General features: G+C 52.3%; 47 protein-coding genes, 1 pseudogene and 1 riboswitch (1 of these 49 running past the window's edge). Of the genes and pseudogenes, 8 read left to right on the top strand and 40 right to left on the bottom strand.

The window, feature by feature from the left end:
* The 3 genes in view from O9139_RS01580 to O9139_RS01570 are tightly spaced (at most 20 nt apart) and all read right to left on the bottom strand, a layout consistent with a single transcriptional unit that may run on beyond the window.
* A protein-coding gene (locus tag O9139_RS01580) for a DEAD/DEAH box helicase (RefSeq protein WP_270877692.1) crosses the window boundary here: on the bottom strand, nt 1–4454 show its 5' portion. It extends 1288 nt beyond the left edge of the window; 4454 of the gene's 5742 nt are visible here — the first part of the coding sequence; its start codon is at nt 4452–4454; its stop codon lies beyond the left edge, outside the window.
* A gap of 20 nt (nt 4455–4474) precedes the next feature.
* Complete coding sequence (locus O9139_RS01575) at nt 4475–5446, bottom strand: hypothetical protein (RefSeq protein ID WP_270877691.1); 972 nt, start codon at nt 5444–5446, stop codon at nt 4475–4477.
* Nucleotides 5443–7419 carry a hypothetical protein gene (locus O9139_RS01570; protein WP_270877690.1) on the bottom strand — a complete coding sequence of 659 codons (1977 nt, stop codon included), beginning with the start codon at nt 7417–7419 and terminating at the stop codon, nt 5443–5445. The genes O9139_RS01575 and O9139_RS01570 overlap by 4 nt, the downstream gene beginning before the upstream one ends.
* 778 nt (nt 7420–8197) lie before the next feature.
* Between O9139_RS01570 and O9139_RS01565 the strand changes: the two genes are divergently transcribed.
* Nucleotides 8198–9373 (top strand): tyrosine-type recombinase/integrase, encoded by a 1176-nt coding sequence (locus tag O9139_RS01565; RefSeq protein WP_270877689.1) that lies wholly within the window; start codon nt 8198–8200, stop codon nt 9371–9373.
* A 225-nt stretch (nt 9374–9598) separates the two neighbouring features.
* Here O9139_RS01565 and rlmD read toward each other — a convergent pair whose 3' ends face one another.
* From rlmD to O9139_RS01545, 4 genes are all read right to left on the bottom strand, one after another.
* Nucleotides 9599–11413: a 23S rRNA (uracil(1939)-C(5))-methyltransferase RlmD gene (gene rlmD / locus O9139_RS01560; protein ID WP_377526570.1), complete on the bottom strand. Its 1815-nt coding sequence runs from the start codon at nt 11411–11413 to the stop codon at nt 9599–9601.
* Between the two features lie 252 nt (nt 11414–11665).
* Complete coding sequence (locus O9139_RS01555) at nt 11666–12640, bottom strand: diacylglycerol kinase (protein WP_270877688.1); 975 nt, start codon at nt 12638–12640, stop codon at nt 11666–11668.
* Nucleotides 12641–12649: 9 nt separating this feature from the next.
* Entirely contained in the window at nt 12650–13423 is a 774-nt protein-coding gene (locus O9139_RS01550; protein WP_270877687.1) for a sirohydrochlorin chelatase, read from the bottom strand.
* 199 nt (nt 13424–13622) lie between these two features.
* Complete coding sequence (locus O9139_RS01545) at nt 13623–13913, bottom strand: YerC/YecD family TrpR-related protein (RefSeq protein WP_235119022.1); 291 nt, start codon at nt 13911–13913, stop codon at nt 13623–13625.
* Between the two features lie 237 nt (nt 13914–14150).
* Here O9139_RS01545 and O9139_RS01540 point away from each other — a divergent pair, with 237 nt between their 5' ends.
* On the top strand, nt 14151–14756 hold the full coding sequence (locus O9139_RS01540; protein WP_270877686.1) for an aminotransferase: 606 nt from the start codon (nt 14151–14153) through the stop codon (nt 14754–14756).
* Between the two features lie 71 nt (nt 14757–14827).
* Here the strand turns inward: O9139_RS01540 and O9139_RS01535 are convergent, their stop codons facing one another.
* The gene (locus O9139_RS01535) at nt 14828–15910 is read right to left on the bottom strand and encodes a DUF3048 domain-containing protein (protein ID WP_270877685.1); all 1083 of its coding nucleotides are present in this window, start codon (nt 15908–15910) and stop codon (nt 14828–14830) included.
* Nucleotides 15911–16174: 264 nt separating this feature from the next.
* Here O9139_RS01535 and O9139_RS01530 point away from each other — a divergent pair, with 264 nt between their 5' ends.
* Together O9139_RS01530 and O9139_RS01525 are read left to right on the top strand one after the other, a co-directional pair.
* Nucleotides 16175–16921 carry an MBL fold metallo-hydrolase gene (locus O9139_RS01530; protein WP_270877684.1) on the top strand — a complete coding sequence of 249 codons (747 nt, stop codon included), beginning with the start codon at nt 16175–16177 and terminating at the stop codon, nt 16919–16921.
* Nucleotides 16922–16954: 33 nt separating this feature from the next.
* Complete coding sequence (locus tag O9139_RS01525; protein WP_270877683.1) at nt 16955–17377, top strand: thiol-disulfide oxidoreductase DCC family protein; 423 nt, start codon at nt 16955–16957, stop codon at nt 17375–17377.
* A gap of 12 nt (nt 17378–17389) precedes the next feature.
* Here O9139_RS01525 and O9139_RS01520 read toward each other — a convergent pair whose 3' ends face one another.
* Nucleotides 17390–18160: a dioxygenase family protein gene (locus tag O9139_RS01520; RefSeq protein WP_270877682.1), complete on the bottom strand. Its 771-nt coding sequence runs from the start codon at nt 18158–18160 to the stop codon at nt 17390–17392.
* Nucleotides 18161–18283: 123 nt separating this feature from the next.
* Here O9139_RS01520 and O9139_RS01515 point away from each other — a divergent pair, with 123 nt between their 5' ends.
* Entirely contained in the window at nt 18284–18412 is a 129-nt protein-coding gene (locus O9139_RS01515) for a hypothetical protein (protein ID WP_270877681.1), read from the top strand.
* Nucleotides 18413–18594: 182 nt separating this feature from the next.
* Here O9139_RS01515 and purD read toward each other — a convergent pair whose 3' ends face one another.
* The 15 genes from purD to O9139_RS01440 form a co-directional block, all read right to left on the bottom strand.
* Nucleotides 18595–19860 carry a phosphoribosylamine--glycine ligase gene (gene purD / locus O9139_RS01510; protein ID WP_270877680.1) on the bottom strand — a complete coding sequence of 422 codons (1266 nt, stop codon included), beginning with the start codon at nt 19858–19860 and terminating at the stop codon, nt 18595–18597.
* 80 nt (nt 19861–19940) lie between these two features.
* Entirely contained in the window at nt 19941–21488 is a 1548-nt protein-coding gene (gene purH / locus O9139_RS01505) for a bifunctional phosphoribosylaminoimidazolecarboxamide formyltransferase/IMP cyclohydrolase (RefSeq protein WP_270877679.1), read from the bottom strand.
* 56 nt (nt 21489–21544) lie between these two features.
* Nucleotides 21545–22156, bottom strand: a complete 612-nt coding sequence (gene purN / locus O9139_RS01500; protein ID WP_270877678.1) for a phosphoribosylglycinamide formyltransferase — start codon at nt 22154–22156, stop codon at nt 21545–21547.
* Between the two features lie 4 nt (nt 22157–22160).
* Nucleotides 22161–23201 (bottom strand): phosphoribosylformylglycinamidine cyclo-ligase, encoded by a 1041-nt coding sequence (gene purM, locus O9139_RS01495; RefSeq protein ID WP_270877677.1) that lies wholly within the window; start codon nt 23199–23201, stop codon nt 22161–22163.
* A 77-nt stretch (nt 23202–23278) separates the two neighbouring features.
* Nucleotides 23279–24811 carry an amidophosphoribosyltransferase gene (gene purF, locus O9139_RS01490; RefSeq protein ID WP_270877676.1) on the bottom strand — a complete coding sequence of 511 codons (1533 nt, stop codon included), beginning with the start codon at nt 24809–24811 and terminating at the stop codon, nt 23279–23281.
* Nucleotides 24796–27039 (bottom strand): phosphoribosylformylglycinamidine synthase subunit PurL, encoded by a 2244-nt coding sequence (gene purL, locus O9139_RS01485; RefSeq protein ID WP_270877675.1) that lies wholly within the window; start codon nt 27037–27039, stop codon nt 24796–24798. The genes purF and purL overlap by 16 nt, the downstream gene beginning before the upstream one ends.
* Complete coding sequence (gene purQ / locus O9139_RS01480; protein ID WP_270877674.1) at nt 27017–27712, bottom strand: phosphoribosylformylglycinamidine synthase subunit PurQ; 696 nt, start codon at nt 27710–27712, stop codon at nt 27017–27019. The genes purL and purQ overlap by 23 nt, the downstream gene beginning before the upstream one ends.
* A 26-nt stretch (nt 27713–27738) precedes the next feature.
* A complete protein-coding gene (gene purS / locus O9139_RS01475; protein ID WP_270877673.1) occupies nt 27739–27978 on the bottom strand; it encodes a phosphoribosylformylglycinamidine synthase subunit PurS in 240 nt (79 codons plus the stop codon).
* A 70-nt stretch (nt 27979–28048) separates the two neighbouring features.
* Complete coding sequence (locus tag O9139_RS01470) at nt 28049–28939, bottom strand: phosphoribosylaminoimidazolesuccinocarboxamide synthase (protein WP_270877672.1); 891 nt, start codon at nt 28937–28939, stop codon at nt 28049–28051.
* Nucleotides 28940–29010: 71 nt separating this feature from the next.
* Nucleotides 29011–30303, bottom strand: coding sequence for an adenylosuccinate lyase (purB, locus tag O9139_RS01465; protein WP_270877671.1), 1293 nt, complete (start codon nt 30301–30303; stop codon nt 29011–29013).
* A 25-nt stretch (nt 30304–30328) separates the two neighbouring features.
* Entirely contained in the window at nt 30329–31501 is a 1173-nt protein-coding gene (purK, locus tag O9139_RS01460) for a 5-(carboxyamino)imidazole ribonucleotide synthase (RefSeq protein WP_270877670.1), read from the bottom strand.
* Nucleotides 31498–31983: a 5-(carboxyamino)imidazole ribonucleotide mutase gene (gene purE, locus O9139_RS01455; protein ID WP_270877669.1), complete on the bottom strand. Its 486-nt coding sequence runs from the start codon at nt 31981–31983 to the stop codon at nt 31498–31500. Before purE ends, purK begins: the two co-directional genes overlap by 4 nt.
* 150 nt (nt 31984–32133) lie before the next feature.
* Nucleotides 32134–32235: riboswitch (purine riboswitch) on the bottom strand.
* A 385-nt stretch (nt 32236–32620) separates the two neighbouring features.
* On the bottom strand, nt 32621–32797 hold the full coding sequence (locus tag O9139_RS01450) for a hypothetical protein (RefSeq protein ID WP_270877668.1): 177 nt from the start codon (nt 32795–32797) through the stop codon (nt 32621–32623).
* Between the two features lie 206 nt (nt 32798–33003).
* Nucleotides 33004–34323: a dicarboxylate/amino acid:cation symporter gene (locus O9139_RS01445; RefSeq protein ID WP_270877667.1), complete on the bottom strand. Its 1320-nt coding sequence runs from the start codon at nt 34321–34323 to the stop codon at nt 33004–33006.
* Nucleotides 34324–34388: 65 nt separating this feature from the next.
* Entirely contained in the window at nt 34389–35813 is a 1425-nt protein-coding gene (locus O9139_RS01440) for an NAD-dependent malic enzyme (protein WP_270877666.1), read from the bottom strand.
* 200 nt (nt 35814–36013) lie between these two features.
* Between O9139_RS01440 and O9139_RS01435 the strand changes: the two genes are divergently transcribed.
* The gene (locus tag O9139_RS01435; protein ID WP_270877665.1) at nt 36014–37111 is read left to right on the top strand and encodes a PdaC/SigV domain-containing protein; all 1098 of its coding nucleotides are present in this window, start codon (nt 36014–36016) and stop codon (nt 37109–37111) included.
* A gap of 31 nt (nt 37112–37142) precedes the next feature.
* Here O9139_RS01435 and O9139_RS01430 read toward each other — a convergent pair whose 3' ends face one another.
* Entirely contained in the window at nt 37143–37865 is a 723-nt protein-coding gene (locus O9139_RS01430; protein ID WP_270877664.1) for a response regulator, read from the bottom strand.
* A complete protein-coding gene (locus tag O9139_RS01425; protein WP_270877663.1) occupies nt 37858–39441 on the bottom strand; it encodes a sensor histidine kinase in 1584 nt (527 codons plus the stop codon). The genes O9139_RS01430 and O9139_RS01425 overlap by 8 nt, the downstream gene beginning before the upstream one ends.
* 130 nt (nt 39442–39571) lie before the next feature.
* Here O9139_RS01425 and O9139_RS01420 point away from each other — a divergent pair, with 130 nt between their 5' ends.
* On the top strand, nt 39572–40627 hold the full coding sequence (locus O9139_RS01420) for a DctP family TRAP transporter solute-binding subunit (protein WP_270877662.1): 1056 nt from the start codon (nt 39572–39574) through the stop codon (nt 40625–40627).
* Nucleotides 40628–40651: 24 nt separating this feature from the next.
* Here the strand turns inward: O9139_RS01420 and O9139_RS01415 are convergent, their stop codons facing one another.
* Complete coding sequence (locus O9139_RS01415) at nt 40652–40924, bottom strand: Fur family transcriptional regulator (protein ID WP_270877661.1); 273 nt, start codon at nt 40922–40924, stop codon at nt 40652–40654.
* Nucleotides 40925–41143: 219 nt separating this feature from the next.
* Here O9139_RS01415 and O9139_RS01410 point away from each other — a divergent pair.
* Nucleotides 41144–42596: pseudogene (locus O9139_RS01410) on the top strand (catalase); the annotation flags it as partial.
* A 402-nt stretch (nt 42597–42998) separates the two neighbouring features.
* Here O9139_RS01410 and O9139_RS01405 read toward each other — a convergent pair.
* From O9139_RS01405 to O9139_RS01345, 13 genes are all read right to left on the bottom strand, one after another.
* The gene (locus tag O9139_RS01405; protein WP_270877659.1) at nt 42999–43484 is read right to left on the bottom strand and encodes a (2Fe-2S)-binding protein; all 486 of its coding nucleotides are present in this window, start codon (nt 43482–43484) and stop codon (nt 42999–43001) included.
* Nucleotides 43481–45772, bottom strand: coding sequence for a xanthine dehydrogenase subunit D (gene pucD, locus O9139_RS01400; RefSeq protein WP_270877658.1), 2292 nt, complete (start codon nt 45770–45772; stop codon nt 43481–43483). Before pucD ends, O9139_RS01405 begins: the two co-directional genes overlap by 4 nt.
* Nucleotides 45756–46652, bottom strand: a complete 897-nt coding sequence (locus O9139_RS01395) for an FAD binding domain-containing protein (protein WP_270877657.1) — start codon at nt 46650–46652, stop codon at nt 45756–45758. Before O9139_RS01395 ends, pucD begins: the two co-directional genes overlap by 17 nt.
* A gap of 165 nt (nt 46653–46817) precedes the next feature.
* Nucleotides 46818–47477: a nucleotidyltransferase family protein gene (locus O9139_RS01390; RefSeq protein ID WP_270877656.1), complete on the bottom strand. Its 660-nt coding sequence runs from the start codon at nt 47475–47477 to the stop codon at nt 46818–46820.
* Between the two features lie 5 nt (nt 47478–47482).
* Complete coding sequence (locus tag O9139_RS01385; protein ID WP_270877655.1) at nt 47483–48505, bottom strand: XdhC family protein; 1023 nt, start codon at nt 48503–48505, stop codon at nt 47483–47485.
* 29 nt (nt 48506–48534) lie between these two features.
* The gene (ggt, locus tag O9139_RS01380; RefSeq protein ID WP_270877654.1) at nt 48535–50130 is read right to left on the bottom strand and encodes a gamma-glutamyltransferase; all 1596 of its coding nucleotides are present in this window, start codon (nt 50128–50130) and stop codon (nt 48535–48537) included.
* 13 nt (nt 50131–50143) lie between these two features.
* A complete protein-coding gene (locus tag O9139_RS01375) occupies nt 50144–51376 on the bottom strand; it encodes a pyridoxal-phosphate-dependent aminotransferase family protein (RefSeq protein WP_270877653.1) in 1233 nt (410 codons plus the stop codon).
* On the bottom strand, nt 51363–52679 hold the full coding sequence (locus O9139_RS01370) for a Zn-dependent hydrolase (RefSeq protein ID WP_270877652.1): 1317 nt from the start codon (nt 52677–52679) through the stop codon (nt 51363–51365). The genes O9139_RS01375 and O9139_RS01370 overlap by 14 nt, the downstream gene beginning before the upstream one ends.
* Nucleotides 52657–54093, bottom strand: a complete 1437-nt coding sequence (locus O9139_RS01365) for an allantoinase (protein WP_270877651.1) — start codon at nt 54091–54093, stop codon at nt 52657–52659. Before O9139_RS01365 ends, O9139_RS01370 begins: the two co-directional genes overlap by 23 nt.
* 20 nt (nt 54094–54113) lie before the next feature.
* Complete coding sequence (gene uraH, locus O9139_RS01360; RefSeq protein ID WP_377526589.1) at nt 54114–54476, bottom strand: hydroxyisourate hydrolase; 363 nt, start codon at nt 54474–54476, stop codon at nt 54114–54116.
* The gene (gene pucL / locus O9139_RS01355; protein ID WP_270877650.1) at nt 54476–55966 is read right to left on the bottom strand and encodes a factor-independent urate hydroxylase; all 1491 of its coding nucleotides are present in this window, start codon (nt 55964–55966) and stop codon (nt 54476–54478) included. The genes uraH and pucL overlap by 1 nt, the downstream gene beginning before the upstream one ends.
* Nucleotides 55967–56295: 329 nt before the next feature.
* Nucleotides 56296–56835, bottom strand: coding sequence for a chromate transporter (locus O9139_RS01350; protein ID WP_270877649.1), 540 nt, complete (start codon nt 56833–56835; stop codon nt 56296–56298).
* Nucleotides 56832–57413 carry a chromate transporter gene (locus O9139_RS01345; protein WP_408638357.1) on the bottom strand — a complete coding sequence of 194 codons (582 nt, stop codon included), beginning with the start codon at nt 57411–57413 and terminating at the stop codon, nt 56832–56834. Before O9139_RS01345 ends, O9139_RS01350 begins: the two co-directional genes overlap by 4 nt.
* Nucleotides 57414–57671 lie beyond the last annotated feature (258 nt).

Genomic DNA, 57671 nt, shown 5'->3' with positions numbered 1-57671 from the left:
AACCATCCTCTACCTTTACGGTATAGCAATGGAGCGGTGAATCCGATGGCAGTATGAATTGCCTTGTCCTTAGTTTTTTGTGATCCTGGAGCAAATTCAGTAATAGCTAAGTCCAAATCACGGTCAATATTATACTCATTTTCTTTTCTTATTCCGTGGTACATTAATCTAGTTCTTGTCGGCATTCCGAACATTGGCAGGATTGCACCTTCGGCAAGACGTTCAGCTAAACCTTCGCCAGAAAGTTCCGAATCTTCAACTGCCCGATCAATCAGGTCTATCAGATCATTTGTGACCCACGGTATAAAGGATTGAATATCTTCGATTTCAAGTGCTTTAAGAACCTTACCAATCTCGTCTTGCTTCGAGCACAACCAGTCTTTTATTTTTTGCCTTTGTGAATACCAATTCAATGCCTTTGAAAACTCGCCATGTGTATCTGGTGGCGTCGGCCCATCCCACCAACGAACACCTACACCTTTAAATGCTCTCCGTAAACACTCTTTTGATATCATTCGCTTTAGAATTCTTTCCTGACCCATTGTAATAAAAGGTACAGGTGGAGTGTCGCCTGTGATACTTTTAGGGTTAGTAAAATAGTACTCGTCATGGCTTCTGCCGCGGCATAACGTAAGTGCGATTGAATAAGCTTGCTTTCTTCTTCCTGCTCGCCCGACACGTTGTTGATAGTTAAATCTCATTGGAGGCATATTTGCCATCATTACAGATTGTAAGTTACCAATATCAACTCCGACTTCCATTGTAGTTGTAACACTTAAGACATCAATTTCATCAACTGACTTGATATAATCTCTCTCTTGGTTAGCTAAATTCACAATAATGCCACGGAAGTGTCGCTGTCTTTCTCCCTGATCATCAGATTGAGCTGTTAGCTCCTCACAATGCAAGCGAATAGGCAACTTATTTACATAAATAGAATTAGACACGTAATTTCTTTTCCAAACATTTTGGCAAGTATCATCAGATTCTCTATTAAGACAATTCTTGCAGTAAGTACATATGCCTGCCGCTGGATGAAGGTGAATCCGTCGGCAAACAGGACAAGTCCAAACGGGGCCTTGTTCAGCAGTTACTTTAATGGAAAGAAGTTCAGTTCTTAATATCGCTGTTTCATGCCCCCCCTTGTTTAGGGCTGAAAAAACAGCATCTCCAAGCTTGATTTCATTACAACGATTTAATTCTGCAACAGCTTTAATATAATCTTTCACTGCGGGTCGTGAATTTGAGTAATCTGGATCAGACTTAATTTCAAATCCCGGATCAGAAGGTAAATAACGATATAAGTCACCTAGAATTCGAGTGATAGAATCACAAACCTCAATAAATACTTCTTTTGTTATTCCAGACTTTAATGCCCCTGCTTCAGCAAATTCATCATTTATAGCTGTGGGCCACCCGATTCCTGCAGACTCAATACCAAAATATAAACGACCAAATAACAGATCACTTATCGACTCCAAAATTTCGTCACGAAATTTTGTACGTGAGCTTTCAGCATTCTGGGATATATTCTCCCGTTTCCACTGTAAGTGGTCAAAATCAAAAAGTTCAGTCCAGTGATGAGATTTTTTATCCCAATATAATTCTTGTAACTTAACATCGTTTCCTGCTGGATTTACACCAAGCTTTAACATTCGCTGAGCTACTACTCCCACGGATGAAAGATCATGACCTGGAGGCAGGAGATATGAAACTGGAATAATACCAGTTTCCCCACGACGTTTGATTGCATCAATTCTTTCGGAGGCCTTTTCCTTTACTACTTTATTGCTTTCATAAAACGGATCATCAGGGTTTAATTCCGCACGATGGTAATTAACATCTCTTCTTATTACATTGTATTGCTCTGGATACTTTTCAGCATAATGCTTGGACGCCTGTGTAAGTTCTCTACTTAGTAACAGATCTTCTAAAAGCTGAGGTTCCGAATATGCTTTTAATTTTAATTCATCAACAACAATTTCACGAATTAAATCAGAATAATGATTGCGTTCAACACCGTTGGAGATTTGAGCTGCATCTTCTCTACTATCTGAAAATACAACCAACTTTCGTTCTGATTCTCCAGGAAGCTGCTGAAATAGCTCTTTAGTGAAAATTTGACTTACTTTTGAAAAACCCGTCCGGAAACCACGAATAGGTGAAATTCGTCTTTTTCTTGTGTGGTCTGCGGCACAACAAGGACATACCGATGGTAATGCCCAGTGTCGGTCAATTAGTTCTGGGGAGATTGAAAGTTGATATAAATAACCTCTAATCCACTCGTCAGGATTTAATCGGCTTTTCTCTTGATTCCGTTCTATTTGTCCCGTTTGTTTATTAAGACTGGCAGGTATCCAAGCTGCTTTGGAAGGCTTCCCCATTTCAGATGGTCTAATTTTGGGTTGATTCCATTCCTTGGCTTCAGCGTTAATTCTTTGTAAGCATGGCCAAAATACTGCATACTCTTTATATGTCCGCTTCTCAACTAATCGGTTACTACGTTTATCAGGTATACCTTCAATATCTGGTTCAGTGGACAAAAGCTCTAATGATCCGTCTTGAAGTGAAAGTTTACTTCCTCCATAAAGTACTGTACCACAGTGCTCACAATACAATAATTCCAAGACCCGAGACGAGGAAGTATCGCACAATATTCGTGGCGATGCATACAATTTACCCACTGTTCGTTCTTCAGTCATTGGTTCAATTGCCGCCCATAATCCTTCGATGTTTCTGAAAAAATAATGCAGCCTAAAGGATGGTAAAGAAATGGAGCTATCCCTTTTTTCATACTCTTCAATTAATCCCCGAGCAATTAGCAGACCTCTTGTCGCGTTACGTAGATCAAGTTGGGAATTCCCAAAGATTTTTTTAGCGAAATCGGTAATTATTGTTGCCCGTTTCTTCCCTTTTTCTTCGCAACCTAATGTCATTCTTAGTCCAAACTTTAGTTCCTGAGAAAGAAGGGCTTCAATCAGCATTTTTTTACCATCAGCTTGTTCATTGTGAAAACCCAAGTCTCTAGCTACTTGCTGATAGACACGATTGGGTATATCCGGATAATTATCAGCCAGTAATTGAAAAGGTTTCGGATCAAGATAATCTTTCACTTCGCCTTCCAAATCCGGTGATGGTAATCCTTCAATAATTTCAAACTGTTCTGCTCCAAAAAAATCATTTAAAAAACTTAAGCTATCAGGATTATCCGCTGGTAAAGAGGCACTCGAAGCAAGAATCCGAAGCTGCGGGTGGTCAGGTGTTAAACCGAGACGCAGTAAAAGTAAACGTAGTAAATAAGCAACCTCCGCTCCTGCAGTCCCCCGATATAAATGCAATTCATCAACAACTAAATGGAAAACACGTTCTTTTTTAGCCTCTTCTCGGATTCCTACAGGTAGGTCGTCTCCAGCTAACCATGACCTTGTCTTTTCAAATAAGTTTTCATCGGATTCTCTCATCAACATTATACTGAGCATGGAATAGTTGGTAATAAAAATATCAGGAGGAGCGTCTTGCATATCCCAACGGCATCTCATTTCTGCACCATCTAAAGAAGGGAAAAAAGACATAATATCCTCATCCGAATTAGCCCCTTGACGTTCGGTATACGCTTTAGCTGCGGAAATAGTCTGATCTGCCAAACGTAAAGACTTTAATAATTCTTCAATTTTTCGTGTATTTGGAAGTCGTTTTCCCTCATCATTGGGCGGCATAAATTCATGACCTGCAACAGGGGTCGCTCCGTTATATCTCCCCATATAAATTTTATTACCATGAGATAGTTGATGAATCGTACTTCTCGCCTTATTAGAATCTAAAGCTTTGCGTAAACGAGTTAATTGATCTTCAACAAGTGCATTCATAGGATATAAAAGCAAGGCCCTGATCGCCGCAGGGCGCTTTTCATGTCCCCGTTGCGGTACTCGACAAGTTTTCGTAAATTCATCGTCAGCTTTACAAGAATCAATCCACTGATCATTTTTCCACCAGTCATTCGAATATTTATGATAATTATCCGGGGCTGGCCACTGAATCATCTCTTTAGCCAACTGCGCAAACAATGGCAAAAGAAAAGATTCAGTTTTACCTCCTCCCGTGCCGGCAGTAACGACACAGTTTTTCCCTTGAAGGGCACGCTGAAGCATCGTTGCTTGGTGACTATGGAGCGGGAAGTCCTTTACAAGTCCTGACAAAGATAATTTTTTAAATGCTGTCCTTTGTTCATCCGTGAGACCGGGAAGATCATTAGCAGATAATGAAGAAACGCTTTTTTCTGAACTTTTGTATCTAGGCAGAGGCTCTATAAGCGGCTCTCTACTTAATATTTGATCTTTTTTAAGCAAACGATCCCTTTCTTCTTCCAAACCTGGAAACCTAGTACCAAATGCAGTTTTTATGTAAAGCAGAAAATTCTCTTTGATTTTATCAAAAGCGCCTATGGGATCTTGCATCTATTTTTTCGCTCCTTACCCTACTTGGTTTCTAATGAAACTATTTCTAAAGTTTGGCCGAGCTTCTCAGCTATTTTACTTGCAATAAAAAAAGGAACTCCATGATATTGTTCCATCCTGCAACCAGATGGAATGTCAGCTATTACTTTATTAGTTTTAAATTCTGATGGGGCTGTTCCTGAACATAGGTTGGCAGCCCTGGCAAGTAAATTGGGCAATGGAACCGACTTTGGAACCGCAAAAATTTGGTTCTGCAGGTCATACAACAAAACCTGCCTCTCCAGTTCTCCTAATAAGAGATAACGGCCCCAATCTGCAGTTACTTGATATCCTTTGTCACCTTTAACTAATCTGTATAATTTTTTTTGGTTAAATGGTGCAGTATACTCTTCTAGTTGACAGGTGCTCGACTTATTTAACATTTCTTTTTTAGCGAAAAATAAATTATCAACTAAGAATATTCTCTTTTCCCAATTTAAAAGAGCAAGTTCTTTGGTATCCGCGACATACTCTTCAATATTACCCGAATGATTTATTAACAAAAAAGCTAAAGGCGAACGCTCTATTAAACTAATTTTTAATTCCTTCGCTATTAACGCTATAATATTCAGATTGTGGCTTTCTAGAATTATTGTATCAGGAATATTCGTGGTGCTGGACTTTAGGATTAATAGGTTCAATTCATTCTTATACTTTTCAGAAAGTATCTTAAGCTTATTTACTAAAACTGTATTTCGAGCTCCCGCTAATAAGGCCTGGTACACACCAACCCGAGGTAGTAAACCGAAAAAGGGTGGATTACAATATACCTTTTTATCTTCATAATCAATTTCGCAATGACCCAATAACTCTAATTGCTTTATTATTTGGAACTTTTCAGATCTGCTTTGCTCTGATATCCCTGTAATTGGGTAAAGTTTTTCTATAATCAAATATAGTTCTCTAAAGCTGATATCTCCATGATGAGATAGAACTGTTAACAGATCACTCATAGTCGGTCTGCCTCTCTTTTATAAGCATTCCATAGTTCATTTACAATTGATATTGGCAACTCAACGGGAATAACCCTGAATACCTTCCTCCATTTTTTCCAATCCTTTAATTTTTGATTTTGAATCGGCAGTAACTCCTCAGCCTGGTTTCCAACTAACTGAGGAATCCATCGACCATCTGGTGTATTCAATATTGCCCATACGGGCTCCCATGAAATAGGTTCTATCTCCCGGGGCCATTTTGATATTTGTCCCGGTACTCTACCTACATAAATTATTTTCTTTGAATTTTTTTGCAAAAAACATTTTATATCAATATCATTAAAAGAATCGAAGATTGAGTTACCATTTTCGTCAATACATTTTTTTCCGAAACGATCTCTTTTAAATGCAAAGTACTTAGAAAGTATTCTGGGTTCTTCAAGATTAAATGTCGTCCGCTTCACATTTTCTGATACAATTAATTCAACCGTGATCGGTTCTTGTTTAGGAAAAGTGCCCAATAACCTCCACTTTCTGATCCCAATACTTTCCAGCTCTTTACCGTTGGCTAGGGGTTGTTGCCCCTCCCAGTTGCCCTCAACAACAATGTTGGGAGGCGCAAAAGAAAGATAAAAGTTACCCCTGCTTGATTTTATTCCACCATCAAGTTTGATATTGCAAAGTAACGGAAGTTTTAACTTATTTAATATAGGATGGGATTGAAGGATTTTTTCCACCTTAAATATATACCATCCAACTGGTAATCCGATGGAAGATAACTGTTGATAGCTCAAACAATGTGTTTGTGCCCATTTAAGTACAGTAGAAGCCACAGAGGAGTGATGACATATTAAATATGGAGTACCTGTTTCAACTCTCTGCACTTCTATCCACTCGATACCATACTGTTGTCCACTCGTGAAAACTCGAACAGTGGCACCATATAACTTGGCTGTCCACCAAGGATCATTATGAAATAACGTTTCCCCATTTAACCAGTCCAACTTCGAAGCGTTAAAGTTCGTTTGGTCTTTTAACGATATAAGATTTGATGAAATTGAGTCTATTGATTGGAAACAAAAAAGGGAAGACTCGGTTTCATTTAATCTTCGATATTCCAAGTCCTCATCAGGAAATTCTCGAGTGCTTCTAACTCTCAAAGTGAATAATGCCCTCTCAGAAAATTCATCATATTTAATACAAAGAACTAATCTAGCATTTGATTTATTAAGGGAAGATTCAGTTTCTATTTCCCCATTAATCCCTTCCCATTGTTCCAATTCAGCCATTACTATTTCTAACAAAGTATTGCGTAAATAAGTTTCCTTCATGTTTGTTAGAAAAGCCTTAGTTTTTGAACGAATTTGTGGGGATTCAACTAGTGCCGAAATTAGTTCATGCTCTGAAGGACAGTCTTTTGCATCAAAGCCGTATTTTGCAAAGATACCAGGCAAACTCTCTTCCCTCTCAGCTTTGGTAATTAGCAGCTGCGATAAAGGCATGCCAACATATCGCCAATGTCCTTGAATCCTTGCTGTGAAATAACCGTACCGTCCTCGTTTTTCCTGCCTCGTCCATTTTTCGAGATCATGCCATAATTCTGGCATTCTATCAAAATATCTAATATTAAAATCATGCGGCAAGTCTAAAATTTTTTTTAATCTGGGATAGTAAGCAGAACTTGAAAATTCACCATCTATTCCCGCTGCTAACACAAATAAAGCGAGATAGGCTATATAAGGTGGATAATTTTGCGATGATCTTCTCCTCCACCCTAGAAAGGTTTGATACGCTTTACCACAAATGTGTTTACTATCCGTAAAATTTGGACCTTCCTTGACCGCTTGAATGAAATCATTTACATCCGCATCAAACGGTTTACCAATTTCATTAATAACATTTTCATCTAAAAAAATAATAACCTCTTTATGTGCAACACTTCTGTTAAAAAAGTATCGTATAATTTCAAAATTCCACTTAGAATAGTTCATAATTAATAGCCTTCTATCTATGTACTTTTTTGTAAAGAATATCCCATGAAAAACCTGCTCTTGCCAAAACATAATGAACTCAACTGATAAATTTAAAAATTTCCACTATGCACAAGAAAAGTCATGACAAGTATAAGTACTACCTAGACTTATTTCCACGAATAGTCCCATAGTCCCGGATGGTTTAATAATTTCGCTGAATATATTTAAATCCCTCCACATAATATTCATAAGTTTTTAATATATTGTGAGAAACCCCATTAAATGAGAGCAACCAACACCAAATTGGGACTGTTATAATAGTCGCAAACGGCTTACCACCCGATTTCAAAAGAAAACTCATTTAGGTAAAAAGACGATATAAACCATATATTTTTATAACTCTTACTCGAATCACGCCTATATGTTATAAATTAAGCCTATCCCGCTTCGCTGGGTTCCTGTTTTCAGCTGCAACCATTACTCTACTACGATACGACATCTAATGGTGCTTAGAGCGAGCATGTAGCTGAGTTTTGGCGTTGGATCACCTGTGTCACTCTTCTTCGGTTGCAGATAACCTTTTAAATATAATGAACTATATAATTTTAGACCTCACTGTTCTTCACAAATTTCCTGGGAACCAATGGTAAGTATCAGCTTCTGCAACGTGTTTTAGCATCTCCAAATGACACACCGCCATTAACAAGCATATCTTTTCCATTCAACTAAGGTATTCTTCGAATTGTTCAAGGAAATAATTAAAAGTATTATTTCTTAAGGCTAGGAGGTAGTGCGGTTGGCAAGTATGGAAAAAAGAGGTAAGAATTCCTGGAGATTAACCGTTAGCATAGGAAGAGATGCGACAGGAAAATATATCCGTCATGGCAAAACAGTTCGTTGCCGCACAAAAAAAGAAGCTGAGCTTGAACTTGCCAAATTCGAGGTTGAGGTTCAGGCTGGAGCATACATTGCACCTGAAAAATTAACGCTAAACGCCTTCGTCGACGAGTGGAAAGACAAGTATGCGATGCAAGAACTTGAACAAAAGACTTTATCTACATACCTTCGTATTTTAAAAAATCGCATACTTCCAGCCATTGGACATTTACGCTTAGATCAAGTGAAACCATTACATATTGCATCTCTAATTAGCGAATTAGGGAAAGAAGGCAGCAGACAGGACGGAAAAAATGGAAAGCTCTCTTCAGGAACTATTCAATACGTGTATCGTGTTTTAAAAAATATCTTCTCAAGAGCTGTCGAGTGGCGGGTTATAAAAACAAATCCTGTTGCTGATGTGAAGTCACCTAAGGTAGTGTATAAGGAAAGTGAAGTATACGATGAAGATGAAATTCAATTATTGTTTGAAGCGTTAGAATCGGAGGCCTATCATTGGCGCATGATGATTACGCTTGCCTTAACCACTGGTCTTCGCCGCGGCGAGTTGGTTGGGCTCGAGTGGAAAAATGTTGATTTGGAGCAAGGTACGATTTATGTAAAGCAGAGCATTTCAGACTTTATTAATGGAAATCCCATTATTAAAGAACCGAAGACTAAGAAATCTACTCGTAAGATCAACCTTTCGGATGCTGTTTGGGAAGAGCTGAAACAATATCATGAGTACTGTTTGGATGAATGGGGTGAATTAGAGAAAACCCGGGATAACGATCATTTCTTTGTTTTCTTTAACCAGTACGGCAGAGCATTTTATCCGGAGAGTCCTTACCTGTGGTTCCGCGGCTTTTTAAAGAAACATAATTTAAAATACATCAAATTTCATGATCTACGCCACACCTCTGCTACCTTACTCATTAACCAAGGTGTCCATGCAAAAATTATTTCTGAACGTCTGGGACATGCCAACATTACGACAACGATGAACATTTACGGCCATGTTTTATCGAAGGCGGATAAAGAAGCTGCAAATAAATTCGATCAGATCATTCCATTTAAAAAACGTAAAGAAGCATAAGAACCCGAACGATTTCTGTATCAATCGTTCGGGTTCTTTTCTTAAGGACTATAACAGTTTCTTCAAAATGTGCCCTGTTTTACGCTCTTTTCGGGTGATTTCCGCTGATTTTGGCTCATTGATGTTGAATTTTTACACCAACTTTGCACCAATGGCCAAAAAATCAGGAAAAATCACTGCTGTACCACTAATTTCATCTTGCTGTTTCATCAGAAAAACCCAGTATTAATAAGGCTTTTCAGCATCTGTTTCATTTCGTACAAGCAACGCAACCGATTCCACATGCACCGTATGCGGAAACATATCCACCGGCGTCACCTCCGCGACGCGGTAGCCGCCGTTGACGAGCACGCGCAAGTCGCGCGCCAGTGTCGATGCGCTGCACGACACGTAGACGACGCGGCGCGGCTGCAGCTCCAGGATCGTCGCCAGCAGCGCGGCGTCGCAGCCCTTGCGGGGCGGGTCCACCACGATCACGTCGGGGCGAACGCCCTGACGTGTCCACGCGGGTAGGACCACTTCCGCTGGGCCTGCTTCGAAATGCACGTTCGTCATGCCGTTCAATTCGGCATTCTTGCGTGCATCCGCGATCGCCTCCTCGACGATCTCAACCCCATAAACCTGTCCCGCCTTCTGCGCTAGGAACAGGGAGATCGTGCCGATGCCGCAATAGGCATCGACGACAGTCTCGCCGCCTGTCAGTGCGGCGTATTCCAGCGCTTTCCCGTACAAAACTTCCGTTTGCACGGGATTCACTTGAAAGAACGAGCGCGCCGAAATAGCAAATTTCACATCGCCGATGTAGTCATAGATGACCTCGCTGCCCCACAGGACGCGAGTCTCATCCCCAAAAATAACGTTCGTCTGCTTCATATTCACGTTATGACAAATACTTTTCACGCCAGGCACAGCCTCACGGATGCCGGCAACCCACTCTTCCGCCCGCGGAATCGTCCCGCCGTTCGTCACCAGAACGACCATAATCTCGCCCGTACGGAAGCCGACTTTGACAACGACGTGGCGCAGCAGTCCGGCGTGATGCTCTTCGTTGTACGCGGTGATGCCCAGGCGCGCGCCGATCTCTTTGATTCGAGCGACGACTTCGTCGTTCGCCTCGTGCTGGATCAAGCACTCATCCATATCAATGATGCGATGGCTCCCCTGCGCATAAAAGCCGCCGATGAGGCCCCCCTGTTCTTCGCCAAAAGGGACCTGCGCCTTGTTGCGGTACCGCCAAGGATCGGACATCCCCAGCGTAGGATGGACAAGAATGCCTTCTTCGCCCGGGGCTTGTTGCACCGTCAGCTTCCCGATCCGCTGCAGGTTGTCCACAACCTGCTGGCGCTTAACGCGCAGCTGCGCCTCATAGCCGAGGTGCTGCAATTGGCAGCCGCCGCACTGCTCGTAAATGCCGCAATCCGGCTTCACACGCTCCGGACTCGCCTCCACAACCTGCAGCAGCTCCGCATAGCCGTACTGCTTTTTCAGGTGCTCCACCCTCACAAGCACCCGCTCACCAGGCAGCGCACCACCGACAAAAAGGGTAAAGCCATTCACACGGCCTACCCCTTCCCCGTCATGACTGATCCCGATGATCTCAGCCTCATATTGCTGCCCGATCTGCACCGGCAAATCAGCCATCCAGGCCGGCTCAGCCTTCGCTGTGGAGAAACTTCTCCCGGCATTCCGCGATCCGCCAACTGCGGAGACCCTTCCTACACGATCCTGCCTATTGTCAGCTTTCCCAGCTCCGAGACCTCTCCCTGCATTTTGCACCCTTCCAGCTGCGGAAGCTCTTCCTGCACGATCCTGCCTACTGCCAGCGTTCTCAACCCCATGGCCCTTTCCGGCATAGCGCGACCCTCCAGCTGCAGAAGCACTTCCCGCACGCTCCTGCCTTCCGCCAAATCCGCTCACCGCTGTCTCAGGCTTACCCGCTCTGCCCCCAGCCTTTCCAGTAGGGCCGCCAGCAACCTTACCTTTACTACTCTGAACATTATGTTTACCCGACTGCGAGCCGGATCTGTTTTTCTCTTTCATAACACCCTCATTTCGACGAAAAACCGGAAAATGCGATCAACCTCACTCTTTCTAGTCTTCAGCCTGTAACTTCTTATTTATATTAACGGCTATTCTCCGCTTCTATCCCTCTACTCCATCCCTCATCCTTTGCCCGTTCAACTGGAACGAGATCGTCAGGGTATCGAGCAACATCTTCTTTTAGATCCACTGGCCGGACTCGTCGACGATGATCTGCTTAGCCATTACGGCTATCAAAGCCATCGCCACCCGCTACTCCGTCCCCTCATCCTTCTCCCCCTTCAGCTGAAAAGGAGTCGTCAAGGTATCGAGCAACGTCTTCTTATAGATCGACTGGCCGGATTCGTCGACGATGATCTGCAGATGGCTCTTCAGGTTCGTCATGACGCACGGCAAGGTGCCGCCGAATTCACCGTCAAGGTTGAGCTGGACGTAGTCCGGCGAATTAATTTCGATGCGGTCCGTCTGAAAATAGATCACGTTCGGATCGCTCAAATGCTCGCCGCGCAGGGCGAGCGTCACGACGCGGATGAACTCCGCCAGGTTGCATTTACGCAGGATCAGTACATCGAACAAGCCGTCGTTCAAATCCGCATCAGGCGCAAGCTTCTCGAAGCCGCCGACGGAGTTGGAGTTGCCGACCAGGAACAGCATCACTTCCTCGTGGAACTCGGCATCCCCGGCCTTGAGGAACAGCTCAATCGGACGCAAACGTGGCAGCTTTTCCAAACCTTTCATATAATAGGCCAACTGGCCGATCATCGTCTTCAGCTTGCTCGGTACTTCGTAGGTCAGCTCCGTCAAGGAGCCCCCACCGGCAATATTAATGAAGTAACGGTTATTGATTTTTCCTACATCAATGGATCGGGTGTACTGCTGGATGATCAGGTCAACTGCCGCTTCCCAGTTCTTGGGAATGTTGAGCGCCCGGGCAAAATCATTCGTCGTCCCCAACGGGAGAATGCCCAGCGGCGGCCGGTTGGCCTTCTCCGCCATACCGTTGACGACTTCGCACAATGTGCCGTCGCCGCCGGCGGCAATGATTAAATCAAAACCCCGCTCCACCGCAATCGCTGCGGCCATGGTCGCATCCCCTTCGCCAATCGTGGCGTGCGTCGATGTCTCGAATCCTCCGCGCTCCAGGCGCTGGAGAATTTCCGGTAACCGCTTGCGCATCTCTTCACGGCCAGAGGTCGGATTATAAATCAGTCTTGCTCTTTTGACCATTACGTCTCATCACCTGTTCACAGTTGTGATCCGGGAAGCGATCTGCTTCTCGATCCATTGGGAAATTAACGGACTCGGCAGCAACGCCCGTCCATGATAACGATATTCGAATCCTTCCATCCGGGAAGGAATAACTTTCCGAGTAAAATACCCTTCACTTAAAAAAAGCGGCGCCACCAGCACAGCATACCCTGGCTTCTGCTCCGTCCACCAGCTCAGCTTGCTTGGCACTTGATCCGGCAGCAGCATCGCGACATCAGCTTCAGCGAAGCCGCCCAGCTTTTGGACCCGCAGCGCAAGCTGCTCCAGCCCTTCCAGCCATTGCTCATGAAAACCTGGCTCCTTGCTGCCATGGCCAATCAACAGCACGATCTCTCGGCTCGGATCGACCGACAGGTCCTTCATTTTATCATATAAAATGTCAGCAATAACCGGATCATCATCGATCGGCGAGGCCATATGAATCCGCGCCTGAATCTCGAAACGCTCCAAATCCGTCTCCAACCGCGGCTGCTCAATGACACCAAGCGCATAGCTGATTTCATCCACATGTGTACTCCCAGAGGACACAAATAATGGGATGACCACGATATCCGTCACGCCCTGCGCCTCCAGGCTGTCGATTCCGTCTTGAATAAGTTTACCTGCAACGAGCTCCAGATAGGATGAAAAAATGGGAATATCCGCAGGCAGCTTCACCGCCGCTACGGCCTCCTCAACAAGCTGGACCCAGCCCTCATCCCGGGAGCCGTGGCTAATGACAAGCACGCCATATCTACGCATTATTTTCTACCCACCCGTTCCACGCAATACCATGTGACTCTATGCTATCGAATGTGCCCTTGCATGTCAATTGAACAACGCATGAATACAGACATAAGCATGCAAAAACCCCGCTCTCCGCACAGCAAAGGCAGGCTCCAGCCGCACAAGCGGCATAAAAAACGCCAGGATTTCCCATCCCGGCGGCGATATCTCATAATTAACGGCCTAAGCGATCAAGCGTCAGAACATAACCGTCGTTGCCGTAGTTCAAGCAGCGTTTCACACGCGATATCGTCGCAGTGCTTGCGCCGGTTTCGGCTTCGATCTGGTTATATGTACAGCCTTTGCGCAGCATGCGCGCAACTTCCAGACGCTGGGACAGCGATTGAATTTCATTCACTGTGCACAGATCATCAAAGAAAACATAGCACTCTTCCATATCTTTGAGCGTAAGGATCGCTTCGAAAAGCTGGTCTATCGCTTTATCATTTAATTTTTTAAGCTGCATTCTGTTATCAACTCCTGGTAGAACAACATTGTAGCTCATTATTCTGTAAGCTCAGTTGTATCTTTCGACATCGGTACTCATAATTCCTTCCTTTAGGTTTGCGAAACGTTAAAATTTCTATGCGTTAACGAGCTAAATTGTGACATTTTCACCGACCCGTGACATTCGTCCATACCATCAGTAGGCGAGTGACATATCCTGTATTAGAAAATCTGATGAAAAGGGTCGTGAATACACGTGAACAACCATAGACACATGATTGGCAATGGAGGCAAGGTACAAGAAGTTCATACGCGTGCCTTTACGGGCGCTCCGCAAATCGGCGAAGGCTTCGGCCAATTTCCCGGACTAGGCGGAAGCAGTCCATTCGGACCACCAGGAGGCAATTTACCTGTACCTTTTGAAGGCGGAGGCGGCGGTTTATTCGGTGGTGGCGGCGGCAACCCAGGCGGCTTATTTGGCGGCGGCGGCGGTGGCGCTCCTGCTGGCAGCGGTGGCGGCGGCAACTTTCTATCCACCCTGCTCGGCGGCGGTGGAGGCGGTGCTGGTGGCAGTTCCAATCCGCTGAGCGGCCTCAATATGAAGCAGATTGCCGGCTTCGTTGACCGAATGGGCGGCATTGAGGGCATTCTTGGCACAATGGGCAAGGTGCAAAAATTTATGAGCAGCTTTCAACAAATGGCGCCAATGTTCAAAGTGCTGTTCAATTCGTTTACCGGCAAAGTGAAAAATACCGATGATGCAGAAGTGGCGCCACGCAGACGCAAGCGCCGCAAGAAATCCAGCGCAGCGCGCAAAAGAACCGGCGGCAAAGGCACTTCAGCGAAGCGCAATCGCAGATAACGACGAGCAGCCGCCCCGTTTGGTTATATATATGCCAAACGGGGCGGCTTATTGCGTATCTCACGAGAGCGCTATTCCATTTTAATAGCCGTGCCGGTCGGCACGATCTGCACCCAGGTGTTGCCGGGCAGCAGCGGTACTTCCTTTCCGTCTGCGTAGGCGCGGATCATCCCCGCTTTGCGTTCCCAGGTGATCGACTGGGACTTGCCTTCTTGCAGGATGTAACCTTTACCGGGACCGAATACATCCACCATGCGCCGCCCTTCCTTGTCGACGATCTTATGCTCGCTTTCCAGGACGAGCAGGTTTTTCGTCTGCAGCTGCTTGCCGGTCTCTTTATCGAGATGCGGCTTGCCTTCCATGCTGCGCATGTACACACTTTCAGCCGCATTATAATCGTAGGAGACGTAGTAGCCCTGCAGATACGGTATCTGTATATGCGTGGCGGCAGCGCCGGTCAAAGCTCTCTGATCGCTCTTCGCGAACGTCAGCAGCGGTCCGTTCCACTCCGTCCGGAATTTGCGCGCTTCAGCACCCTGTTTCATTTTATCCACAGAGGTATATAAATTGTGCGGCGCTTTGCGCTCTGACGAACGCCAGTAGTAGGCGCCGTCGCCGTAAACCTCATCGAGATGGGCCAGCTTGCGGCCCGCCATGATATTCATGGCGTCCTGGCTCCAGCCCGCATGGACAATCACGGCATCGAGCGTATCGCCAATCTCGACAAAATAAGGACGAATGCTGCGCACGGGACCGATGGTCTTGGCTTCATGGCTCTGAAACACGGAGACGAATCTAGTAATCTCACCCTCCGCGAGAATCTCATAGACGATGTCCGCTTGATCCAATCCGGATTGGGGTCTGGCTTGCGGGGCATTTTCGACCATAACCATGAACGGTCTGGACTTGATGTCTTTATCGCTCGGCAGCCCTGTGAGCGGGAACTTGAACGGCGCTTCGCTCACCACAGGTGTCGGAGCGGCAGACGGCTGAGCGGTCGGCGATGGGGCAGCCGTGCTGGTCCCGGCGGGCGCTTCAATAGTTGGCGCAACTGCCGGCGTATCAGAACTGCAAGCGGATATGGTCAAGACCGAGCAGCCCAGGACAAGCCAGGCGCTTAGCGTTTTTGTGCTCATCAGCTTCAAAGATTTCATCAGACGCACCTCATCTTCCATTCATTCTAGTAACATGTGTATGCTAGGAGAGAGCTTTTTAGAAGAGTTCTAGAGATTTATCGAGCTTGAGATCATCAACCTGTCCTATTGTGTCCGGATGCCGGCGCAAAGTATACCATTCCAGGGAATTCATTCATGATAAAATGAAACCCGATTTTCGTCTCACCGCGAGCTGTATTTTCACCCCGGTTTTTCCTATAATTGTATCATACATCCACACGCAAAAGAGAGAGGTGCCCGTTTATGAAACTCCAACTCGTCCGTCACGCAACGCTTTGGCTGCAGTATGCCGGCTTGCAGCTTTTGATTGATCCGATGTTCAGCGGAGCTGGGGCGAACCCGCCGATCGCCAATTCAACGAATGACAGACGCAATCCGCTCGTTCCGCTGCCTTTGGACCTGCTAACCTTACTGCAACCGGACGCCATCCTCGTCACGCACCTGCACCGGGATCATTGGGATGAGGCGGCGATCGCGACGCTGCCCAAGTCAACTCCTCTTTTTTGTCAGCCTGGCGACGAAGCAGCGATTACTTCCAGCGGATTCACAGCGGTAGCACCAATCCAAGAGTCTTTCGTGTTTCAAGGGGTTACGATCTCGCGAACAGGCGGACAGCATGGCACAGGCGACATTGGCGTCAAAATGGGGCAAGTATCCGGCTTTGTGCTTCAAGCGGAAGATGAGCCGACTCTGTACATCGCCGGGGATACGATTTGGTGCGAAGATGTTCGGCAGGCACTGGATGCGTATAAGCCCGATGTCACAGTCGTGAACGCCGGAGGTGCGCAATTCGCGGTAGGGGATCCGATTACGATGAATGCGGATGATGTGGTACAATGCTGCCAATACGCGCCATATACCCGAGTTATCGCCGTGCATATGGACACGATTAATCATTGTCTGGTCACAAGAGCGGATTTGCGTGAGCGGCTGGCGAGCGAAGGACTTCTGGAACAAGTCGCGATCCCGGAAGATGGCGATTGGATATAACACGTTAACGATGACAAAAAAGGAGTGAGCTCCATGCCCGATCAGCCACAAATAGCCGATGCGGCGGCTGCCGTCGTGTTATTCGATGGCGTGTGCAACCTGTGCAATGGCGCGGTGCAGTTCATCCTACGCCGGGACCCGCAAGGTGTATTCCGCTTCGCGTCCTTGCAGTCCGAGATCGGGCAGGAGCTGCTGCGGCAGCACCATCTGCCCGAACACAGCCTGGGCACGATCGTGCTCATCGAGCACGGCCGTGCCTATACGTACTCCACGGCGGCGCTGCGCATCGCCCGCAGGCTGCATGGTGCCTGGAAGGCGTCGTACGCCGCCATCCTGATCCCTGCGGCGTGGCGCGATGCCGCCTACCGCTACATCGCCCGCAACCGCTATCGCTGGTTCGGCCGGTCCGAGCAGTGCATGCTGCCGAAGCCGGAGCACAGGCATCGTTTCCTCTAGGCCCGGCCGCAGCTACAGCTCCTCATCGCTGTCGTCCCCGTCCTCGCCTTGCCCCTCCGGCCCGCCGAACATCCAGCAGCTGGAGCCAAGCGGGTGGCTGCGATGCAGCAGCCGGGCGTTATGCGCAGGCTCAGCAGCGCCTAGGGCCAGCAACAGCGGCGCCATTTGCTTTGGCAGCGGCGCTGCTTCCCGGGCATACGGCGCTCGCTCCTCGTAGTGGAAGAGTACCTCCATATTCCACACTTCCAACTGCTCCGCCAGCCACTCATCGAACGCCTGGGCCCAAGCCTGGGGTACCGGACCGGGCTGATCCAACAGCCGATGGACCGCGCCCCCGCTGCCCACGATGAGCACCTGCTCCTGCCTAAGTGGCGCCAGCGCCACCCCGATCCGGTAATGCTCCTCCGGCGCGAGCTTCGGATTGACCGACAAGGCCACGACAGGAACTGACGCGTCCGGGTACATATGATACAAAGGTACCCACGCTTCGTCATCCAATTCCTGCTCGTCATCGAGCGCACACGGAATGCCCTCATTTTCAAACAGATGGAGAATATGCAAACTGAGCGTCACATCCCCTTTTGCCGCCGGATACCTCATCGTCTTCTGCTGCACAGCCGAGCTAATTAGCTGCACCGGGCTTTCCCACTGCTCGCTAAAGAGCACAATCGCCTTCGGCTTCGGCAGGCTGGCCGCGAGCTTTCGCAAAAAAACCTCAAAGGCATACTGCTCCATCGCTATCCCCCGCTCGCCATGCGCAATGAACAATGACGGCATCATCATGGGTCCCCTCCTTTTCACAGCCTCTCTACTATCGATGGATACGTCCAGAATGCCCCACTATATGCATGAAACTCCAGACTCCCGCCAAAACTATGCAAAGGAACAGCTGAAGGAGGCTCGCGCATGGGCACATTATGGAACTTGATCACCCAACATTGGCTATCGATTGCTTTAATTATAGGAGCATTGTTGGCCATTTGGTTCGTATATAAACATAAAGATCAGTTGCTCAGCGACAGTAACGATAGTTAACGTTGTAAATGATTAACGATAAAAGACTTATGACCCTCGACTGAGCCATAGTATGCAGCACATTGCACCAAACGTGGGTTACCGGCAGCAGCAGCCATAAAAAAAAGCACAACCCCTTGGCATCTCCCGTATCCCAAAAGGCTGTGCTTTTTGCTATTTCTATGCCGTTCCTTCAATACTGCCTATTTCAAAGCTTTCATCGCAATATCCGTTCTGTAATGCTTCCCGTCAAAATGGATCCGATCCGCAGCCGCATAAGCTTTTTGACGCGCTTCTACGATGTCTTTGCCGATGCCGGTAATGCCCATAACGCGCCCGCCATTGGTGACAATCTGCCCGTCCTTCAGCGCCGTGCCGGCATGGAACACGATCGCCTCATCGCCCTGGATGTCTTCCAAGCCCGTAATCGGCAGCCCTTTCGGATACGGCCCCGGGTAACCCTCAGAAGCAACAATGACACAAACAGCGGCATCGTCGCTCCACTCGATCGGCTGCTCAGCCAGCGTGCCGTTGTTGACAGCGAGGAAGATGTCCAGCAGATCCGTCTTCAGCCGAGGCAAAATCACCTGCGTCTCCGGATCGCCGAAACGCGCATTAAACTCAATCGTTTTCACACCGTTCGGTGTCAAAATCAAACCAGCATACAGCACGCCTTTGAACGGGCGGCCTTCCTTCACCATCGCATCAGCAGTTGGCTGCACGATGTTGTCGATCGCTTCCTGCACGATAGACTGCGGTACGTGCGGCAGCGGCGAGTACGTGCCCATCCCGCCCGTGTTCGGACCTTTATCGTTGTCGAACACCGGCTTGTGGTCCTGCGAAGGCACCATCGGGCGTACCGTAGAGCCATCAACGAAGGCAAGCAGCGACATCTCTTGGCCCGTTAGGAACTCCTCGATGACAACGCTCGCGCCGGACGCGCCAAACACTTGATCCACCATGATATCGTGCAGCGCAGCTTCCGCTTCTTCCATGGTGTGGGCGACAGTGACGCCTTTGCCTGCGGCAAGACCGTCGGCTTTGATCACGATCGGCGCCGTTTGACTGCGAAGGTACGTCAGCGCCGGCTCGTAAGCATCGAACGTCTCATACTTCGCCGTCGGGATGTTGTACTTCTTCAGCAAGTCTTTCATGAACACTTTGCTGCCTTCAATGATCGCGGCGTTCGCGCGCGGTCCAAATGCAGGAATTCCTTTTCCCTCCAAATGGTCGACCAATCCCGCCGCTAACGGATCATCAGGCGCAACCATGACCAGATCGATCTGCTGCTCCTGTGCGAATGTGCTGATCTCCTCGAACTGCAGTTCGGTAATCGGCACGCATTCAGCCAAACCGGCGATGCCGCCATTACCCGGCGCGCAGAACAGCTTGCTTACCTTCGGGCTTTTGCTGAGCGCCCAGACAATCGCGTGTTCACGCCCGCCCCGGCCAATAACTAAAATACGCATCAATCGTTCCCCCTCATTCAATGGGGAATGCCCACGAGCCGTTGACCTTAGCCGGTCCGGTCGTGAGCATCCACTGTTTTTTAATGTTTGAAATGACGTACGCCCGTCATGATCATCGCAATACCGTTCTCATTAGCCACGCGGATGGACTCTTCGTCCTTGATCGACCCGCCTGGCTGAATGACAGCCGTAATGCCGGCTTTAGCCGCCAATTCCAGCGTATCGCCCATCGGGAAGAACGCATCGGAAGCGAGCACAGCGCCTTTGGCTTTGTCGCCGGCTTGCTCGATCGCGATTTTCGCTGCGCCGACACGGTTCATCTGGCCTGCACCTACGCCGATTGTCATATCGTCTGCAGCAAGGATGATCGCGTTCGACTTCACATGCTTCACGACCTTCCATGCGAAGAGCAGCTGCTTCATCTCTTCTTCCGTCGGCTGACGCTCGCTGACTACTTTCAGATCCGCTTCTGCCAGCTGATAAGCATCGCTGTCCTGTACCAGCATGCCGCCTTCAACCGTCGTAATGACAGGCTCAGCCTTGCGTCCGGCAGCTGTATCCAAGCCGCTCACTTTCAGCAGGCGAATATTTTTCTTTTTCTCCAGAATGCTCAGTGCTTCCGGTGTAAAATCAGGGGCAATTACGATCTCTAGGAAAATTTCGTGCAGCAGCTGAGCTGTCGCTTCGTCCACCGTGCGGTTCGCCGCCACGATGCCGCCGAAAATGGAGGTAGGATCGGCTGCGTACGCTTTTTGGTAAGCTTCCAGCACGCTGGTGCCAATACCGACGCCGCAAGGATTCATGTGCTTCACGGCGACGACAGCCGGTTCGCTGAACTCTTTAACAATTTGCAGTGCTGTATTCGCGTCATTGATGTTGTTGTAGGAAAGCTCCTTGCCGTGCAGCTGCTCAGCCGTCGTAATGTTGCCTGCCGCCGCATTCGGCTTCCGGTAAAATGCCGCCTTCTGATGCGGGTTCTCTCCGTAGCGAAGGTCTTGCACTTTTTCGTAAGTAACGGTATAACGCTCTGGGTAGGACTCCCCGACTTGCTTGGACAAGTAATCGGAGATCAGGGCATCGTAAGAGCCTGTGTGACGGAACACTTTAGCCGCTAAGCGCTTGCGTGTATCCAGGGAAGTATCGCCGTTCTCCTGAACTTCCTCCAGCACCTGCGCATAGTCCGCTGCGTCCACGACAACGGTTACGAACGCATGGTTTTTCGCAGCCGAACGAAGCATTGTCGGTCCGCCAATATCGATGTTCTCGATCGCATCTTCATAAGTGACATTGGGTTTGGCAATCGTCTCGGCAAAAGGATACAAATTCACGACAACCAAATCGATGTAGTCAAGGCCGAGCTCTTTCATGCTCGCTTGATGCTCTTCGTTGTCGCGAACGGCCAGCAGGCCGCTATGCACGGCAGGGTGAAGCGTCTTCACGCGGCCGTCCATAATTTCCGGAAATCCGGTCACTTCGGAAATGCCGATTACCGGCACCCCTTTGTCCTTCAACAAATTTTGCGTACCGCCTGTGGAAATGATCTCGACGCCCAACTTTGCAAGCTCGCTCGCGAACTCAACGATCCCCGTTTTATCGGACACGCTGATAAGTGCTCTTTTGATAGCCACGATGGTTCCTCCCAGAAAGAATGATTTATTTAATATAAGTTCAAAATAACCCGACTTTACTGCCGCACACGTACCCTGCGCCCCTCCATACTGACACGACCTTCGCGCAACCAGCGAATGACCTGCGGAAGCAGCACATGCTCTGCCGCATGAATGCGCTCGGACAGCGAGTCCACCGTCTCGTGCTCGTGAATCTCCACGCTGCGCTGTGCGATGATTGGACCGGAATCCAGCCCGCCATCGACAAAATGCACGGTAACCCCGGTCTGCTTCACGCCGTACTCCACAGCTTGCTCGACCGCCCGTATGCCCGGGAATGAAGGAAGCAAGGAGGGGTGCACATTGATCATCCGTCCATAATAAGGCTCAACGAGCACATTCGTAATGATCCGCATGTAGCCGGCCATGACGATCAGATCGACCTGGCGCTCCCGCAGCTCGCGCAAGATGATTGCCTCGTACGCCTCGCGGCTCTCATAGTCCTTCGGCCGGAACGCAAACACAGGCACCTTTGCCTCATTAGCGCGTTCCACCACGAATGCGTTCGGACGGTCACAGACAAGAAGCTCGATGCTGACATCAAGCTTCCCCTTCTGTACCTGATCGACGATAGCGCCAAAATTCGAGCCGCCGCCCGAGGCAAACACAGCAATCCGATAAGGCTGCATGTCTTTACACCTCGGCTCCTTGGAACGTCACGACACGCTCGCCTTCGGTCACGACGCCGAGACGGTAAACCTTCTCGCCCTGCTTCTCGGCAGCGGCGATCGCTTTCTCCGCATCATCGGCAGCTACGATGACAACCATTCCGATCCCCATGTTAAAGGTGCGGAACATGTCATTATTACTGATACCGCCCTCGCGCTGCATCAAAGCGAAGATCGGCAGGATCGGCCAGGAGCCGTACTGGATCTCTACATTCACGTTATCTGGCAGGACGCGCGGAATATTTTCAATAAAGCCGCCGCCTGTAATGTGCGCCATACCTTTAATGGCAACTTCCTCCAGCATACCGAGAACAGGCTTCACATACAGTCTTGTCGGCTCCAGCAGCACATTGCCGAGCTTATCGCCAAGCTCTTCCACATGATCTTGAAGCGTATATCCTTTGTCTTCCAGTAACAGTTTGCGCACAAGAGAGAACCCGTTGCTGTGCACACCGCTGGAAGCTAAGCCCAGAACGACGTCTCCGGGACGGATCGTAGAGCCGTCGATGATTTTTTTCTTATCGACAATCCCTACCGTAAAGCCGGCAATATCATACTCCCCCGAGGCATACATGCCCGGCATTTCCGCCGTTTCGCCACCGATCAGCGCGCAACCGGACTCTGCGCAGCCGTCAGCGATCCCTTTGACAATCGCTTCGATTTTTTCTGGAACGACACGATCGCAAGCCAGATAGTCCAGGAAGAAAAGCGGCTCTGCGCCTTGAACGATAATATCGTTCACGCACATCGCAACCGCATCGATCCCGATCGTATCGTGCTTATCCATCGCAAAAGCGATTTTCAGCTTGGTGCCCACGCCGTCCGTACCGGATACGAGCACAGGCTCCTCGTATTTGTCCTTATTCAAACCGAACAGCCCGCCGAAGCCGCCGAGATCGGTCAACACTTCAGGACGAAACGTCCGTTTCACGTGTTTCTTCATCCGTTCTACTGCTTCATTCCCCGCCGCGATATCGACTCCGGCCTTTTTGTAAGCATCCGACACTTAGCAATCACTCCTTAGAATTGTATGTAGGGGGCGGTTAGGACCGCAACCCCTTTTTATCTATTGTAAAATCACGCTTAATCGCAAGCGCAGCCCACTTTGCCCGTATCCACAATCTCCGTCGGATAATTGTTGTTGAAGCAGGCCATGCAGTAGCCGCTTTCCGCGCCTGCCGCGCCCTGCCCGATCGAATCAAGCAGCCCGTCCTGCGTGAGAAAATGCAGCGAGTCCGCATTGATCGCCTTACGGATCTCTTCGATGGAATTCATCGCCGCGATCAGCTCTTTGCGGTCAGGCGTGTCGATGCCGTAATAGCACGGGTTCATAAAAGGCGGCGAAGAAATGCGCACATGCACTTCCGTCGCACCCGCCTCGCGCAGCAGATTCACGATCCGCAGGCTCGTCGTGCCGCGAACGATCGAATCGTCAATCATGACGACGCGCTTGCCTTCGACGACTTTGCGCACGGCGCTCAGCTTCATTTTGACCCCTTGCTCCCGCAGCTCTTGGCTCGGTTGAATGAACGTACGGCCCGTGTAGCGGTTCTTGATCAGACCCAGCTCGTACGGGATGCCCGTCTGCTCGGCAAAGCCGATGGCCGCAGAAATGCTCGAATCCGGCACGCCAGTCACGACATCCGCGTCCACGAACGCTTCCATCGCCAGGCGCTTGCCCATCCGCTTGCGCGCCGAATGGATATTGATCGCATCGATGTCGCTATCCGGGCGGGCGAAGTAGATGTACTCCATCGCGCAGATCGAGCGCTTGCCGCTTTCAGCGAAGCGGTCTTCATGGAAGCCGTCGCGGTCCAGCACAAGCAGCTCGCCCGGCTGCACATCGCGGAAATATTCGCCCCCGACCGCGTCGAACGCGCAGGACTCCGAAGCGAACAAATACGCGTCGCCGAGCCGGCCGATCATGAACGGACGCAAGCCGTTCGGATCGAGCGCCGCGATCAGCTTATCCTTCGTCATAATGAGGAAGGCGAAGCCGCCGATCACTTGTTTTAACGCGGCTTTCACCGCGTCGACAATGTCATCGTGCTCGGAACGAGCAATCAGGTGCGCCAGCACTTCCGTATCGCTGGTCGTCTGAAAGATTGAGCCCTTCCGCTCGAGCTCGCGTTTGATAATGTTCGCGTTGTCCAGGTTGCCGTTGGTCGCAATCGCCAAGTCGCCTTCGCGATATTTGAACACGAGCGGCTGCGCATTCGCCAGCTTGCTTTCGCCCGCCGTTGAATAACGGACATGTGCGATCGCTGTAGACCCCTTCAGTGGTGGCAGCGTCTCGCTGTTAAATACTTCCTTCGCCAATCCCATGCCGCGGTAGTAGTTAAACTTCTCGCCATCTGACGTGCAGATGCCGGCGCTTTCCTGTCCGCGGTGCTGCAGCGCGTGAAGTCCGTAATAACAAAGAGAGGAAGCGTCGGGATGACCGAACACCCCGAACACCCCGCACTCTTCATTCAGCTTGTCGAACATTCCGCCATGGCCGCCAATACCTTCGTTGTAATAATCCCCTGTCCAAAGCTCATGCTGCCCTTGGCCGAGCTCGACCTTAGGCGCAGCAGGAAGCTTTAGGGCCGCGGTTTGTTTTACGCCATTAGACATGGAATCGCATCCTTCCAGACCTTTTCCAGCTCGCTAACCGCAGACTGGATTCGCTGCTCGCCATTTACGGCAATTTTCAGCTCTGCACCTGTCACTGTTCCGATTTCTTGATATGGCACGCCTTGGGAAGCGATCCATTGCTTCAAAGCATCCGCTTTGTCCGGAGCTGCAGTCAGCAAAATCCGGGATTGGCTTTCGCTGAACAGCGCGAAGTCTGCGCGCAGCTCTGTTGTCACCGCTACTTGCGCGCCTAGATGGCCGCTGATGCAGCTCTCGGCCAAGGCTGCAGCCAGACCGCCTTCAGAAAGGTCATGCGCCGAAGCGACCAGGCCTTCTTGAATCGCTCTTAGCACTGCGCCTTGCAAACGTTTCTCTACAGCCAAGTCCAGCTCTGGAGGACGTCCTTCGGTCACACCGTGGAGTACATATTGGAATTCACTGCCGCCGAGCTCCGCTTTCGTCTCGCCCAGCAGGATGATAATGTCGCCTTCGTTTTTAAAAGCTTGAGTCGTAATGTGGTCGATGTCGTGCACCAGACCGACCATCCCGATCACCGGTGTCGGGTAAATCGCGCCTTTGGCATTCTCATTGTAAAGCGACACGTTACCGCCGATAACCGGAGCTTCCAGCACGCGGCAAGCTTCCGCCATACCGTCTGTCGCTTTTTCCAACTGCCAGAAAATATCTGGTTTCTCCGGAGAACCGAAGTTCAGGTTATCCGTAATGGCCAGCGGCTCAGCGCCGGAGCATACGACGTTGCGCGCCGCTTCCGAAACGGCGATCCGTCCGCCGACTTCCGGATCGAGGTACACATAGCGCCCGTTACAGTCGGTCGTCATCGCGAGGCCCTTGCGAGTGCCGCGAATCGTGACGACTGCTGCGTCCGAACCCGGGCGCACGGCTGTATCTGTACGAACCATGTAGTCATACTGGTTGTACACCCACTCTTTGCTCGCTACCGTCGGAGACGCGAGCACCGCTTTCAGCGCATCCGTCAGCTCCGTTACCTCTGGGTAACGAGTCGTATCGATGGATGCGTTCGCTTCGTAATAAGCCGGCACTGCGCTTGGCTTATTGTAAACCGGGCACTCGTCAACCAGTGCCCCTACAGGCATGTCACCCACGACCTCGCCGTGGTGGATTAACCGCAGGCGACCGTCATCGGTCACCTTGCCGACTTTGGCGCAGTGCAAGCCCCAGCGCTCAAAAATACCTTTGGCTTGCGCCTCATGATGCGGCTCCACGACGAACAGCATGCGCTCTTGCGACTCGGACAGCATCATTTCATACGCTGTCATGCCATCTTCGCGCTGCGGCACCTCATCGAGGTAAAGCTCCATGCCGTTGCCCGCTTTACTTGCCATCTCGGCGCTGGAGCATGTCAGCCCCGCTGCGCCCATATCTTGAATCCCGAGCACGATGCCGGAATCGATTAACTCCAAGCACGCTTCCAGCACGAGCTTCTCCATGAACGGATCGCCCACTTGTACAGCCGGGCGCTTCGCTTCGGATTCCGCCGTCAGTTCCTCGGACGCGAACGTCGCGCCGTGGATCCCATCGCGGCCTGTCGCCGGACCGACGTAGAACACCGGATTGCCTACGCCTTTGGCAACGCCGCGCTGGATTTTGTCGTGGTCGATGAGACCGACGCACATCGCATTGACGAGCGGGTTACCCTCGTAGCTCTCGTCGAACATCACTTCGCCGCCGACCGTCGGAATGCCGATGCAGTTACCGTAACCGGCAATACCAGACACGACGTGCTCGAACAAATACTTCACGCGATCGTTTTGCAGCTTGCCGAAACGTAGCGAGTTCAGCAAGGCAACGGGACGCGCGCCCATGGAGAAAATATCGCGGATAATCCCGCCCACACCCGTCGCTGCGCCTTGATAAGGCTCAATCGCCGAAGGGTGGTTGTGGCTTTCGATTTTGAACACGACGGCTTGATTGTCGCCGATATCAACGATCCCTGCGCCTTCACCTGGTCCCATCAGGACCCGCGGTCCTGTCGTCGGGAACTTGCGGAGTACAGGTTTGGAATTTTTATAAGAGCAATGTTCGGACCACATGACGCTGAATACGCCGATCTCCACATAGTTCGGATTGCGTCCGAGGAAGCCGCAGATTTTGGCATACTCGTCGTCGGTTACGCCCATCTGTTTGTAAATTTTCTGCTCTGCGATTTGCTCGGCTGTTGGTTCCTTAGCGGATAGCTGCTGCGCCATGTTTCTCCCTCCAAGTGCTTAAAATCGATGTAAACATTCTTTTTCCGTCCGCAGATCCGAGAATCTCATGAATAGCACGCTCTGGATGCGGCATCATACCTACTACGTTGCCCGCTTTATTGCAAATGCCGGCGATATCGTCCAAGGAACCGTTCGGGTTGTTGCCCGCTTCGTATCGGAACACGATTTGCTTGTTCTCTTGCAGTTCTTTTAATGTAGCATCGTCACAGTAGTAGTTGCCTTCGCCGTGAGCGATCGGGATGTTGATCAGTTCGCCTTCCGCATAGTCACGGGTAAAAGGAGTCGCATTGTTTTCGACGCGCAGCACCGCTTGGTGACAGCGGAACTTCATGCCGTTGTTGCGGAGCAGCGCTCCCGGCAGCAATCTAGCTTCTGTCAAAACCTGGAATCCGTTGCAGATGCCGAGAATGTATTTGCCTTCTTCCGCTGCTTTCACAACGGCCTTCATCACATTCGCAAATTGTGCGATTGCTCCACAGCGCAGGTAGTCTCCATAAGAAAATCCGCCTGGCACGAGGATGCAATCGTATTTGGACAAGTCATCAGCTGTATGCCATACGTACTCAACCGGCTGCCCGATTGTATCTTCGATCGCTTTGTAGCAATCGATGTCGCAGTTCGATCCCGGAAATACGAGAACCGCAAAATTCATGACGCTCTCTCCCTTCAATGGTGTGGTTACGCCAGCTCGTAGCGGTAATCTTCGATAACCGTATTGGCAAGCAGTTTCTCGCACATCGCCTTCACACGCGCTTCCGCTTCCGCTTTATCGGTTGTATCCAGATCCAGCTCCAAATACTTCCCGATGCGCACCTTACCTACTTCTTCAAAACCCATTGAATGTAGAGCTCCTTGTACCGCAGTTCCTTGTACGTCCAAAACGTTCTGTTTAATTGTCACATAAACGGTTGCTTTCATTCGTTTCTCTCCTCCTTAAAGTTCGGTGAAGCGTATATATGGGTAAACGCGTTGATAGCGCTAAGTTGACCTACTCCACAATCCTGCGTAAAATCTCTCTATATCTCGCCGACGTCTCTTCCACGACCGCAGCCGGAAGCTCGTTGGGCTCACTGTTTTTGTCCCAGCCGGAATTGGCTAGGTACGTGCGCACCGGCTCTTTGTCCATCGAGTCGATCTCGATATCCAGCGCATATTTGTCCTGCGACCAGTAACGCGAGGAATCCGGCGTGAAAATTTCATCAATGATGATGAGTTCTCCCCCATAGATTCCGAATTCAAACTTCGTATCCGCCAAAATAATGCCCTTCTGCTCGCAGATGGAGTGTGCTAGCGTGTAGAGCATGATGCTGCGCTCCTGCAGCTGGTAAGTCAGCTCCTCGCCAATGAGTTTGCACATCTGCTCCACCGAGATGTCCTCATCGTGACCGACATCGTTCTTCGCGGCAGGCGTGAAAATCGGATGCTCGAGGCGCTGATTTTTGCGCAGACCTTCCGGCAGCTTGCGTCCGTTGATTTCACCGGTTTGCTCGTACTGTCTCCAGCCGTTGCCGGTGATGTAACCGCGCACTACGCACTCGATGGAGATGCGTTCCGCTTTTTTAGCTACGATGATCCGGTCCTTCAGCAGCTCTCTGGCTGCTGCATCAGGGATGACATCTTGCAGCAGTTCCACGTCCGTATGGACGATGTGGTTGCTCATGTACCCGCTGGTGACATCGAACCAATATTTGCTCAGCGTATTCAGCACGTACCCTTTGTCAGGCACACCAGGCTTTAAAATATAATCAAACGCGGAAATCCGGTCCGTCACCACGATCAAAAACGTCTCGCCCAAATCATACAGCTCACGCACTTTGCCTTTGTGCACTAAAGGCGCTTTAATGAGCTCTGTCGCGGAATCAAGAATGTTGCTTGCCAAGCCGAACACGTCCCCTCATAAAGTTAACCGCCCCCATGCGACGGCAGATCGTCCAGACGAATCACAATCTATTACAATCCGAGTCGGTCAAAAATCGTATCCACATGCTTCAAGTGCCAGCTAGGATCGAAGCAATCGGCAATCTCTTCCGCGCTTAACACTTCCGTAATGACCGAAGCATTCTCCACGATCTCGCGGAAGGAACGCTGCTCTTCCCAAGCCTGCATCGCTCTTGGCTGCACGGTATCGTACGCTTGTTCACGGCTGAAGCCTTTGTCGATCAGCTTCGTCATCACACGTCCGGAGAATGGAACATCATAGGTGCTGCGCATATTGCGCTTCATATTTTCAGGGAATACCGTCAAGTTCTTAATAATGTTGCCCAGACGGTTCAACATGTAGTTGAGCAGCTGCGTAGCATCCGGCAAAATAATACGTTCTACCGAGGAGTGCGAAATATCGCGCTCATGCCAGAGCGTCACGTTCTCGTAAGCGGAAACCATATGTCCGCGAATGACACGGGACAAGCCGGAGATGCTTTCGCAGCCGATCGGGTTGCGCTTGTGCGGCATTGCGGAGGAACCCTTTTGACCTTTAGCAAACGGTTCTTCCACTTCGCGGAACTCGCTCTTCTGCAGCGCGCGGATTTCCGTCGCGAACTTATCCAGCGAGGTAGCGACCAGCGCCAATGTTGCCATATACTCCGCATGACGGTCGCGCTGCAGCGTTTGCGTCGAGATCGGAGCCGCCTTCGTGCCCAGTTTGCCGCATACGTATTGCTCTACGAACGGATCAATGTTGGCATATGTACCGACCGCGCCGGAGATTTTGCCATATTGCACACCGTCCGCTGCAAAACGGAAGCGCTCCAAGTTGCGTTTCATTTCTTCGTACCACAGCGCCATTTTCAACCCGAAAGTTGTCGGTTCTGCGTGCACGCCATGTGTTCTACCCATCATCGCTGTATGTTTATACTGAATGGCTTTTTCTTTCAAAATCTCTATAAAGTTCTGAATATCTTTTTCAATGATTTCATTGGCTTGTCTCAGCAAGTAACCGAGCGCCGTATCGACAACGTCTGTGGAAGTCAAACCATAGTGAACCCATTTGCGTTCAGGCCCAAGCGTCTCGGACACCGCTCTTGTAAAAGCGATCACGTCGTGACGAGTTTCTTGCTCGATTTCATAAATGCGGTCGATGTTGAAGCTTGCTTTTTCGCGCATCACTTGCACATCTTCCTTAGGAATAACGCCGAGCTCCGACCAAGCTTCACAGGAGAGGATTTCCACCTCAAGCCATGCTTTGAATTTGTTTTCCTCTGTCCAGATGCGCGCCATTTCCGGGCGGGTATAACGTTCGATCATTTTGCCGTTCCTCCGTTTATCTCTTTTACTTACTTTTCCAAATGCCAGTGCAGTCTATCCAAGCTTGCGCTTGATTCACATCGCGCACAAGCAAATTGATGTGACCCATCTTGCGTTTTTCTTTCGCTTCCAGTTTACCGTAGAGATGAACCTTCGCGCTAATGCCCAGCTCCTCGTCTTCGAGGAAGCCCGTTGCATCGACCTTCTCCAACAGCGGCGCCATATGTTCGCCGAGCACGTTCACCATGACAACCGGCGTCAGCAGCTCGGTTGAGCCGAGCGGCAGGTTGCAGATGGCGCGCACATGCTGCTCGAACTGTGAGGTGCGGCACGCTTCCATCGTGTAGTGGCCGGAATTGTGCGGGCGAGGCGCCAGCTCGTTCACATAGATTTGACCGTTCTTGGTCAAAAACATCTCGACGGCGATCAGCCCGATAACGCCGAGCGATTCGGCGATGCGGATCGCCAGCTGCTCCGCTTCCTGCTGCACATCCGCAGGGATGCGGGCGGGGACGATCGACTGGTGCAAAATGTTATGCACATGTATATTTTCCGCGGCGGGAAAAGCTTTCACCTCACCACGGGGACTTCTTGCTGCAATGACGGATAATTCCTTATCAAAATGAATGAATTGTTCGAGAACCAGCTCCGTCTTCGCCCGGCTGAGCGTCTCGTAAGCTTCCGTGACCTCATCTAGCGAGCGGATGACCCACTGGCCTTTGCCGTCGTAGCCGCCGGTCGCTGTTTTGAGCACGCATGGCGTGCCGAAGCGCTCTACAGCCTCGCGGAGCTGATCGGCGCTGCCGATCTCGGCGTACGGCGCTACAGGCACGCCCGCCGCTTCGATCGCTCTCTTTTCGCGCAGCCGATGCTGCGTTGTGTATAAAAGTTGGCTTCCCTGCGGAACATAGGATTCTTTCATCAAGATGTCCGTCACGTGGGCGTCGACGTTCTCGAATTCGTAGGTGATGACGTCCGACTTGTCAGCCAGCTTGCGAGCCGCCTCAACATCGTCGTAGCCGGCCAGAATCTGCTCATCCGCCACTTGGCCGCAAGGCGCGTCCTCCGTCGGATCGAGCGTCACGAAGCGATACCCCATGTTGCGTCCGGCTAAAGCGAGCATCCGGCCCAGCTGGCCGCCGCCCAGCACGCCGATCGTGCTGCCGGGCTTGATGACATTACCGTTAGTGCTTGTCATGACAGGTCACTGCTTTCTACGACCGTTTGCGCAATCCGCTCGCGGCGCGCTCGGATCTTTGCTTGCAGCTCCGAATCGAACGCTCCGAGAATCTGTGCCGCGAGCAGTCCGGCATTCGTTGCGCCGGCGTTGCCGATGGCGACCGTAGCGACCGGAATGCCGCCAGGCATTTGCACGATCGAGAGCAGGGAATCCAGACCGTTCAGCGTCGAGCTCTTCACCGGAACGCCAATAACCGGAAGCTCTGTTTTGGCAGCTACCATACCTGGCAGATGAGCCGCACCGCCCGCTCCGGCAATAATCACCTGCAGGCCGCGACCGGCTGCCGATGCCGCGTATTCAAACATAAGATCCGGCGTTCTGTGCGCGGAGACGACCTTCTTCTCATAAGGCACACCGAGTTCATCCAGCATGTCGCAGGCGTGCTTCATCGTTTCCCAATCCGACTGGCTTCCCATAATGACACCAACACGTACTGTCATGATTAACCCACTTTCCTTTTTATAGAAATTGTCTGTAAAACAACGCTGCAATTCATGTTCAAACAAAAAATGCCCAGAGTTAGAATGCGCGATTCTAAACGCTGGACAGCAAAAGAACCGAATGCAAATAGACCACTCTCTTCCTATGGTTCCCAGCATTCGCTTCCTCGTAGTCCAAAAATTTAAGGTTTTTGGGTAGAAACTTTCAGGCCCTATTCCTGACGTTATACGAGTTTATTCGACATTTTCAATTAGGCGGCAATGTTTCCCGCTCCATTAGTTTACTACCAAGTAACGTACCGTGTCAATTTCTAAAAGCGAACATTTTACCGATCATTTCTGTGAAAAGTTCGCTTTTTGGCAACATTTCAGATCAATCCGTGCATCCACTATCCAAAAAGTCGCTTTCCTTCTATACCCAGGGCTTTGCTTGGAATGGATTATGCTTGCTGTTTCTCGATTTATTCGACAAAGCGTTGCGGCTGGGGAGTACTGTTGCAGTCCGATTTTACCCAATTGCATAAGGGAGTGCGCGCGTCGCGGATGCTGTTGTCCGATTTTGCCCAATTGCAAGGCACCTTTTTACGCGCTTAAGCGAAAAAGGTGCCTGTAGTTCGGCAAATCCGGACTACAGCGACTAAATGCGCGCAGGCGCCGCCTGCAATTGGGCTATTACGGACTGCAGAGCTTGAGCAGCGCCGAGCGCCCTCGCGATTGGAACTCGGTCGGCCGGTAGCTTATGCTGCAGTCCGATTTTGCCCAATTGCATAAGGGAGTGCGCGCGTCGCGGATGCTGTTGTCCGATTTTGCCCAATTGCAAGGCACCTTTCTACGCGCGCTTAAGTCGCATAGCGCTCGGTGAGCCCATTAGTCCCGCACCCGCAAGCTCAAAAAAGCAGATAGCGGAAGTTCCCTCCGCTATCTGCTCCATAAAACTTTGCTCAGCGCTCGATCAACCCCATTAACGGAACTCAGTTTCCGTTAGTTCCCCGCGCTTGCTCCCCTCACAAGGGGATTCTTTTACGCTAACTTGCCCGGCAACTCAGCGCCTGCCTCCTGCCCTGCCCGCGTTTCGTGCAGCGGTTCCGCGAAGCCCACTGGCGTCTCAGCAGCGTCATGATTAAACTGATTCTCGCTCTTGGCAATCACAATCGTCGCTACACTGTTGCCGATAATGTTCGTAATCGCCCGCGCTTCGGACATGAAGCGGTCGACCCCAATCAGCAGTGCCATACCTTCGACCGGTATCACGTTATGCGGAATGGCGGCAAGCGTCGCCGCGAGCGTGACGAAGCCGGAGCCGGTAATGCCTGCTGCGCCTTTCGATGTCAGCATCAGCACGCCGAGAAGGGTCAGCACCTGAATCCAATCCAGCTGAACGCCATATGCTTGTGCGATGAATAGCGCAGCCATGGACAGGTAGATCGACGTTCCATCCAAGTTGAACGAATAGCCTGTTGGCACGACAAGACCGACGACCGGCTTGGATGCGCCGAATTTCTCCAGCTTTTCCATCACCCGCGGCAAAGCGGATTCCGATGAGGAGGTGCCGAGCACCAGCAGCAATTCTTCTTTAATATGTTTAAGCAGCTTCGTAATTCTGAATCCATAAATTCGGCAAATAGTACCCAGCACAACAAAAACAAACAAGACCATCGTGATATAAACCGAACCCATCATTTTACCTAGCGAGAACAAGGAATGCACACCGAACATACCGATCGTATAGGACATCGCACCGAAAGCAGCGATTGGTGAAAATTTCATAATGATGCCGACCAAACGGAAGAAGATTTCATTCAATTGGACAAAAAAACCCATGACAGGCTTCACTTTTGAACCAAGTCCAGCCATTGCCAAACCGAAAAGAACCGAGAAGAATAGGACGGGAAGCATATCGCCCTTGGAAAACGCCGCCATGACGTTGTCAGGAACGATACCTACCAGGAAATCTACGAAGCCATGGCTCGTTGCCGCCGCTTCCTTCGTATATTTAGCCACATCTGCAGCGTTCACATTTTTCGTGCTCATGCCCGCGCCCGGCTGGATGATATACATCACCGCGATACCGATCGCCATGGCAAACGTTGTGATGATTTCAAAATACAGCAGCGCCTTGCCGCCGATCCGGCCGATTTTTTTCATATCGCCCATCCCGGCGAAGCCGACCACAATGGTGAAGAACACGATCGGTGCGATCACCATCTTGATCATTTTAACAAATACGTCGGAGAGCACTTTCAAGCCTGCCGCTTGTTCCGGAAAGAACTGGCCGAAAACAATCCCCAAAATGATGGCCAGCAGCACTTGTAATGTCAGGTTTTTTGTAAGTTTTTGCATCCTGGAACCTCCTCATAGTTAGAGAGCTCGAGCCCCAGCCCAAAGCCTCTCCCGTTTCGCTTTCGTTAAGCCTGGACTTTCTCTCTGCGCCTTCTCGCTACCCCGTCTTCATACGCCGCTTGAATGACCGCATTTCGGACGCGCTCAGCCACCGCTTGATTGAACACGCTCGGAATGATGTAATACTCACTCAGCTCATCCTCATGAACAACAGAAGCAATCGCCTTCGCTGCAGCCAGTTTCATATGCTCTGTCACTCGAGACGCTCTGCAATCGAGTACGCCCCGGAACAAGCCTGGGAAGCACAGGACGTTGTTAATCTGGTTCGGATAATCCGAGCGTCCGGTGGCCATCACTCGCACGTAAGGCTCCGCTTCTTCCGGGAGTATCTCCGGCGTAGGGTTCGCCATCGCAAACACGATCGGGTCCTTCGCCATCTGCGCAACGTCTTCACGTTTCAAGACGCCTGGACCGGACACACCGATAAAAATATCCGCTCCGGCAATGACATCCGACAACGAGCCGCGGATCTGGTCAGGGTTGGTATGCTCGGCGAACCATTGCCAAGACGGATTCTCATACACACCGTCTCGCGTAATGGCCCCTTCACGGTCAACTCCGACGATATGCCGGACGCCTGCGGCCAGCAGCATTTTGGTGCAAGCGGTGCCTGCCGCTCCGAGGCCGCAGAGCACAACTTTGCAGTCGCTTAACTGCTTGCCGACAAGCTTAACGGCATTAAATAATCCCGCCAGCAGCACAACGGCTGTACCGTGCTGATCATCATGGAATACCGGAATATCCAGCTCCTCGATTAAACGCTGCTCAATTTCAAAGCATCTCGGCGCTGAAATATCCTCCAGATTAATGCCGCCAAATCCAGGAGACAACGCTTTCACAATACGCACGATTTCATCCGTATCCTGCGTATCCAGGCAGATCGGGAAAGCGTCAACTCCAGCCAGCTGCTTGAACAGCATCGCTTTTCCTTCCATCACAGGCATGGCGGCCAGCGGTCCGATGTTGCCTAATCCCAGAACAGCGGTTCCATCTGAAATGACAGCTACCGTGTTTCTCTTGATCGTCAGCGTGTGCGCCAGCGACGGCTTCTCGTGGATGGCCATGCTCACTCTGGCCACGCCAGGTGTGTATACACGCGAAAGATCGTCGCGGTTTTTGATCGGAAATTTGGGATGCGTCTCAATCTTGCCGCCCAAATGCAGCAAAAAGGTTTGGTCCGAAACGTGGCTGACTTTCACGCCGGGCAATTGACTGATCGTTGCCTTAATCAGGTCCGTATGTTTGCTGTCATAGACATTAATCGTGATATCGCGGATCGTGACATCCTTATCCGTCCGCACGACATCAATCGCAATAATGTCTCCGCCCGTGTCACTGATAGCCGTCGCAATACTGCCGAAGGAGGCCGTCTTCTTCTCTAACTCAAGCCGCAAAATAATGCTCGTATTCACTCCAGATGGAATCGACATGTTTACACCTCAAAAACTTTTAGAATGGGTTGCTTCTTTTATTGCCTTCATGATACCGCTTTCATTTAAAACCGTGAATAATTTGACCATATTGGTATTTATGGTCTTTTTGGTCGCAGTCGCTTTTAAGTTCAAGCCAATGAACTTTTAACCGCAAACAGCGTCAAATTTAGTAATAACGAAAAAGGAGTCAACGACCGATGAACTTATCTACGTTTTCCCCCAGCAAGAGCACTGCTTGGCACAAGCTGGCTTTAACCGCGGCCTTCACCATCGCCCTGCTGCCTGCAGTAAGCACAGCTGCACACGCTGAAGGGGTTGATGCGGAGACACAGCTCCAACTCACCCCGCTTCATATTCAAATCAGCGATCACCCGATCGAGGTGCCAGGCGGTTTATCGACGGAAGGCGACTCTTACGTGGGTCTGGCTTTTCTAAGCCAGCAGCTGGGATTGAAGACTTCTTGGGATGAAGCGACCCGGACTGTGACGGTCAGCAGCGATACTAAGACGATGACGATGAAAAACCAAAGCATGACCTATGAAATGAACGGCCATAGCTTTTACAGCAGCAAGCCTCCTGTTATTATTGAGGGCAGCACGTATTTGCCGCTTCGTTTTCTGCTTGAACAGATGGGCTACAGCATCGGCTACACCGCGGCGGATAAGCTGATTTCGATTCAGCCCGTGAAGGAAAACACCTTGAAGCTGACTAACGTTACCGTCAATGATCAGCAAGCGGACGGCATCACGATTCAATACCCACAGATCGAAGGATGGGCCAACGCGGAAGCAAGCGCAAAAATCAACGAGTTCCTGAAAGCGGAAGTGGCCAAATACCAGGCGGCCGCCAATGACTTGTTGAAGGAAACGAAATCATACGTCACTCCGGACATGCCGGAACTGCGTTTTTCTTTTGACGTCAACTACACGGTTACTTATAACCAACAGAACAAGCTCAGCCTGCATTTTGACACCTACCAATACACAGGCGGTGCACATGGCATGTATGATATGGCGTCACACACCTTCGATTTATCGACAGGGGAAGAGTTGACGCTGAAGCAAGCCGCTTTGAACGACCCGAATTACAAATCCATTATCAACGATGAGATTCAAAAACAAATCAAAGAGCGGGACTACACGCTTCTGACTCCATTCGTCACCATCAATGACGACCAACGATTCTACTTGAAGGACAATGACATCGTCGTTTACTTCAGCTTATATGAATACACACCTTATGCCCTTGGCATTCCGGAGTTCCACATCCCTGTCACCAGCTTCAAAGCGCAGTAACGACAGCAAACAAAAGAACCCTCAGTTCCACCTACTCGTGGAATTGAGGGTTCTTTTGGACCCATACGTACCGGTTGACCGGACGGCCGATACCGCCGTATTCAAGGTCCAGCTTTACTTGCTTGCTTTTCTCCAAAAATTCCAAATATCTGCGAACCGTCACCCGCGCCAGGCCGACGCCTTCGGCCACTTCTTCGGCTGACAATGACTTGGGCTGCTGCATCAAATACTGCACCACCTGCCTCATCGTCAGCTCCTGCAGCCCCTTGGGCAGCTCCACCTGCAGCGCGCCAGGCAGTATCGCTTGCGCCGCTGCCGCCGGCAATCTGCCATGCAAAAGCTGGTCAAGCTCCGATTGTGACAGCGCCGAACCTGCATTCAGCCTGCGTTTCATCGCCTCGTAATTTTCCAGCGCTTTCTTGACCCGCTCGAACTTAAACGGCTTCACGATGTAATCGACGGCGCCGTGATGCATCATGCGCTGCACCGTCGGAATGTCGCTGGCCGCTGTGATAACGATGGCATCGGTGCCAAGCTGTTCCTGGCGAATCTGCATCAGCACCTCTGTGCCATTCAGACCCGGCATATAAATGTCCAGAATAACCAGATCCGGCCGCAGGCTGCGAATCTTATCCAAGCCTTCCAGGCCATTCGCCGCCGTACCTACGATTTGGAAACCAGCCACCTGCTCGACAAACTGCCTGTTCACTTCCAACACCATCGGATCGTCCTCAATCAAAACAACGTTATACACCTTCCCCCTCCTTCCTGCCTCTCATTGGAAAAGAAAGCATAAAGCTTGTGCCTTCGCCAGGCTCAGACTCCACTTCGAGCGTCCCCGCGCATTTGTTCACGATATTATGGATCAAATAGAGGCCGATTCCCCGGTTCGCTCCAGCCTTCGTCGAATATCCCTGCTCGAACATGCGGCGTTTGGCTTCCTCGTTCATGCCGCCGCCGTTATCCTCCACGAGGATCGACATCACGTCTTCATCTTGTTCGATGCTGATAAACACCTTCTTGAAGCCATCCCTATCCTTCAGCGCATCGAACGCGTTTTCGATCAAATTGCCTAAAATCACAACGATGTCATGCTGATCCATCCCTGCCGGAAACCGCATCAGCCTGCTGGCTCTGTCGAGCTGCACCTCAATGCCAAGCTCCCTGCCGCGGCTGATCTTGCCCAATAGCAGCCCCGCTGCGCTCTCATTGGCAATCTTGCTGGCAATAAATCCGCTCAGCTCCGACTGCGCTTCCATCGTTTGGAACAAATAATCCAGCGCCTTTTCTCTGGAGCCCAGCTGAATCAAGCCGCCGATCGTATGAAGTTTGTTCATATACTCATGATTTTGCACACGCAGCGCATCGACAAACGCCTTAACCCCTGTCAGCTCTTCCGCGAGCGTAGTCACTTCCGTGCGATCCTGGAAGATCGCCACTGCGCCGACCGTCTGACTCCCTACCCTAATCGGCACTCGGTTGCTTAAAATATGAGCAGGTCCTATATGCAGCTCCTGATTGTATATCGGATGATTGAGCCGCAAAATTTCCGGCAGCCGCGTATCCGGCAGCACCTCCGTAATCGGGCGTCCGAGAACGTCCCCCTCAATATGCAGCATGCTTTTTGCTTTGTCATTGAAAACCGTTACGAGCGCGCGGCTGTCTATCGCGATCACCCCTTCGTGCATCGCATTAAAAGTCGCCGTCCGCTCAACAAGCAACTGCGCAATCTCCTCCGGTTCCAACTGAAACATTTGCTTCTTAATATGTCGCGAAAGCAGATAAGACCCCCATACCCCGAACAACATAGACAAGAAAAGGGTCACATAGATTTGGCCCCTCATCGACAAGATGACATCCGTGAGCCCCGGCAGCAGCTGCCCTACCAGCACAACCCCAATCTGCTCATGCTCTTCGTTCATAACCGGCACAAAAGCCCGAAGCGCTGTTCCTTGCTCTCCCTTGGCCTTGGATAAATACGTATGCTCGGCAAAAGCAGACCGCTCGTCGGTCCCGATGGAACGTTCCCCGATTCGCTTGGCCGACGGATGGGATAAGCGAATGCCGTCCATATCCATGACGACAATATAATCAACGTCATTAATGATGCGGATACGCTCCGCAATCGGATCGATCTCTTCCCGCTGGTTGTTGTCCATCAGTCCGCTGGCGATCGATGGCAGTCCGGCCACCGTCCGTGCCGTAACCAGCAGCCGCTGGCCCATTTCTTGCTCTTGAAGATGAATGATCCGCCCGATCAAGATAATGCCGCCAATACAAATCGCGAACAAGACGATGCCGAATGACAGGAGCGTGATTTTCCAATTCATCCGGAGTCCTTTTATTTTCAAAGATGAACCCCCGCCTTCTCCTTGATGACCTGTCTTTCATTTCTACGACCATCATACAATATGATAAACTGAAAGAATACATCAGACCTTTTGGAGGAGGAGGTTTTTCTTGAAAACGTTTGCCGGCATTGCCTTATTTGTCATCCTCGGGCTCGTAACTGCCGTCGTCTTCGGGTTCTCCTCGCAATTTAACAGCGGACAGCGTGTCTATGATGATGAGCAGCAAGGACTCGGCGAACAAACCGTGATCCGGTTCAGCTTCGTCGTCGCGGAGAATACGCCCAAGGGAAGGGCGGCGCAGGAATTCGCCCGGCTCGTCAAGCTCAAAACGAACGATACCGTACGGGTCGAGCTGTTTCCCAACGGTACTTTGTACAATGAGAACGATGAGGTTGCCGCTTTACAGCGTGGCAGCATTCAAATAATCGCTCCCAGCTTCTCCAACATCTCCGAGGTCGTTCCTGAATGGATGGCCATGGACTTGCCTTTTGCCTTCCGCAATGACGAAGCTGTGAAAGAAGCATTCCAGGGTAAAATAGGCTCTATTCTCATGGGCAAGCTGGAGTCGCATGGGATGATCGGACTCGGGCTGTGGGCCAACGGTTTCCAGCAGATGACTTCCAACGTGCGTCCTCTTGTCCATCTGGAAGATTTCAGGAATCTGAAATTCCGCATTCTGCCCAGCAAAATCATTGAAGCCCAATTCCGCCTGCTGAACGCCGGAACCTCCCCTATTCCATTTAATAAGGTATATCGAAGCATGGAATCAGGAGAAGTCGATTCGGGAGAAAATACGATCTCGAACATCTATTCGCGCAAACTGTACCAAGTGCAAAAATATTTAACGATCAGTAATCATGCTTATTTGGGCTATGGCGTTATCATGAACAAGCAATTTTGGGACAAGCTGTCATTAGCGAATCAGCAGGCCATAACAGCAGCCATGCAGGAAGCGACCGTTTGGGCGAACCAGGACGCCATTTCCTTTAACAACAAACAATTGGATGACTTGAAAAAGACAGGACAAATGGACATCCATATCCTAACCGACGATGAACGCCAAGCTTGGCAGCAAGCCCTGGAGCCTGTTTACACCGAAGCTCGGGCCTATATCGGCCAAGAACTGCTGGATGCCGTAAATGAATTGCGGCAGCACAATAAATAAAAGCGCCCATCAGGGCGCTTTTATTTATGAGCAGATCGCCGCTTCATACCGCGGAGAGGCATTGTTCCAAGCCAGCTCCCGTACCAGGCCAAGCCGCTTAAACACGAGCAAGCTGCTGTATACGGTTGTTGCCTGGAGATGCGGGTACCTTTCGATTAGTGCTTCACATATATCTTTCACCGTCGCGTATCCGTCCTGGGCGTACAAATATTCGAGAAGTGCGTAACGCTGAGGAGGCAGAGGAATGTTTTTGGCGTGAATTTGCTGCAGAGCCTGGCTCAAATCATTTTTGGGCATCTATAGAAACCTCCTTGTAATCGCCTTGAGGCTGCTCGCTGAGCCTCACTCTATCGTAGCAACTTGTTATTTATAATTATTTTAATTTAATATTTATTTTATTTTTAGTGATAATGATTGTCAATGCCTTTTTTTGCATATTCCTCCGCCCATTAGCAAAAGCTGGATATATCAAAAAAAGGAGGCATTGCAATGAACCCCACTGGGAATGAGTCCGGTTCAGGCTCAACACTTACGAACCGGCAAGGCCACCCGATTTCGGATAATCAAAATATTCGTACCATCGGAAACCGCGGGCCATCTACTTTGGAAAATTACCACTATATCGAGAAAATTTCGCACTTTGACCGCGAACGTATCCCAGAACGGGTCGTCCACGCGCGGGGTGCGGGTGCGCACGGATATTTTGAAGCTTACGGCACGGTAGGCAGCGAGCCTGTTGCGACATATACCCGCGCCAAGCTTTTTCAGGAAAAAGGAAAACGCACGCCGGTCTTCGTCCGCTTCTCCACCGTTGTCCATGGCGGCCACTCGCCTGAGACGCTGCGCGATCCGCGCGGTTTTGCGGTAAAATTTTATACCGAGGACGGAAATTGGGACTTAGTCGGCAATAATTTAAAAGTTTTTTTCATCCGTGATCCGCTGAAGTTCCCTGATATGGTTCACGCCTTCAGGCCCGATCCTGTGACGAACCTGTCCAATCCCGAAAGAATGTTCGATTTCGTTTCCAACTCTCCTGAAGCTACGCACATGATCACCTTCCTCTTCTCCCCATGGGGAATTCCGGCGAATTACCGGCAGATGCAGGGCTCGGGCGTGAATACATATAAATGGGTCAACAAAGACGGCACAGCCGTGCTGGTGAAGTACCACTGGGAGCCGCTCAATACGGAGATCAAGAACTTGACCCAGACCGAAGCGGAGCAAATCCAGGGTAAAAATACGAGCCACGCCACGCAGGATTTGTACGGAGCGATCGAACGCGGGGAATACCCGGAGTGGGAATTATCCGTGCAGATTATGAGTGATGACGAACATACTGAGCTTGATTTTGATCCGCTGGATCCGACCAAGCTGTGGGATCAAGAGAAATTCCCTTTTCAGGCAGTGGGCAAAATGGTGCTGGACCGTAACCCGGAGAACTACTTTGCCGAAGTGGAGCAAGTCGCATTCGGCACAGGCGTGCTGGTCGACGGGCTTGACTTCTCCGATGACAAGCTGCTGCAAGGACGCACCTTCTCCTACTCGGATACACAGCGGTACCGTGTCGGCACCAACTATTTGCAGCTGCCCATCAACGCGCCAAAATCCGCTGTCGCCACGAATCAGCGCGATGGTCAAATGGCGTACATAGTCGATAAGGGAGCCGGCCAAAACCCGCACGTCAATTACGAGCCGTCCTCGCTCGGCGGCTTGAAGGAAGCCGCGCCGTCCGGCAAAGAGCACGAGCCGGCGTACAATGACAGACTCGTCCGCCAGAAGATCGACCGGACGAACGATTTTGGCCAGGCGGGCGATACGTACCGCAAGTTTGAGCCCTGGGAGCGCGAAGAGCTGATCGCCAACCTGGTCAACGCGCTGATGGTGTGCCATCCGGTCATCCAGCGCAAAATGATCGAGCACTTCACGCAAGCTGACGCCGACTACGGCAAGCGCGTGTCCGACGGGCTTGCCGCGGCACAGGCGCGGGCGGCGCAGGATGCTGGTACCAGCGTCTCCAACCAGGAAGGCGCCGCGATGGCCAAACAATCCGGGAAAACGACGGACGGATATTGAACATGCCGCGCCCGACGGGCGAAACAAAAAGGAGCTAGGCACGTTGGACGTGCTCAGCTCCTTTTTTTCGCTGCTGTGGGCGTGGGGCGTGAGTGGTGTGCGGGTGTGAGCGACGCGGGCGCTGGCTCCTAAAGCGGATTTTTCGCTTTAGACGAGGACTCGGTGACTCCACCGATGACCCTAAAGCGACTTTTCCGCTTTAGACGAGCATCGGAGCACCCACTGACGCCTCTAAAGCGACTGCTCCGCTTTAGACGAGGCCACGCGCCCACTCTCCGTCGTTCCGTGCATATCGTTTCTACTCTTCCGTTTTGCCCCACAACCCGCATCTTTCTATCGCCCGAAAAATGCCTTCATACCCTGTGCAGCGGCATATGTTGCCGCACAGCGCCTCTTCCGCCTCTGTGCGGGTCGGAGCCGGGTTTGTATCCCATAGCGCGGTCAAGCTGACGACCATACCGGCCGTACAGTAACCGCACTGCAGCCCTCCTTCCTCCAGCATCGCTTGCTGAATCGGGTGCAAAGACTCTCCCGCCGATATCCCCTCGATCGTCACCACGCTTTTGCCTGCCGCCTGGTAAGCCATCAGCAAGCAGGAATTGACCGGTCTGCCGTCAAGGAGCACCATGCAGGCGCCGCAGCGCCCAATTTCACATGCGACCTTCGTCCCGCTCAAAAGCAAGTCTTCGCGTAATAGATCAGACATCCGTTTGGATGCCGGGACGGGTATCGCGACTTCCTTGCCGTTTATCGTGCATTCCAGCACGTAGATATCACGAATCATAGCCCCTCCACTCCTTCCAACCAGTCGATTCCCTGCACGATGTCTTGCGGCGAGATCGGGAGATGGTTCACCCAAATACCGGCAGCCTGCCTCACAGCTGCTGTAAGCGCCGGCGCCAGCCCGACAGAGCCGATCTCCCCAACGCCGCGCGGGCCGAAAGCGTCCCCCTCGGGAAGTTCTTCGATCGCTTCAACACGTACAACTTGTGGGCTGTCCTTGAATGTGGGGACCAGGTAAGTGTCGAGATTTTGCCGGACATATCGGCTTTCTTGCATAACGGCATCCTCTGACAAGGTAAAACCAAGCGCCATCACACTGCCACCTTCGATCTGACCCAGAAAACCCATCGGATTAATGACAGGGCCAGCGGCAACAACGTGATCGGTTTCCAGCACCTTGACGCGGCCTGTAAGCAAGTTCACCTCGACCTCGGCAATGACGGATGCGTACGAGTACAAATAATGCGCACCGATGGCGCCTTCCGGTGTCGTCGGATAGTCGAATTCGGCTTCCACCCGAATCGGCTTGCCCGCTGCGAGGGCCAGCTGCGCGTAGGTGACGACAGGCCCGGCCTGGGCCTGCTCCTGCGCCTGCGCGCCTGCGCGGTGTACACCGCCCGCGCCAGTGACAAGCTCTCCAGCCGGAATGCCGGAGAGCGCCGAGGCCTGCTGCAGCAGCGCCGACACGAACGGCGGCTGCAGCCGTTGCAGTGCGCGCCACATCATCGTCGTGGCGCGCGACGCCGTGCTGGAGCCGCTGACCGGCACGCGGTCCGTATCGCCGATAACGATGCGGACATCGGCGGCGGCGCAGCCAAAAAAATCCTGCAGCATCAGCGTCAATGCTGCATACAACCCTTGGCCGATCTCCTCGAAGCCGAAGGAGGCCTGGATTTTGCCGTCCGCGGTCAGCTCGACGCGGCCGCCGGAATGATCCGGGATGCCGAGGCCGAGCCCGGCGCCGTGCATCACCATCGCCGCCCCGACGCCTCGGCGGAGCCAGGGCTCGGCACCCGCCGCCTGCCCCCGTCGCGCCCACAGCGGCGATTCCAGCGCTTTGCGCCACACCTGCTCCGCCCCTTCGGTGGCGACAATCTTTTGCCCCAGCGGTCCCGGATCACCAGGTGCGCGCAGGTTCAGCTTGCGGAACGCCCAAGCGTCCATGCCCAGCTTTTCGGCTAACCGTTCTATCTGGCTTTCCACCGCAAAAATAACCTGATTGCCGCCAAAGCCCCGAAACTCCCCGGACACGCCGTTGTTCGTATATACACTGGTGCCTTGCACATCGACATTAGGAATGGTATAAGGCCCGATCACATGCTCCGTTGCGAAGTTCAGCACTTCGCGTCCCAAGGTCGCATACGCGCCGGTATCGGCCAAAATGCTCACTTGATGCGCGATAATCCGGCCTGACGCGTCTACCCCCGTCTTCATCGTGATCTGCATCGGATGCCGTTTGATACCCGAGATGACCGACTCCCGGCGCGAATTGTGCATTTTGATCGGCAGACCGGTTGTCAGCGCCAGCATCGCCCCGTACGGCTGCACGTTCAGCTCATCTTTTCCGCCGAACGACCCGCCGATCGGACTGGAGAGGACCCGAATCCGCTCCTCGGGCATATCCAAAATGCGCGCCAGCTGCATCCGGTCCTTATAGCCGTGCTGAGTCGGCGAATAGACCGTCAGTCTGCCATCTTCGCCAAGGACGAACAAGCCGCCCTCTGTCTCCATGTACGTATGCATTTGGCGCGGTGTGCTGTAGGATTCTTCCACAATATGCAGGCAATCGGCAAAGGCCGACGCCGCATCCCCATGCTGAATGCAGGTGCGATGCAGCAGGTTCCCTTCCGGATGCAGCTTGACCGTGCCTTCATCCAGCGCTTTGGCCGGATCGTCGACAACCGGCAGCGGTTCGTAATGTACCTCAATAAGGCTGAGCGCATGCTCGGCAAGCTCTTCTGTATCCGCCGCTACGGCAGCCAGCGCATCGCCGACATAGCGGACGCGATCGCTGCACAACACCGGCTGATGCGGAAAAGCAATGCCGAACAGATTCATCCCCGGCACATCGTCTGCGGTCAGCACTGCGCGTACGCCAGGCACCCGCTTCGCTTTGCTCACATCGATCGACAGCACCCATGCGTGCGGGTACTCGCTGCGCAGGACTTTACCGTGCAGCATACCCGGCATTGTGAGGTCCGTTAAATATTTTAGCGTTCCGGTCACTTTGTCCGAACCATCCGGCCTGATGATCCATCTGTGCGGATGAGACTCACGGCTTAATCGCATCTATACCGCCCCCTTGGCGCCAAGCTTTGTAAAGTTCCGAAATGATCAGATTTGCAGCGGTTTGCTTGCGGTAAGCGACTCCGGCATAGTCATCGGCCACCGCCTGATACTGCTCCATCACGCCAGTGTGCAGCCATCTCAGCAGCGCCTTCGTCAGCGGCTGCCCAACCGCTGCCGCCTCCAACTCTTCGAAGCGTGCCGGCACTGCCGCTCCCCCGCCTGCGGCAAGCGCCAGCGCAGCAATCGTACCATCGCTATGCAGCGCAAGCTTGCCGGCCACGGTAACGACAGAAGGCGTAAAAGCCTCACGGCGTCCCACTTTGACATAGAAACCGTCAGGCTCCCCGGCGGGCGGGATCACAATCGCCGTCAGCAGCTCCTGAGGTGATGGGCCGCGCTTAAGCCACTCGGCCAGCGGCCATGTCCCTTCAGCACTGCCGTCCGTGCTGCTCACGTGCGCGTCCATGACGAGCAGCGCAGGCAGCAGATCTCCGGTACGCGTCATTACATTGCCGCCGAGCGTCGCCAGGTGCCGCACCGATGGGGCTGCAATGTCCGCACATGCGCGCACCAGCAGCCGGCCTTTCAGCTGCAGGAGCGGATGGCGCTGCAGCGCAGCCAAACCACAAGCCGCACCGATGCGCAGTTCGCCGCCCCCCTCTACCGTCAGCGCGCCAAGGGCGGGAATCCGTTCCAAGCTGATCAGATGCTCAGGCAGCGGCGACAAGCCGTTCTCCCAGCGCGGGCGCAGCCAGGTGCCGCCAGCGACCAGCACCGCTTGGTCGCCCCATCTTTGTTTCAACTTCAGCGCCTCTTCGACACTGTCAGGCAGCCATACCGAAGGCTGCTTCCAAGGCAGCTGATTTATCGGAAGCGACATGGGAACCTCTCCTTTTCCGCTCATTGTATCCATTATCCAGCTTGAAATTAGATCTACTATAATAAAACTTAGAATTTTGCGTCAATTAACCTTACAACGATTTGTTTGAATATATAAAAAGAAGCGCACCATTTGTAAAAATGCACTTCTTTCCAATTCCATATGTTATTTATATTGACATTCTGCAAAGTGTTGCATCATTTTTAACATCGATCTATACATCTCAGGCGTATCCACGTCCATGAAGCGCAAAGCGTTCTCCTCCGGCAGCAGCATGCCCCTGAACTGCGGGGAGCTGAACAGGCCACGTGCGCCCACATCCCCGCGCAGTGCAAGCACGGCCTGCCACATCCCCCGCCCGAGAACGATCGGCGGCTTGGGCAGCCCCTGATCCCCGCTGGCGATATAGTCCATGCCCGATTCGCGCTCTCTGGCATAGGCCGCAATCAGCCGGTCCAGCATGTCGGCTGTCACAAACGGCTGATCGGCGAGCATCACCAGCAGCGCATCCGCTCCGAGCTCATCAGCCAGCCGAACGCCGGTATGGAGCGAGTGCGCCATACCGGACGCCGCCTCCTTGCACGTCACGACCCGGCATTTGCCGGACACCGCGTACGGCTGCGCCGCCTCCGGTATCCACGCCCCTGCATCGCCTTCGCGCGTTACAACGAGGACGTGTTCCAATTTGGAGCGCAGCGCCTGCATCAGTGCAAGACTGCCAAGCTGCACACCTGGCGCTGCGGCAAGGGACAGTTTGGCCGTCCCCATTCTGCTGCTGCTGCCGGCTGCGAGATACACACCGGCCACGCGAATGTTAGTTTCCATGGCGCTCACCAGTTGCTCCGGCGGTTCAAATCGCCGGGATTCCAGCCATATCCAGCCTTTTTGCCGCCAGCCATGCCACGGCGAATGCTGATAAGCTCTGCCACGATGCTGACTGCATTCTCGACAGGCCCTTCCGACCCGATTTTGAAACCAACCGGATAATGCAGCCAGGCGGGAACGTCGCGCCCGTCGAGCAGCTTCTCCGTCCTGGCTCTTGTGCCCATAATGCCCAGGTAACGCAAGGGAGCCGCCATAATTTCCTGCACAAAATCCCGATCTTTCTGAAACTGATGACTCATGACTATGACGTAGTCACCGCTAGTCAAGTTAAGTCGTTCCTTGAGCTGATCCGGAAAGGCTGCGGTCAGCTCGGCGCCGGGGAACCGATCGGCTGTACAGAGCGCCTCGCGCCAGTCGGCGACCACGACGCGGAAGCCGGCGCTGAGCGCCAATTGCACAAGCGGAATGGCGTCCTGATTAGCGCCGAAGACGATCACCCTCGGCTTCGGCTCGAACAGGGAGACATACACAGCTGTGGACGGCTCCCGGCGAGCGGACATCGAAGCATCCGCCCACTCCGCTTCCGCCCCCATGCAAGCTTCCTGCAGCGAATAGTCAACCGTCGCATCCACGGCCGAATATAAGCGAGTCAGCAGGAGGGACAGCCCTAGGTCCAGTGCGGCCTTAATGGTCCGCATGTTCACCAGCAGCTCGCCGGCGACTGGCTCCAGCAAGATCCGGATCAGCCCGCCGCAGCCGATGGTGTCCCCCCAGCCAAAGTCGTCAGCCGGACGCATATCGTATTCCACTAATTGCGGCTTCTGCGACTTCCATACGGACGGCACATATTCAGCCAGATCCGCTTCCAGGCAGCCGGGACTAATACTCCCCGCCGATTGACCATCCTCCGTCAGAAGCATCATCGTCCCCTGCTTACGATAAGCATGGCCTTCCACATGAATGACTGTTGCCAGCACCGCCTGAGGCACGCCTTTTTCTATTGCCGTCAATATGTCGTAAGCCTCCACCTCTACCGCCTCCCGCTTCTCACTCCGTACTACCAGCCGATCGCCAGACCGTCACCCCGAGGATCAGCGGCCCCGCTTCTAACGCCTTTGTCATCAATAACAATACCTTGCGCCTGCCCCATCAATCCGTCCCAACTGTCCACCAGCTCGACGCGATGCCCCCATGCCTGCAACTGAGCATAAACATCCGGAGTCAGTCGGTGCTCCAGCCTAAGCGCATCCCCATCTTCCCCCCATGTTCGCCCATATACCCAACGCGGAAGCGAGATCGCTTCCTGAATGGAGAGACCGTAGTCCAACACGCCCGTTAAAATCGAAAGCTGCGTCTGCGGCTGTCCCTCACCGCCTTGTGTGCCATACAGCATGTAAGGTTTGCCCGCTTTGGTGACCATCGCCGGCATCAGCGTGTGGAACGACCTTTTGCCCGGCTCCAGTACATTGGCCGCATCCGCATCGAGCGAGAAGAATGAGCCTCTGTTCTGCAAAATAATGCCTGTATCCCCGGCGACATAAGCAGCGCCAAAATCAAAATACAAACTTTGAATGAATGACACAGCATTCCCTTCATCATCCACAACCGCCGCATACGCCGTATCCTGGCCAATAGCCGGGGACAGATGCTGGCTGGCCTGCAGAGGAGTCGCCTTCATTTCCTCCCACAACTGGGACGCGTAAGTTTTGGAAAGCAGCCGCTCAAGCGGAATGTCCCGGAAGCGCGGATCCGTCAAATAACGGTCGCGATCACGGAACGCTTTTTTAATGACTTCTGACATTATATGATAGAAATTTGCGGAATCCCTAGGCACGTTGCTAACTTCAATATGCTCCAGCATATTCATCATCATCAGCGCTGTGAAACCTTGTGAGTTCGGCGGCATCTGAAAAATTTCGTATCCCCGGTACGTAGCGGAGAGCGGCTCCACCCATTCCCCGGCATATCCACGGAAATCCGTTTCCTCCAGCGCCCCGCCGTCGTGGCGAACGCAGTCGACAATCGCCTGCATCACCGTACCGCTGTACACAGCTTCCCGGCCCTCCAGCTGAATGCAGCGCAGCGTCTGCGCCAAATGCGTTTGTACCAGACGGTCCCCTTCCTGCAACAGCGCTCCATGCGCCGTATAAACAGCGCTAAGCTGCTCTGAAGCCCGAATGAGCGACTCATCTTTCCGGATCCAAAAAGCTAAATTCCGTGAAATGGGGAATCCTTTTTCCGCATAATCGATAGCCGGAGCCAGCAGCTTCGCCCAAGGGAGCCTGCCGAACTTCGCCCATACCTGCCACCAGGCATCGGCCATGCCGGGTACAGTAATAGCACTCAGCACGCCTCTCTGTGGAATCGCTTCCAACCCTTTTTGCCGGTAAAAAGCAGGTGTCGCCCGAGCTGCCGCCATCCCGCTGCCGTTAAAACCGACCATTGTGCCGGTCGAAGCCGGATACATCAAAAAGAATGCGTCTCCGCCAATCCCTGTCATATGCGGGTAGACGACGCCCAGAGCGGCGCTGATGGCAATTGCAGCGTCAAACGCATTGCCGCCCTGCTGTAAAATCGCGCTCCCTACACTGCTGGCCAAATAATGAGGCGTGGCAATCATCGCCCGTTCCGCTCGCGGCATGATGTTCAACATCGGCGTTCCCCCCCTAGTCCAAGGATCTTTCGTAGCACGCTAAGGCGGCTTGGAGCGCCTCGCCTGCCGGTACCTTTACACCGTGGCGGATGAGTACAGCTTCCAGTGCGCCCAGCACATGCAGCACGTTTTTTTGATTGCAGCTGTAGCCCATCGTCCCGATGCGCCAGATCTGGCCTTTGAGCGGCCCGAAGGAGCTGGCAATCTCGATGCCAAAGCTGTTCAGCAGCATCGCGCGAACCGCCTCGCCGTCCACACCGTCCGGGATGCGCACGCACGTCACTACCGGCAGCTTGCAGCCTGGATCACCGTACAGCGTCAGCCCCATCGCCGTTAGGCCGGCAAGAAGTGCTGCCTCATGCCGGCGGTGTCTGGCAAAGCGCGCCTCCAGTCCTTCCTGCAGCACCAGCCTGACCCCTTCACGCAGCGCATACAGCATCGAAGTCGCCTCTGTATGGTGATTCAGCCGCTTGGGGCTCCAGTAATCCTGCAGCATGCCTAGATCAAAATAGTTGCTGCGCACCGTTAACCCGTGCACGCTTTCCGCATCTTTGTCGCGCAGCCCTCGCTCGATCGTTTTGCGGCGCAGCACCTTCGCTTCGACGCGCTCATTATAAGTAACCGGCGCCATGCCGGCCGGCACCGACAAGCACTTTTGCGTGCCGCCGATGACAGCGTCGAGCTGCCACGCGTCCGTCTGCACAGGCACCCCGCCGATCGTGGCCACAGCGTCGACGATAAGCAGCGCATCCGCTTCCCGGCACGCCGCACCGATGCCGCCGAACGGCTGCAAGCAGCCGGTGGACGTCTCGCCGTGCACCATCGCCACGATGTGCGGTTGCTCGCGCCTAATTGCGCCGATGATCTCTCCGGGGTCAAAAACCGTCCCCCACTCCTTCTCTAAAGTAACGACCTCGGCGCCACAGCGTTCGGAAATCTCGACGAGAAGATGACCGAAGCGGCCATAGATCGGCACCAGCACTTTGTCACCCGGTTGAATGACGCTGACCAGCACCGCTTCGATGCCTGAACGGGAGGTGCCGTCGATTGGATAACACCACTGGTTGTTCGTTTGAAACAAAGCCCTGAGCATTTCCATCGTCTCGTTCATCAGCGCTGTAAACTCAGGATCGAATTGGCCGAGTATCGGGTAGCTCATCGCCCGCAGCACGCGCGGGTCCACCTCGACAGGTCCCGGTGTCATGATCGTACGCTGCGACGGGGCCAAGTCTTTATATATCGTCATCTGCCTTTCCCCCATAACCGTATTGGTATAAAAGATGAACCAGCGTCTGGAAGCCCGCTATCAGCTCCTCAGCGGACGTATACTCCGCTGGACTATGGCTGATCCCTGCCCGGCTCGGAACAAAAATCATCGCTGCCGGACAAACCGCCCCCAGCAGCTGCGCATCATGGCCTGCTCCGCTTGGCATCCTTAGATAGGGTCGCCCCCCATCCTCACAAATTCGCTCAATTTCGTTGGAAATCGCGCTGTCCATCTGAACCGGTGTCACATGTAAATGTTCGGTGATCTCTATTTCAAGCTCCCGCCGTCTTGCAACAGCTTCAAGCTCATTTTGCAAATTCATGTAAAATGCATCTAATACAGGTGCATCCGTATGACGGATATCCAAAGTAAACGCCACATCGCCGGGCACCACATTGGAAGCGCCTTGGCTGACTTCAATTTTGCCTGCTGTCGCAACTAGAGGCTCGCCGGCCGCAAGCGCCAAACGCTCGGTGAGCACGATCATTTCGGCTGCGCCGGCCAATGCGTCTTTGCGCATTGGCATCGGCGTCGTTCCAGCATGATTGGCTGTTCCCAGCACGCGGACACCAAGCCTTCGCTGGCCCACGATTGCCGTAACGATGCCAATCTGTTTGCGGCGGTGTTCAAGTACGCCGCCTTGTTCAATGTGCAGCTCGATGTAAGCGCCGATATCGCTCCGTCTAGCTGACGTATCCGGTACCTCGCCAGCGCCGCCGAATCCGGCCTGCCGCATGGCGTCCTGCAGGCTAACTCCGTCAGGATCCGTAATGCCCGCTGCTTGCTCCAGCGTTCGCACACCAGTAACGTTCCCCGATCCCCAGAACGTCAGTGGGAATCGGCTCCCTTCCTCTTCACTGAAGGATACCGCTTCAAGTGTCCGCTTGGGCATCCCGTAGGCTGCCTTGAGAAAGCCCAGCGCCAGCATACTGGCGACGACGCCGTAAGCGCCGTCATATTTGCCGCCGTTAGCCACCGTATCGATGTGCGAGCCTGTCAAAACCGGCTTGAGCCCGGCAAGGTTTGCAGCCGTCCCCGGCAAGCGGCCATACAAGTTGCCGACCGCATCGAAGCGCACCTCCAGCCCGAGCTTCTGCATGCGCCGGGCGAGCGCTTGCTGCGCCTGCTGCCATGCGTCCGTGTAGAGCAGGCGTGTAACCCCGCCCTCAGGATCAGCGCCATAGCCGGATATTTCTTCTAACTGCCGGATCAGCTCCGCAGAGAACCCGGCTAACAATTGCAGCGAGTCCGGCGTCATCTTACTCAGTCCCTTCGTTGGCAATGACTTTGGCTGCTGCAGCTTCCGCATAAGCAGCAGCTTGATGGCGGAGCCAGACGCCTTCCGCCCTTCCCTTCACCCCTTCGCCAAGCTCATACACCTTGGCGCCACGCAGGAATGCTGCTTGCACCCGGCAGCTGAATGTTTTGCCGACATAAGGGCTGTGCTTATGCCGGTACAGCAAATCTTCCGCTGCCAACGTATACGTCAGCGTGAGATCAACTAGCGCCAGATCGGCATCGGCGCCTATAGCAATTTCCCCTTTGCGCGGATAGAGGCCGAAGCGCTTCGCAGGCTCCAGCGACAGCATGCGCGCCAGTTGCGGCAGCGGAATGCGGCGTCTGCGCCAGCCTTCCTCGAGCATGAGCTCCAGCGAGCTTTGCGCGCCGGAGATACCGCCCCACGCCTCGAAGATATTCCCCTGCTTGAGCGCTGTCGGGCAGGGCGAGTGATCCGAGGCGATGATATCGATGGCGCCGTCTGCGACCTTCGCCCAGAGGCGCTCCTGCTCCTCTGCGCTGCGAAGCGGCGGAGCGCACTTGGCGACGGGGCCGATGCGCGCCAGATCGTTCGCCGTCAAAGCCAAGTAGTGCGGGCACGTCTCCACCGTGACGTCCATGCCCTTGGCTTTGGCCTCGGTGATCGCCTGCACGGCATCGGCACTGCTGATGTGCACAAAGTGCAGCTTGCACCCCGTCTGCTCTGCATAAAAGAGCGCGCGGTTCACCGCTTCCAGCTCAGCAAGGACCGGCCTTGTGGCGACAAAGTCCTGCGCGCTCCGCTTGCCTGCTGCTTGTGCCTGCTTGCCAAGCTGGGATACGATCGCTTCGCTTTCGGCATGCAGAGCAAGCACCTTGTCCAAGCGAGCGATCTCCTTCATCCCTTCATACAGCGTCAAGTCGTCCACCTCGGCAAAAATATCTTCGCCTTCGCCGCCTGGACAGGACATGAACGCTTTAAAGCCGATCACTCCTGCCTCCGCAAGGGGCTGAAGCTCCTTCACATTGCCAGGCACGAGTCCGCCCCACAGCGCATAGTCGACATGCGACTCGCCGGCCGCCGCCTCCAGCTTACGCTGGAGAGCGCTCAGGCGCACCGTCGGAGGCACGCCGTTCAGCGGCATGTCGATGTACGTCGTGCAGCCGCCGGCCGCCAGCGAGGCCGAGCCTGACGCAAACCCTTCCCAGTGACCGAGCGCAGGCTCGTTGAAGTGAACATGCGCATCCACAACGCCGGGGAAGATGTGTAGATTTTCTGCATTGTAGACTGGTGTACGCTCAGGCACTTCAATTTTTTTGCAAATGACAGCAATTTTTCCGTCCTGAATCCCAATATCAGCACGGCATACCTGATCGGCAAGAACGACCATACCATTTTGAATAATAAGATCTAACGGCTGATTCACGCTTACGCTCATGAATGAACCTCCTTAGGGGGTTAGCTGCCCCGATACGTATTGTACCCCCACGGCGCGACCAACAGCGGCACATGGTAATGCGAGGAAGATCGGCTTATCCCGAAACGTACGGGCACCTGGTCCAAAAAAAGCGGCTCCTCCAGGCTAATCCCCCGGTTCCGGAAATAATTGCCGACGTGGAACACGAGCTCATACGTGCCGGTAGTAACCGACTCCCCGATGAGCATCGGCCCTTGTACCCGCCCGTCCGCATTCGTATAGGCGGTCTGCAAAAGCTTCGTCCTGCCGTCATTCAGCCGCTGGAACAATTCGATCTGCACCCCGCTTGCCGGGCAGCCGGCACTTATATCCAGCACATGCGTCGTTATGCCAGCGCTCATCATTATTCAAGGTCCTCCTTTGTCATGGAAAACCCTTGGAAGCCATAAGGCGGGCGCGGCTCGGTGAAGACTTTGCCTTCACGGGTCACCGCTTGCTCCAAGACCGTCTCCCACGTGCGGTTATTGGATTCGAAGCGGATTTCCTTCAGCTGTGGAAAGCGCCTTAATGCCCGTTGTCCGATGCGATAAATCAGATTTTGAATGGACGGCGAGTGCTGTTCATGAAAAACGGTATGTGCGATATCGCGGATTTGCTCAGCAGCGACATAGCGCTCACGGTCGGCATCCAGCGCGTCTTCGGCTTGTTCGTAACACCAGGCGATGTCGAGGAAAATGAACAGCGGACGATCGGACGTTTCCGGAAGCGTCGTATACGAATCCCGGATGAAACCGGCGAACGAGCTGCCTTTCACTTTAATTAGCTTTAAGCCGGCGACGCCGCCGCCATGCTGGACAATTTCGATCCCCTCCGCCGTGCGGACCAGCTCCACCAGGGCTGTGGGATGCTCATTTTGCGAATAACGGAAAACGAGCTCGCTCGCATGCAATTGCCCGGGTAATTGCTCGGCTCCGGGTACTCCTGATGCTGGAACCGGCAGCACCTCGAACGGCACTTGATCGGCGCTCATTTTCACCCCCGTCAAATGCGGGTAAGTCTCCAGAAACTGCCGACCGGCAAATTCCAAAAATCCTTCGGCCGTCGCGCCTTCATACGCTCCCGCTTTGCGAAGGATAAAGTTTTTCATCGAGTCTGTCGCCACGACAACCGAATTGTCGCCTTCAGAGAACGATGAGAACAGCTTCTCACCGCTGACAGCTATTTTGACATTCATCCCAAACAAAATATTGTCCCTGCCCGTAAAGCCTGATTCCGGAATCGGGGTAATCTGTGTCAACGGCTTGGCGTAAGAGCGGTACACCCACACGTCCCCTTTGCCGTAGTACATCGTCCTGTGCGCGTTGTCTGCCGGTTTCATCATCGTTTCCTCCACTTCCTTCATGAGCATGGTCTCTAACCGGAACCTCGCGATTTTGCAAACTTCCTGCAGCGCGCGCTTGCGCTCGGTCTGCGGATCCAGTTGAATGCGCTGCTCCATCGCCTCACGAATGGTGATCTTTGTCTGGCCTTTCACCGCCATGATGAATGGAAAATGGAATTTATCCGTATACTGGCGGTTTAAAGTAAGAAAAAACTCGTGTTCTTCAGCGGATAACTGGTTTAGCCCCGCACCTGACTGCTCTTGAACGGAATGATCTGTCATTTTAACACGCGTTCCCAAATCAGGATGAGCCTTTAAAAGTCTCAGCTGCTCATCCTGCTCGGCCCGCCACACCTCCGCTTCCAAGGCGCTGATCAGATCCTGCTGCGCAGCGAACGGTCCCGCCAGCCAGGCGCGCTCTGCAACCCATGGCGAATGCTCGAACAAAGATCCGAATGCTGCGACAAACGCTTGTTGATCCAGCTGGTTTACAGCCTGCAAGGTCAGCTTCATGATTACTCCACCTCAGATCCTCTGCATTCTTTTAAGCTCAATAGGAAGAATTTGTTCCATTGTAAATCTGTCCAGGAAATGGGTCAATTTGCATTACGCAACTTTGTTACCTTTCATAACATGAAGTCGTTTTTTTGTCACTGATGCACTTAAGTATAAAAAAACGCCAGGATTCCCCATCCTGACGCTTCACTTGTTCCGAACGTGTTCCCCCTTTCCAACAATTTATGAATAGAGCCGCAAAACCAGAACGCTGCAAGCTTATCCCTAAAATCTTTGTTCGCGCCGTGCAGACACCTTAACAAGGTGCAAAAAAACACTCCTAGCGTCTAGGAGTGCTGAAGAAAGATGCCGCCATACACAAAAGCTGCCACAATGACAAAGGCGGGGTGAATTTTTCTTTTTTGAATGAAATACAAGGACACCGCTGCAATCCCGAAAAACTGCAGATACCCGATCGTTTTCGTGGATTCGACGAAACTGCTCCAAGTGACCAGCAGCATCATGATGGCGATCACGGGCTGGACTAGCAGTGTCATCCCCTTGATCACTGGGGACTGTTTATACTTTTGCAGCATGTTCAGCAAAAAGATTAAAGCTATAATAGACGGCACGATTGTTGCCGCAATTGCGATCAGAACCCCTGGCCAGCCTCCGACCTGATATCCGACATATGCGGCGATCTTCGTGGCTATCGGGCCAGGCAGCGCGTTCCCCAGCGCCAGCATGTTGGAAAAGCCGCTGCTGGTCATCCAGGCGTGATTCGGCACAACCTCCTGATACATAAGCGGTATGGAAGACGGACCGCCCCCATAGCCAAATACGTTGGCTAAGAAAAAACTAACGAGCAGATGCCACCATTCCATCATGCGCTCTCACCTTTCTTTTGCTTCTTCTTCCATAGACTCTGCAGTTTGTTATGAAAGGCGCCATAGAATAAAAAGAGAAAGATGACAATGGCAGGATGCACGGATAACGTTTGAAGCAATAGAAAGGAAATAAGAAAGAAGCCAATTCCCGCATACCATCCTAGCCCTTTGACCGCCTTCTCGCCAAACTCATAGGCCATGACAGCCAGCATCACGGCGACTACGGGAACAACTGCCGCGATCATGCCTTTAATAATCGTTGACGTACTGAAAAAATGAATAAATGAATAAAGCCCCACCATCGCCACGCATGTTGGCGCAATATGGGCGAGTACGCCTAAAGTTGCTCCGCCTACGCCTTTTAACCTGTAGCCCAAGTACCCGGCTAATTTGGTCGCGATCGGGCCGGGCAGCGCATTGGCTATGGCGAGGACCTCGCCGAACTCCTCATCCTCCATCCACTTAAATCGCGTAACCGCTTCATAGCGGATTAACGGCACGATCGACGGACCGCCTCCATAACCAAGAATACCTGTGCGAAACATCGCTGTTGCAATCTGTATGTAGCTGTTTATCAATGCCTTACGTCCTCCTAACTGCCTAGTCAAATTCATTATGACTATTGTAATACAAATTGAACGATTTGTTCAGATTTCTGAAGATTTTGTAGGAATTCATAAAAAGTAATTTAGCTCATTGGCAAAAATACGGAAACAACAAAAAAGCCTTTCTGAGATTTCACTCAAAAAGGCTTTGTTCTGTGCTTGGCAACGTTCTACTCTCCCAGAACCCTTCGGTTCAAGTACCATCGACGCTGGAGGGCTTAACGGTCGTGT

It is taken from the genome of Paenibacillus aestuarii (assembly GCF_027789125.1).
Lineage (GTDB): Bacteria > Bacillota > Bacilli > Paenibacillales > NBRC-103111 > Paenibacillus_E > Paenibacillus_E aestuarii.
Note: the sequence above shows the minus strand (reverse complement) of the source record. Positions and strands in the feature narration are given on the sequence as shown.

Excerpts from the sequence above, each read along its gene's own strand:
- O9139_RS01570 (WP_270877690.1), bottom strand. The coding sequence starts at position 7,419 with ATGAACTATTCTAAGTGGAATTTTGAAATTATACGATACTTTTTTAAC.
- O9139_RS01440 (WP_270877666.1), bottom strand. The coding sequence starts at position 35,813 with ATGTCGATTCCATCTGGAGTGAATACGAGCATTATTTTGCGGCTTGAG.
- purF (WP_270877676.1), bottom strand. The coding sequence starts at position 24,811 with ATGTCTAATGGCGTAAAACAAACCGCGGCCCTAAAGCTTCCTGCTGCG.
- pucD (WP_270877658.1), bottom strand. The coding sequence starts at position 45,772 with ATGCGATTAAGCCGTGAGTCTCATCCGCACAGATGGATCATCAGGCCG.
- O9139_RS01535 (WP_270877685.1), bottom strand. The coding sequence starts at position 15,910 with ATGAAATCTTTGAAGCTGATGAGCACAAAAACGCTAAGCGCCTGGCTT.
- O9139_RS01390 (WP_270877656.1), bottom strand. The coding sequence starts at position 47,477 with ATGGAAACTAACATTCGCGTGGCCGGTGTGTATCTCGCAGCCGGCAGC.
- O9139_RS01435 (WP_270877665.1), top strand. The coding sequence starts at position 36,014 with ATGAACTTATCTACGTTTTCCCCCAGCAAGAGCACTGCTTGGCACAAG.
- O9139_RS01350 (WP_270877649.1), bottom strand. The coding sequence starts at position 56,835 with ATGATGGAATGGTGGCATCTGCTCGTTAGTTTTTTCTTAGCCAACGTA.
- O9139_RS01525 (WP_270877683.1), top strand. The coding sequence starts at position 16,955 with ATGCCCGATCAGCCACAAATAGCCGATGCGGCGGCTGCCGTCGTGTTA.
- O9139_RS01445 (WP_270877667.1), bottom strand. The coding sequence starts at position 34,323 with ATGCAAAAACTTACAAAAAACCTGACATTACAAGTGCTGCTGGCCATC.
- O9139_RS01555 (WP_270877688.1), bottom strand. The coding sequence starts at position 12,640 with ATGGTCAAAAGAGCAAGACTGATTTATAATCCGACCTCTGGCCGTGAA.
- pucL (WP_270877650.1), bottom strand. The coding sequence starts at position 55,966 with ATGAAGCTGACCTTGCAGGCTGTAAACCAGCTGGATCAACAAGCGTTT.
- purQ (WP_270877674.1), bottom strand. The coding sequence starts at position 27,712 with ATGAATTTTGCGGTTCTCGTATTTCCGGGATCGAACTGCGACATCGAT.
- O9139_RS01530 (WP_270877684.1), top strand. The coding sequence starts at position 16,175 with ATGAAACTCCAACTCGTCCGTCACGCAACGCTTTGGCTGCAGTATGCC.
- O9139_RS01515 (WP_270877681.1), top strand. The coding sequence starts at position 18,284 with ATGGGCACATTATGGAACTTGATCACCCAACATTGGCTATCGATTGCT.
- O9139_RS01545 (WP_235119022.1), bottom strand. The coding sequence starts at position 13,913 with ATGCAGCTTAAAAAATTAAATGATAAAGCGATAGACCAGCTTTTCGAA.
- O9139_RS01575 (WP_270877691.1), bottom strand. The coding sequence starts at position 5,446 with ATGAGTGATCTGTTAACAGTTCTATCTCATCATGGAGATATCAGCTTT.
- purE (WP_270877669.1), bottom strand. The coding sequence starts at position 31,983 with ATGACAGTACGTGTTGGTGTCATTATGGGAAGCCAGTCGGATTGGGAA.
- O9139_RS01375 (WP_270877653.1), bottom strand. The coding sequence starts at position 51,376 with ATGACGATATATAAAGACTTGGCCCCGTCGCAGCGTACGATCATGACA.
- O9139_RS01415 (WP_270877661.1), bottom strand. The coding sequence starts at position 40,924 with ATGCCCAAAAATGATTTGAGCCAGGCTCTGCAGCAAATTCACGCCAAA.
- purD (WP_270877680.1), bottom strand. The coding sequence starts at position 19,860 with ATGCGTATTTTAGTTATTGGCCGGGGCGGGCGTGAACACGCGATTGTC.
- purN (WP_270877678.1), bottom strand. The coding sequence starts at position 22,156 with ATGCAGCCTTATCGGATTGCTGTGTTTGCCTCGGGCGGCGGCTCGAAT.
- O9139_RS01425 (WP_270877663.1), bottom strand. The coding sequence starts at position 39,441 with ATGAATTGGAAAATCACGCTCCTGTCATTCGGCATCGTCTTGTTCGCG.
- purL (WP_270877675.1), bottom strand. The coding sequence starts at position 27,039 with ATGGCGCAGCAGCTATCCGCTAAGGAACCAACAGCCGAGCAAATCGCA.
- purB (WP_270877671.1), bottom strand. The coding sequence starts at position 30,303 with ATGATCGAACGTTATACCCGCCCGGAAATGGCGCGCATCTGGACAGAG.
- ggt (WP_270877654.1), bottom strand. The coding sequence starts at position 50,130 with ATGTTGAACATCATGCCGCGAGCGGAACGGGCGATGATTGCCACGCCT.
- O9139_RS01395 (WP_270877657.1), bottom strand. The coding sequence starts at position 46,652 with ATGTCGCTTCCGATAAATCAGCTGCCTTGGAAGCAGCCTTCGGTATGG.
- rlmD (WP_377526570.1), bottom strand. The coding sequence starts at position 11,413 with ATGAAAGAGAAAAACAGATCCGGCTCGCAGTCGGGTAAACATAATGTT.
- O9139_RS01405 (WP_270877659.1), bottom strand. The coding sequence starts at position 43,484 with ATGATTCGTGATATCTACGTGCTGGAATGCACGATAAACGGCAAGGAA.
- purK (WP_270877670.1), bottom strand. The coding sequence starts at position 31,501 with ATGACAAGCACTAACGGTAATGTCATCAAGCCCGGCAGCACGATCGGC.
- O9139_RS01365 (WP_270877651.1), bottom strand. The coding sequence starts at position 54,093 with ATGAGCGTAAGCGTGAATCAGCCGTTAGATCTTATTATTCAAAATGGT.
- purS (WP_270877673.1), bottom strand. The coding sequence starts at position 27,978 with ATGAAAGCAACCGTTTATGTGACAATTAAACAGAACGTTTTGGACGTA.
- O9139_RS01550 (WP_270877687.1), bottom strand. The coding sequence starts at position 13,423 with ATGCGTAGATATGGCGTGCTTGTCATTAGCCACGGCTCCCGGGATGAG.
- O9139_RS01520 (WP_270877682.1), bottom strand. The coding sequence starts at position 18,160 with ATGATGATGCCGTCATTGTTCATTGCGCATGGCGAGCGGGGGATAGCG.
- uraH (WP_377526589.1), bottom strand. The coding sequence starts at position 54,476 with ATGATGAGCGCTGGCATAACGACGCATGTGCTGGATATAAGTGCCGGC.